The following is a 57,259-nucleotide window of genomic DNA, read 5'->3' as shown; positions in this document are numbered from 1 at the left end:
GACCTGTTCGGCACGTTCGGTTTTGCCTTCGGACACCGGTTTGCACTGCTCGGAAACATCCGGGACGTGTTCCGCTTCGACGGCGGCATCTTTGCCCGCTGGCTGGCCAACACGGCGCTCTATTCCGGCGTCGCCGCGATCGGGGCCACGATCCTCTGCAGCGCCGGCGGCTACGCCTTTGCGCGCTACCGCTTTCGCGGACGGTCGCTGCTGTTCGCCATCGTGCTCGGCGCCGTCATGATCCCGCAGACCGCGCTCACGATCCCGATCTTTCTCCTGCTCAGCAAGATCGGACTGGTCGATACGCCGTTCGCGGTCATCCTGCCGTCGCTGGTGTTCCCGCTCGGCGTCTATCTGATGCGGGTCTATGTCGAGCAGGCGGTACCGCAGGACCTGCTCGATGCCGCGCGCCTCGATGGCGCCGGCGAGTTCCGCGTGTTCGCGACCATCGCATTCCCGCTGATGACGCCTGCCGCGGTGACCGTGCTGCTGCTCTCCTTCGTTGCCACCTGGAACAACTACTTCCTGCCGCTCGTCGTGCTCAGCACGCCGAGCCTGTTCCCGGCCACCGTCGGCCTCGCCTCCTGGTACCAGGCGGCGAGCGCTGGCGGCGGGTCGCAGGCGATCTTCCCGCTGGTCATGACGGGCTCGCTGCTTGCGGTGGTTCCCGTCCTGCTCGCCTTTGTCGGATTGCAGCGCTTCTGGCAGGGCGGCCTCGCCGCCGGTGGCGTCAAATGAAGCAAGTCAACGGAACAAAGATGAAAAAGACCGAACGAAGCCTCTCCGCCTGGCGGCCGATGCCGCTCGACACGTTCCTCCTGGGCGTGCCGCACTATCCGGAGCATGTCGATCGCAGTTTTCTCGAGCGCGACGCAGACCGCATCGCGGACGCCGGTTTCAACGTCGTCCGGATGGGCGAATTCGCCTGGAACCTGTTCGAGCCGGCGCTCGGGCAGTTCGATTTCGGCTTGTTTGACGAAGCGATCGCGGTATTCGGCTCGCGTGGCGTGCGGACCCTGATGTGCACACCGACGGCAACCCCGCCGCGATGGCTGACGGCGTCGGAACCCGATCTGCTCCGGGTGACCGCAGCGGGGACCACGCACCGGCACGGGTCACGGCAGCATGCCGACACCACCAACCAGCACTTCCGCGAGCATAGCCGGCGCATCACCGGCGCGATGGCGCAGCACTACCGCGCCAATCCCGACATCATCGGGTGGCAGACCGACAACGAGCTCAACACGTCGTATTCGGAGAGCTTCTCGCCGTCGGCGACCGCCGGCTTCCGCAGCTTCCTGCGCGACCGCTACGCTCGGATCGAGCGTCTCAACCTGGCCTGGGGCGGTCGGTTCTGGGCGCAGGACTACGACGACTTCGAGCAGGTCGAGCTGCCGTACCCGATGACGCCGGTGGCCTCGAATCCGACGCAAGTGCTCGACTACCACCGCTACCTCGCGCATGCGACCGCCATGTTCCAGCGCGACCAGGTCGAGATCCTGCGCTCGGTGAACCCGGACTGGTTCATCACCCACAATATCGGTGTCATCCGTGACATCGACATGCGCGGCGACTTTGCGCGCGACCTCGATTTCCTCGGCTACGACATCTATCCGTTCCTCAAGGACGAGCGGCTGCGCGAGGGCCACGCGTTCCTGCAAGCGCTGCATATCGATCTCGTCCGTGGCGCCGCCGGCAACATGCTGGTGCCGGAGCAGCAGAGCGGGTTCGGCAGCCAGCCGGGCTTCGCGACCGTGGTGCCGGAGCCGGGCGAGATGCGGCGGATGGCCTACTCGTCGATCGCGCGCGGTGCCGACGGAGTGATGTTCTTCCGCTGGCGTCCCGCCCATTTCGGCGCCGAGATCTACTGGATGGGGATCCTCGACCACGACGACCAGTGCAGACGACGCTACGCCGAGGCGAGCCGGTTCGCGCACGAGGTCGGCCGGATGGCCTCGGCGGTCCTCGGCACCAGCGTCAGTCTCGATGTGGGAATCGCCGGCCCCGACTTCGAACAGGAGGAGGCGATCAAGGCCTACTCCCTCGGCCTGCCGACACCGCAGGATGCGGCAATTCCGCTGCATCGCTACTGCTACGAGCGGGGAATTTCGTGCGGCTTCGTGCATCCCGAGGACGCGATCGGGCGGCTGAAGCTCTATTTCGTGCCGCACTGGGTGATGTGGGAACCGCGCTGGACGCCGCTCCTCGCCCGCTTCGTCGAGGACGGTGGCACTCTGGTGGTGGGCGCGCGCACAGGGGCGCACACGCCGGACAACCACATGATCGCGGACACGCCGCCGGGCGAGCTGCGTGCCCTGTGCGGCACCGCAGTGGTCGAGTTCGGGCCGCTGCCGCCGCCGGATGCGCCGGCCCTGCAGTCCGATATCGACACTCCTGCCCATGCCGCGGGCAGGCCGGCGGAGTCGTCGCGCAGGCGGCACGCGATCACCATCGGCCATGAGCAGGTGCCGGCTGGCTGGTGGTACGAGGAGCTTGCTCCGGACGACGGCACCGAGATCCTCGGGCGCTGGAACAGCCGCTTCCTGGCCGGCACGCCGGCGATCACGCGGCGGCGGAACGGACGCGGCACGGTCGTGTATGCCGGAACCCTGCTGACCCCGGAGCTGACCGCCGCGCTGTTCGCGCCGCTGTTCGAGGCAGCCGGCGTCGAGCCGCTGCTCGCCGATCTGCCGCCGGGGGTCGAGGTGACGTGCCGGGAGCGGGACGGCTCGCGACTGCTCTTCATCCTGAACACGCGCGCGGGTCCCGTGGCGCTCGCCTCGGTTCCGGCCGGAACCGATCTCGTCACCGGCCGAGTGCTCGATCGCGGGCGGCTCGTGCTGGAGCCCTATGGCTGCGCGGTGCTCCAGCAAGCGGCCTAAACCACGCGGGCGATGATCCGCTCGGCCTCGGCGAACAGACCGGGCGGCACGTCGCGGCCGGAGGCGGCGATGTTCTCGTCGATCTGGTCCGGCCGCGAGGCGCCGATGATGGCGGCGGCGACGTTCGCCTCGCGCAGCACCCAGGCGATGGCGAACTGCGCCAGCGTCAGGCCAGCCTGCGCTGCCAGCGGCCTGAGCGCCTGCACCGCCTCGAGCACGGGCGGCTCCAGCCACTGCCGGCGGAATGCCGTGTTCATGACGTCGTTGGCGGCGCGGCTGTCGGACGGCACAGCGGCGCCGGGCGCGTATTTGCCGGTCAGCACGCCCTGTCCGAGCGGCGACCAGACGATCTGCGAGATGCCCGACCGGGCGCAGAGCGGGATCACCTGCTCCTCCGGGGTGCGGTGCAGCAGCGAGTATTGCGGCTGGCTGGACACGAATTTCTCCACCCCGGGCAGCGCCAGCGTCGCGCTGATCCGGTCCGCCGGCCATTCCGAGAAGCCGAGCGTGCGCGCCTTTCCCGAGCGCACCACCTCGCTCAGCGCTTCCATCGTCTCCTCGAGCGGCGTATCGCTGTCATAGCGGTGGCACTGGTAGAGGTCGACATGATCGACCTTCAGGCGCGCCAGCGACGCGTCGATCTGCTTGCGCACCTGCGCGCGGGACAGGCCGCGATCGGTGTCGGTCATCGGGAAGTAGAGCTTGGTGGCGAGCACGTAGCTGTCGCGCGGCAGGCCGGCCAGCGCCTCGCCCAGCACCGTCTCGGCGATGCCGCGGCCATAGATGTTCGCGGTATCGATCAGGGTGATGCCGCGGTCGAGCGCGCGGTGGATGCAGGCGATCGCGGTCTGCTTCTCGACGCCTCCCGATGTGGTCAGCCATGACCCGAATGCGATCTCGGACACGGTGATGTCGCTGTCGCCAAGCTTGCGGTATTTCATCTGCGCCTCATCCTGCTTTCTGGTGGCGTATCACCATGCGTCTCGATTGGCGACGCGCACGCGAAAGATCGGTTTCGCGCGCTCCGCCGGCTCCTGCTCGTACTCTTGCTCGACCCGGTCCGGATCGTAGCCGCGCCAGAGCCAGGCGAGTGACTCCGGCAGGTCCATGGCACCCTGCGCCGTCGAATGGGTGCCCTCGCCGAAGCGGAAGTGGAAATCGTAGCCGCGCAGCTTCAGCGCGTTGGCCAGCGCGATGTTGTGCAGCGGCCAGCTCCCCGCGCCGAACAGGTCGGCTCGGCCGTGGCTGTCGGCCTCGAGGTCGTTCATCCCGTCCGACATCCAGATGCGGATATTGCGCCGCTGCTCGCGCCGCACCCGGTCCGCGGTGAGGTTGCCGCCGTCCTGGTGCAGCTGCGGATGCCATTGCAGTGCCGTGTAGCTGCCGATGTTCGAATGCACCCGGCTGAAGGATTGGGGATTGAACCACGCCATGTTGAAGGCGCAGATCGCGCCGGAGGACAAGCCGGCGGCGGCGCGCGAGTAGGCATCCTGCCTGAGCTTGTGCGTGCGCTCCACCTGCGGCAGCACCTCCCCCTGGATGTAGCGCCCGTAGCGATCCGACACGGTGTCGTATTGCAGGCTGCGCATTTCGTTGGCCTGCGTGTCGCCGTCGAAGCGCATGACTTGCTGCTCGCCCCCGGTGCCGGGCGCCACCAGGACATGCACCATCGGCGGGATCAGGCGCTTGGCCACCAGGTTGTCGGTGACCACCTGCAGCCGGTAGTTGACCAGGTCGAGTGCGCCGACATAGCGGGCGCCATCCTGCCAGACCATCACCGGCGCACCGCGCGTGGTATCGAGACCGGGGTTCGCATAGACCCAGGTGTCGGCACTCATGCCGGGATAGATGCGGCTGTGGATGGTGTGCCGCTCGGACAGGGTGCCGCGTGGCACCCCCGGCTGCTCGTAGCTGTCCGGATTGTAGGCGGCGACCCCGCCGGTGCCTACCTCGTGGCCGCCCGCGATCAGCGTGTAGGTGTGCGTGGTGCCGAGCCTCAGGGTTTCGAGCGAGAACCAGTAGGATGTGCCGGCAACCCTGGTCATCGGCACCGGCGGCTGCCAGTCGATCGACAGCGAAGCCGGCTGACCGGCCGCGACCGCGAACAGGAACTCCTGCCCCCAGACCGCCGCCACGTCGCCGCTGGCCGTGGTCGGCACCGTGGTGGTACCCGCGATCGGCGGCTGCGCGGGCCGGTGCACGGACGCGGCACCGCCACGCGCCAGGCCGGGAAGTTGCCGGGCCATCAGGACTCCGAGTTCCGGTGCCTGCGTCCGCGCGGCATCGATCAACGCCTTGATGGCGGCGAGATCGCCCTCTGCGGCGGGCGGATTGGCGGTCGTCTGCCCGAAGGCGTCACCGGCCATGCCGGTATTGGCAGAAGCCGCCACCATCCCCGCGGCGGAGCCACCGATCAGGGTGCGGCGCGAGACCGTCATCAGATGATCTCCAGAGTGTCGCGGTCCGGCAGCGCCGGGAATTTCTGTGTCGGCAGGGTCTGGTACCAGTAGGCGACCGAGGCGATGTCGTCCTGCAGCGGCAGGTAGCGCCGCTGTGCCCGCTCGGTGCGCCATCCCAGCGCCTGCATCGTGACGCGCAGATCGGCCTGGAACCGGACCGGATCCGGGATGTGCCAGCGATACATGCCGAAGCGCTGCTGCGAGTTGTAGGTGCCGTCGGGCCGGATGACCTGTGGCAGTCCGGCATAGGGCGTCGTGAACTCGACATAGGAGCGCTGGAAGTTCTCGTCGACGGTGCCGCTGTCGAAATTGTAGGCGCCGCAGAAATAGTCCTCGGTGCCGGTGCCGCAGATGGTGGGGTATTCGGTATCGCCGTCGAGGAAGAACTTGATCTCGCCCTCGCCCCACCATCCGGCATTGTTCACCCCCCAGGCCATGTAGGTGCCGACATACTGCCCGGCGCCCGACACGCCATCCAGGATCGTATGGTCCTGCTTGTACGGCAGCGGGTTGTTTCGCCTGAACTGCGCATGGAAATAAGCTGCATCCTCGGGAAGCGGCGTGAGCACGTAGTTGATCTGGTAGTAGAGGATGGCGTGCTGCTCCGGTGAGCGGTTCTCCAGCGTCATCCGGGCGCGGCCGCAGAACGGCATCTCCCAGTAGCAGTTGAAGGCGCGACCGGGATTGACGCAGACCGCAAGCGACGACACCTGCGCGTAGCGGTTCCAGCCACATGCGAAGAAATCGCCGAGCGGCACCTCGACCGAGGGCTGCTCCTGCTCATCCCAGAAGATACGCAGGATCAGGTCGCGCCATTGCGCATTCGCCGGCGTCATCCAGATCTGCTGGATCGCGCCCGGGCCCTCGATATCCGCCAGGCATCGCGTCTCGCCCGGCTCGATCCGGATCGACGGCGAGACCTTCCAGCCGATGCCGAGCCCGCGGGCATGGATCGCGCCGGTCCCGTCCTCCGCGCGCCCGCCGCCGCCCTTCTCGCCGGTGAAGTTCTCGGGCGAGATCGAGCGCGTGCGAGCGTTCGACAGGCGGAACAGGTTGCCCATGTTGCAGCCGAGACCGTTGAAGTCGTTCATGCTATTTGAGCCCGGACGTCTTGATGGATTCCGTGATGCTGCGCTGGAACAGCAGGAACAGCACCATGGTGGGAATGGTCACCACGGAGGACGCCGCCACCACGTAGTTCCAGGAGCCGGAATATTGCCCCTGGAAACTGACGATGGCGACCTGCACCACCCACAGGTTCTTGCTGCTGGTGACCGTCAGCGGCCACAGGAAGGAGTTCCAGTTTGCCAGGAAGAACAGGATCGCCAGCGCCGCCAGGATCGGACGGCTCAGCGGCAGGATGATCGAGGTGTAGATACGCCAGAAGCTGGCGCCATCCATCAGCGCCGCCTCCTCCAGCTCGCGCGGGAACGAGAGATAGAACTGCCGCAGCAGGAATATCCCGAAGGCGTTGAAGATCGAGGGGATAATCAGGCCGGCATAGCTGTCGAGCAGGCCGAGCGACTTCACCAGGATGAACAGCGGCACGATGATCACCGGCAGCGAGATCAGGAAGGTCGAGAACATGCCGAGGAAGATGACCTCGCGCCCGGGAAAGCGCAGACGCGCCAGCGCGTAGCCGGCCATCGAGTGCAACAGCAGGGCCACGACGGTCACCGTGGCCGACACGAAGAACGTGTTGAACAGGAACCGCAGGAAATCGACCTGGGTGAAGACATAGACCAGGTTGGCGAACGTCAGGTGCGATGGTGTCACGCCAAGCGAGAACACGTCGGATTGTGGCTTGAACGCGGTGACGAACATCCACAGGATGGGCGCGACCGTGAGCAGGGCGAGCGCCAGCCCGACCAGGCTCCAAGCGCGTGCCGCGGCCGCAGCACCGACTGGCGGGGACGAACCACCCTCAGTCGCATCCGCGCTCGCTTGAGAATGTGCTACGCCGAGCAAGAGTGCCTCGGTGCGACTGCGCCGGGGCACGCCCGTCGCGGCTTTCGAGAACCGGAGCGGAGCGGCCCATTTGGCCGTGAGCACCGGAAGCGCAGGAAGGCGCGTCGGATTGCCGGCGTAGTAGCATTCTCAAGCGGGCGGTCAGCCATGCTCGAACCGGCCGCCATGGGTGAGCGCGAACAGCAGCAGCGTCATCGCCATCAGCATCATCACCAAAGTGGTCGCCATGGCGCTGGCATAGCCGAACTCGCCATATTGGAACGCCTGCTGGTAGATGTAGTAGATCGCGAACGATGTCGAGTTTGCCGGTCCGCCCTTGGTCATCACATAGACCAGGTCGAAGGCCTGGCTGCCGGCGACGGCCGCGACCGCGGACACCAGCAGCACGAAGAAACTCGTCGGTTTCAGCAGCGGCAGCGTGATGTAGAACAGCGATTTCACCGGGGTCGCGCCGTCCATGCGCGCCGCCTCGTAATAGTCGCGCGGAATATCCTGCAGGCCGCCGAGAAAGATCAGCATGTAGAAGCCCATCAGGAACCAGACGCTGATCACCACCAGGGACGCCAGGGCGAAGCGCGGATCGCCCAGCAGCGACAGGTTGACGATGCCGAACAGCGACAATCCCTGGCTGACGATGCCGAGCTTGTCGACCAGCAGCACCTGCCAGATGATGGCGACGACAACCAGGCTCACCATCTGCGGCATGAAGAACATGGTGCGCAGGACGCCCGAGAGCCTGGATCGTCGCTGCACCAGGAGTGCCAGCGCGAGCCCGGAGAGATACAGCCCGGGCACCAGGGCGGCCACATACGCGAGCGTTACGCGCAGGCTCTGCAGGAACAGCTGGTCGTGCAGCATCCGGCGATAGTTGGCGATCCCGATGAAGCGATAGCTGCCGAAGCCATCCACCGTGAAGAAGCCGATCCCCAGCGCCAGCAGCATCGGCAGGAAGGCGAACAGCGAGAGGCCCAGCAGGTCGGGCAGCACGAACAGCGCGCCGGCGATCCGCTCGCGTTGCCGCAGCGTCAGCCCGGTCCCGCCACGCGCCGGCTGGATGCGGGTCGCGGTCAAGGGATCCGGTCTCTCAAAGAATTGGGGCACCGCTATAGGTGCCCAGGAACCCGTCGATCTGCTGCGAGGCGAGGTCGGCCTGCTTCGCCGGGTCCTCGCCATTGAGCTGGCAGGCCTGGATCGCCTGCGAGATCGCCTGGTAGATCGGCGGCGGCACCCGCGGCTCGCCCCGCGCATTCGGATAGATGCTGTCCTTGAACAGCTTGAGGAAACCGGTATCGAACGCGCGGGCGCCCTGCACGAAGGCGGAGTTGCGCGGCGGCATGTCGCTCTTGGCGACGGTGCACCAGTCGATCACACGCTGCACGGAATCCGGCTTCGAGGAGGCAAGCGCCCAGGCGCAGAACTTCGCCGCGGCCTCGGGATTGCGGCCGCGTGCGTTGGCCACGAACGCCCAGCCGCCGCCGATGGTCATGTAGTGGCCTCCCGTTGGCACCGGCAGCCGGAACACGCCATAGCGGAAATCCTTGGCGCCGCCGCGCAACGCCGCGATGCCCCAGATACCGCAATTCTGGATCGCGCAGTATCCCGATGCGAGATTCGGAACGATGTCCCAGCCGCCGCCGCCGAGCGGCTTGCGCGGCGCGCTGCCGGACTTGATCGCGTCCTGCCAGAAGCGCAATGCCTGCACCGTGGCCGGACTGTTGAACACGCTCTTGTTGTTGGCCTGGATGTCGCCGCGACCCTGCCACAGGAACGGATACCAGGTGTAGTTCTGGTAGTAGCCCGGCGTGGTCTCGAACAGCAGGCCATACTGCCTGGCCGAGGTCAGCTTGCGGCCGAGCTCGAGCAGCGCGTCCCAGCTTTGCGGAACATCGTGCTCGTTCAGCCCGGCTTTCTCGAACGCCGCGACGCTGTAGTACATCGCCATCGGCTCGACTTCCATGGGGACGCCATAGAACTTCCCGCCCACACGGCGTGTCGCGATCACGTTCGCGGGGAAATCGGCCTGCGCCTGCGCATCGATGAACGGACTCAGATCCTGCAGGATGCCGCCATTGTAGTAGCGCAGGAAATCGCCCGGGCTGATGATGAACAGGTCGGGCCCTTCGCCGGACGCGAACGCCGTCTGCAGCTTCGACCCGTTCATGTATTCGCTGTTCGGAACATAGACCAGGTCGATCTGCTCGGGATTTTCCTTGTTCCAGCGCTGCACGGTGGCCTCGAACCAGGCCGCCTGCGTCGGCACCGGGCCGCCGGGCGCATGCGGCTGCCAGAATGTCATCGGACCCGAGGCGGCGCGCGCCCGGCCGACCAGAGGGGCTGCCAGGATCGCGCCGGTGGCCCCGGCGAGGACATCGCGGCGGCCGATGGTCGCGTGTGCGGTGCGAGACACTTGCTCGGTTCGCATGGTTCCTCCCCTTGCGGCATATCCAGGGCGACGTGTCCAGGCTCGACCCGGCACGCCGGGCGGTTGGCTCCGCGCAGACCAGAGCTTGTGAGCCTGAAACGTTTCAAAGTAGGCTAACGCACCGTTTTCCCTGTTGCAACGGGTTGCCCTGGTGACAACCATTCGTGATGTTGCGGCCCGCGCCGGCGTCTCGGTCGGGCTGGTCTCGTCGGTCCTGAACAACTCGGCGCCGGTGAGCCCGGCCCTGCGCCGGCGCGTCCTGCAGGCCGTGGACGACCTCGGCTACGTGCCGCATGCGGTCGCGCGCAGCCTCAAGCTCGGGCGCACCGGCACCATCGGGCTGGTCATGCCGGACATCACCAACCCGCATTTCGCGGCCCTCGCCTGCATCATCGAGGCGGCCTGCGACGAGGCAGGCTTCATGCTGACCCTGTGCAGCACGTCGGACGATCATCCGAAGGAGTTGCGGCAACTGCGCCTCATGCAGCGCCAACGTGTCGATGGCCTGGTGTTCATCCCGGGCGGCCCATCCGAGGTGGATGCAGCGCTTCTGAATGCCGCGATCACCGCGCCCGCTGTCATGCTGGACCGCACGATCGCCGGCCTGCACGCCGATGCGGTGCTGCTCGACAACCATCAGGCGGCGCATATCCTCACCGCGCACCTGATCGCCCAGGGTCATACCCGGATCGGCCTGGTCGCCGGGCGCCCCGACATCCGGATTTCGCGGCATCGCGAGGCGGGCTACCGGACCGCACTGGCGGCGCATGGGCTGGCGGTCGACGCGACGCTGATCGGCTACGGGCAGTTCCAGGAGGATGGCGCGCACCGGGCCGCGCTGGCGCTGCTCGACCTGCCGTCACCGCCGACGGCTTTGGTCTCCACCAGCAACCACACCACGGTCGGCATCATGCGCGCGCTGGCGGAGCGGCACCTCGCCTGTCCCGCCGGCATCTCGCTGGTGGCGATCGATGACCTCCCCTGGTCGACTGGTTTCGCACCACGGCTGACGGTCGCGGCGCAACCGTTCGAAGCGATGGGCCGCACCGCGTCGACCTGGCTGCTGGACCGCATCCTCGGCCGGTATCGCGGCGCCCCGCGCTCGTCCGTGCATCAGCCGCGCCTCGTCGTGCGCGGCTCGGTGTCTCACCCGCCACTAGCGGGGGCGCCGGGGGCTGATGCACCCGGGGGCTGATGCAGTTGCACGCACAGCTTGAAGTTCTGGATCGCGTCGTCCCCGGGCTGCATGTCGATCCGGATCGCCTGGCTGGGCCATTGCGACGCCGAGATCGTCACCGCCTGGTCGCTGTCCATGAAGCGCGCCAAATCAGCCATCGAGATCGGCGCCGTGACACCCACCGGCCCCGCATCGCCGACCGGGATGAACGAGCCGGTCCGGTCGAAACTCAGCGTCGGACGATCGGACTGCACCGGCCAGCGCGCCACGCTCAAGGACAGCGTCGGCTGCGTGGAGCCCTCGTCGTAGCGCAATGCCAGGGTCGCTTCGCCGCTCTGGTCGAACTTGAGGGCACAGTAGCTGCGACCATCGGCCAGCGTGCCGCTCACGCTATGCCAGTGCAGGCCAGGATCCTCGGCTTTCGCTCCGGCCGGCAGCAGCAGCAGCGACACCGGGGGCGCCAGCATCGGCAGCATCAGGGCAGCGGCGAGACGTGAAGGCAGGCGACTGCCCATCGGCAGGTTTCCTTGTTGCACCGGTCGGTAGTGCCGGAAAGTGGAGGCAAGCCGGTCTTGCGTCCACCTCGCCTCGTGCCGGTGGCGGCGATGTCACACTTAAAGAACGGAGCCGCAAGCATGGCGCGTGGCCGGCTCAGCCGCCCGCGCCGCCGCCTCCCAGGACCAGGCTGATCCGGTGGCCGGGAACCGGGGACCCGCGCTCGGTCCGGCCGGGCGGCAGGACGCGCACGCCGCCGGACAGGATGGCGGCCGGATGCACCCCTGCATGCACGAGAGCCAGCGCGATGCGACGCAACAGCTGCGCCCGCGCGGCCGCGTCCGACGCAAGCTGCACCGGCATGATGTCGATCTGCGTCGTGGTGGCCCGGCCCATGCCGTGCAGGACGAGATCCATCACGCGGGCATCGTCCTGGTCCGGGAAGCGGCCGATTTCGGCATGCATGAGGTAGCGGATCAGCGGCACATCGGGGGGCACCGGATCGGTATCGAGACCCGCGATCCTCGGCAGCGGCTTCGGCGGATAGCCCCAGCGCGCCACCACGAAGCTCAGGATGTTCGGGACTCCGGCCCCGCCACCGCCAGTGCCGCCGACGCCGTCGGTGGCGACGCGGTTGGTGCCGTAGAGCGGGTTCGCGTAGCTGTAGGCGGTGCCGAACTCCTCGGTCTTGCTGCCGGTCTGCGGGTCGTGCAGCACCTCGCGCCGCGGCTCGGGGGTCGTCAGCCGCGGGATGATGGTCTGCACCGAGGACGCCGCAACGCTGTCGGTCAGGCTCAGCGCCTGCGCGCTCGGGGCAGGCGCCGTCAGCGTGAAGGGCCCGGTGCCGGAAGTCTGGGCCAGCACCGGCGATGCCAGGAAGCCCAGTGCGAGGCCGCAGCCGATCGCGATGCCTCTCTCCGACGCCTGCACAAATCCGACCATAGGCCGCCACTTGGCACCTGCGCGAGGCCCTACCATGTTACGAAGATGATCCCGTTCTCCGTCCTCGACCTGTCCCCGATCATCGAGGGGGGCGACGCGGCGCTGGCGCTGCGCAACACCCTCGACCTGGCCCGCCATGCCGAGACGCTGGGGTACAGGCGCTACTGGGTGGCCGAGCATCACAACATGCCCGGCATCGCCTCGGCGGCGACCGCCGTGGTGATCGCCCATGTCGCCGGCGGCACTAGCCGGATCCGCGTGGGTTCCGGCGGCATCATGCTGCCGAACCATGCGCCGCTCACCATCGCGGAGCAGTTCGGCACCCTTGCCTCGCTGCATCCCGGCCGCATCGATCTCGGCCTGGGTCGCGCCCCGGGTTCCGACCAGCGCACCATGCTGGCACTGCGCCGCGATCCGGGCAGCGCCGACCGCTTCCCCAACGACGTGGTCGAGCTGCAGGCCTATTTCCGTCCGGCGGTGCCAGGGCAGGCGGTGCGTGCGGTTCCGGGCGAAGGCCTCGACGTGCCGATCTGGCTGCTCGGCTCGAGCCTGTACAGCGCCCAGCTCGCGGCCATGCTCGGACTGCCCTTCGCCTTCGCGTCGCATTTCGCGCCCGACCTGATGGACACCGCCATCGAGCTCTACCGGGACCGCTTCGAACCGTCCGACGCACGCGACACGCCGTACGTGATGCTCGGAGTGAACGTGTTCGCCGCCGACACCGAGCATGCAGCGCGCCGGCTGTTCACCTCGGCGCAGCAGCAATTCATGATGCTCAGGCGCGGCCAGCCGGTCAGGCTGCAGCCGCCGGTCGACAGCATGGACGAGCTCTGGTCGCCGATGGAGGCGGCCGGCATCATGCGGTCGTTGAGCGCCGCCGTGGTCGGCGATCGCCGGATGGTGCGCGACGGGATCGCGCGCTTCATCGAGGAGCACCGCCCGGACGAACTGCTGGTGGCGGCGCAGATCTACGATCACGCCGCGCGCCGGCACTCCTTCGAGATGGTCTCCGAGCTGCAGCACAGTCCTGCGCTGGTCTGATCGCCGGTGCTAATGCCGCAGGTGGCGCATCGAGACGATCAGGTCCGGCCCGCGTAGCAGCGCCACGTTCAGGAGCACCGCCAACGCGATCGCGGACAGGCCGACACAGACATAGTGATGCAAGGCAAAATCGAGCCACTGGTCGAAGAGAACGGACACAAGCTGCTCCCGCCGCCAAATCCCCTCTAGCCAGCAGGACTATCGAGCAGCAAGCGGCGAAAAGTCGACAGGAATTCAGTCCCCGCGCGCAATCTCCTGCAGCAGCGCAATGCTCTCGACACAGGCGGCTGCCGCCTCACGGCCCTTGTTGTGGGCGTCGTCGCGCGAGCGCAGCATGGCCTGCTCCTCGGTGTAGGTGGTGAGCACCCCGAAGGCGATCGGCACGCCGGTGGCGAGCGAGGCCTGCATCAGTCCGGTGGCCGCACCCAGGCTGATGAACTCGAAATGCGCGGTGTCGCCCTTGATCACGCAGCCCAGGCAGATCACACCGTCATAGCGCCGCGTACGGGCCAGCGCCTGCGCCAGCAGCGGCAGCTCGAAGGCGCCGGGGCTCGCGAACAGATCCTCGTCACGCAGGCCGATAGCATGCTCGGCCAGCCACGAAGTGGCGCCGGCACGCAGGCCTCCGGTGACCTCGGTGTTGAAGCGGCTCACCACCAGGGCAAGCCGCGGCGGCGTCGCGAAACTGAAGCTGGGCGCTGCCCCCAGCGCATCCGGTTTGCTCATCCGACCTTGTCTTCCCTATTGCGCCGCGGCGGCGCTGGCCGGATGCAGGTCGTGGCCCATGCGTATCGCCTTGGCCTCGAGATAAGCGCGATTGTACGGGTTCGAAGGGATCTCCAGCGGTATCCGCCGCAGCACCTCGATCCCGTTCGCACGCACCGCGCGGATCTTGTCGGGATTGTTGGTCAGCAGGTCGAGCCGCTCGACACCCAGATGGTGCAGGATGCGCGCGGCAATGCCCCAGTCGCGCTCGTCGGTGGCGAAGCCGAGCTGGTGGTTGGCTTCCACCGTATCCAGGCCCTGGTCCTGCAGCGAATACGCGCGGATCTTGTTGGCGAGCCCGATGCCGCGTCCTTCGTGGCCGCGCAGATAGACCAGCACCCCGCCGGGGCTGTCCGAGATCATCTGCAGCGCGCGGCGGAGCTGGCCACCGCAGTCGCAGCGCAGCGAGCCGAGCGCATCCCCGGTCAGGCATTCGGAATGCAGCCGCACCAGCGGCGCATCGCACGCCGCGAGGTCGCCGCTGACCAAAGCGAGGTGCTCGATGCCGTCGCGCGGATCGCGGAACGCATGCACGGTAAAGGCCCCCTCCTGCCCGAGCGCCCCCTCCTGCCCGAGCGCCCCGTCCTGCCCGAAGGCGCCGTCCTGTCCGAAGGAAATCGGCAACCGCGCGCTGCCGACCGGGTCGAGCCGGTCCGGCACCGGCGTGAACAGGTCCGCCGCACCGCGCGCCGCCAGGGCAAGCCGGGTGCGCACCAGCTCGGCAATGCTGACGATCGGGATGCCATGCCGGGCGCCGAACTCGCGCAGTTCGGGCAACCGGGCCATGCTGCCGTCGGCGCTCATCACTTCGCAGATCACCGCCGACGGCTTGAGCCCGGCCAGGCGCAGGATATCGATCGAGCCCTCGGTATGGCCGGCTCGCGCCAGCACGCCGCCCGGCACCGCGCGCAACGGGAACACGTGGCCGGGCGACACCAGGTCCTCGGCGCACGCATCGGCGGCGGCGGCGGCCTGGATGGTGCGGGCGCGGTCGCGCGCGGAGATGCCTGTCTCGACGCCTTCGCGCGCCTCGATCGAGACGGTGAAGGCGGTGCCGCGCGGCGCAGTGTTGTTGCGCACCATCAGCGGCAGGCCGAGGCGGTCGAGCTGCTCCGCCTCCAGGGCCAGGCAGACCAGGCCGCGCCCGTGCGTGACCAGGAAGTTCACCGCGTCCGGCGTCGCATGCTCGGCCGCCAGCACCAGGTCGCCCTCGTTCTCGCGATCCTCGTCATCGACCATGATCACCATGCGGCCATCCCGGAGTGCCGCGATCGCATCGGCAAGTGCCGCCGGCGCATCTGCCAGGACCACGGGGGCATCTGCCAGGGCCACGGGCGTTGGGGTCAGTTCGGGCGCTGGCATAGCTGCTCCACATACTTGGCGATGACGTCCACCTCGACATTGAGGCAAGCTCCCGCGGCCAGCTGGCCGAGGGTGGTGTGCTCCCAGGTATGCGGGATGATCATCAGCGAGAGGCTGAAACGGTCCGGGACCACGGAGGTGCCGATCGCATTGATGGTCAGGCTGATCCCGTCGAGCGCAATCGAGCCCTTCTCGACGCAGTAGCGACGCAGCGACCGCGGAACGTCGAGCAGCATTGCCCAGGCATCACCCTGCGGCGCGACCGAGGCGAGGGTCGCGGTGGCGTCCACATGGCCCTGCACCATGTGGCCGGACAGCCGGGTCGTGGGCGTCACCGCACGCTCAAGGTTGACCCGGTCGCCCTCGCCGAGGCGGCCCAGCGTGGTGCGATGCAGCGTCTCGGGGCTTACGAAGAAAGCCGCGATGCCCGAGGCATCGGTTTGGGTCACGGTGAGGCAGACGCCGTTCACCGCGACGCTCTCGCCGAGATCGAGATCGGCCAGCGTCGTATCCAGCACCAGCCGGACGTCGCTTTCGCCCGGCTCGACGATACGAACCCGACCGACACTCTCTATGATGCCGGAGAACACACGGCCTCCCGTTCCACCGTCATTGCCGCGGGCATTCCCTCGACCAGGCGCAACGGCGTGATCGCCGTGCGGGCCCGGATGCCCACCAGATCCTCGCCCTCCGGACGGTGGCGTATGGTCAGCCAATCGTCCCACAGCGACGCGCGGGCCAGGATGTCGAGCAGGCGCGGCCCGCCTTCGACCATCGCCCAGAGTACGCCCTCGTCGAGCAGGAGCTGCATCAGGCCACCGAGGTCGGGCGCCGTCGCGACCCGGAAGCCGCGCGCCTGAGCCTCCTGACGCCAGGCGGCAGGCAACGCGCCGGTGCGGTCGAGTACGGCAATGATGCGGCGCCGGTCCGCATGATCGGCGACATGGCGCACGGTGAAATGCGGCGCATCGGCGAGCACCGTGCCCATGCCGGTGATGATCGCGTCGGTGGCGCGGCGCAGCCGGTGCGCGAGATGCAGCGACAGTGGCGCGGTGAAGGTGCGCGCGCCGGCAGGCGGGATCATGCTACCTTCCGCATCGAGCGCCTGCTTGACGGTGATCCACGGCCGCAGCCCCCGGATGAAGCTGGTGAACGGTGCGATCAGCGCAAGACAGTCCCGTCCCTCCGGGCTGTCCGGCGGCGCGACCTGCACTGCAAGGCCTGCCTCGCATAGCCGGGCGGCACCGCCTCCGGTCACACGCGGGTTCGGATCACCGGCGCCGATCCAGACATCGCGTATCGGGCTCGCCAGCAGCGCGTCGGTGCAGGGTCGGGTGCGACCGACATGATTGCAAGGCTCGAGGGTGATGACGGCGGTGGCCGCGCGGGACAGCGATCCGGCCGCCTCGCACTGGAGCAGGGCCAGCGCTTCGGCATGCGGGGCGCCGGCGCGGTGGTGCGCCGCCACCGTGAGGATCTCGCCATCCGCATCGAGGATCGCGCAGCCGACCGGCGGATTGGGAGCGGTGGCGCCGACGAAGCGCGCAGCTTCGGCGATCGCCGCCGCATAGGCCGACGCGATGCCGGTCCCACTCTTCAACTGCACCCGCGCGCGCTGCATCGTCACCGTCCTTGCGGACGCGCCCAGGGATTGAGGCAGACAGGAGGGCACGGCGCGCCAGGCACGCGCGCATCCCGGCAGGGACAGGCATGCCCGACCGCGTTCTCTCCCATCCGGACTATACCGTCGGCTCCGGAATCACACCGGATCTGCTCGACCCCGCCACCGATCGAGGCGGCGGGCGCTCGCGGGCTGATACAGGCAGGCCCCGAAAGGCCGGATGCAATTACCGCCGGTGGGGAATTCCACCCCGCCCTGAGAACGTCGTCAACCGGTCAACATGACCGGCATGGTTCTCATTAAGGGGCGAACTGCCGGTTACGCAAGATGTCCGGCAACTCACGGTTCCAATCTGTGGATCAACGCCTGAGCCGCCGCCGGGGCGCGATGCTTGGCACCCGCGATCACGTAGGCGAAGACCTCGCGCTGCTTCGACAGGGTTCGCAGGCGCCGGGCCCAGTCGTCCAGCGCGGACGGCGCGTAGCCCAGCGCCTGCTCGTCACGTGTCGCCTGCAGGCGGAGGTAGGCGAAGTCCGCGGTCAGCGGGAACCCGGCCGCAGCACCCGGTGCGTCCGGGTCGAGGTCGAGCGCCACCAGGGCGACGTTGCGCTCGGCCAGCAGACGCAGCGCCGGTTCGGTCGCGAAGCTCTCGTGCCGGGCCTCCAGCACATGACGCAGGGCGATCCCGTCTTGTCGCTCTGGCAGCAGATCGAGGAAGCGTGCCAAGCCGTCCGCATCGAACCGGCGTGCCGGCGGCAGCTGCCAAAGGATCGGCCCGAGCGCCGACCCCAGTTCGGTCAGCCCGGAGCCGAGGAACCGCTGGACGGACGGAGCGGCCTCGGCGGCGTCCTTGCGCTGCGCCGCCCCGCGGGCCGCTTTCACCGAGAACACGAAGCCGTCCGGGACCGCTGCCCGCCAGGAGCGGAAGGTCTGCGGCGTCTGCGTCCGGTAGAAGGTGCCGTTGATCTCGATCGAGCCGAGCCGGGCCGCCGCGTGCGCCAGCTCGTCGGCCTGCCGCAGCCCCTTCGGATAGAAATTGTCGCGCCATTCGGGGAAGCTCCAGCCGCCAATGCCGACGCGAACCGGGTGGAAGGCCTTGCGTGATCCGGTCTTTGCCATCGTTCCTCCCAAGCCTCCCGCGCGCTCGCGGTCTGCCTGGGAAAACGTTAGAGCAGCCTCGGCTGCTCTATCATATCATAAGCAGAGCATGATCGATCGGATCATGCCCTGGGACCTCAGCGGGCCGAACAGAAGGGACAACTCGATGCAGGCGGCATCACCCGGGACCGCATCTTCGGGAACAATCGTCACGATCGGGGAGATCCTGGTCGAGATCATGGCCGAGACGCGCGGCGACGGCTTTCGCGAGCCGCTGGCACTGCGCGGGCCGTTCCCGTCCGGCGCGCCGGCGATCTTCATCGACCAGGTGGCGCGGCTGGATGCTGCGGCCGGCATGATCGCCTGCGTCGGCGACGACGATTTCGGCCGGCTGAATGTCGAGCGGCTGCGCCGGGACGGGGTCGATGTGCGGGCGATCCGCATCGATCCCGAGCAGGCCACCGGCAGCGCCTTCGTGCGCTACCGCGAGGATGGCGAACGCGACTTCGTCTTCAACATCCGCCACAGCGCCAGCGGCCGGACGCGGATCGATGCGGCCGCCGGCCTGCTGCTGCAGGGCTGCCGCCACCTGCACATCATGGGCTCGTCGTTGTTCTCGGCCGGCCTGATCGAGGCGGCGAGGCAGGCTGCGGCCCAGGTGCGCACGCGCGGGGGCACCGTCTCGTTCGACCCGAACGTGCGCAAGGAGATGCTGCGCATTCCCGAAATGCGCGCGGCCCTGGAGGCGATGCTGCACGCCTGCGACATCTTCATGCCGAGCGGTCCGGAACTCACCCTGCTGACCGCGGCCCCCGACGAGGCGGGAGCGATCGCCGAGATCCTCTCGCTCGGAGTCGCCGAGATCGTGGTCAAGCGGGGCGCCGGAGGGGCCAGCCACTACGACCGCGACGGCGCCCGGCACATGGCCGCGTTTCGCGTCGCCGAGCTCGATCCGACCGGCGCCGGCGACTGCTTCGGCGCCACCTTCGTGACCTGCCGACTTCAGGGCATGAGCGTGCCGGACAGCCTGCGCTATGCGAGTGCCAGCGGCGCGCGCGCGGTCGGCGTGCGGGGACCGATGGAAGGCGCCTGCAGCTTCGCCGAGCTCGATGCCTTCATCATCGACCATCGCGGGGTCGACGATATCGGAGACACCGCATGACCAACCCTGCTCTCACCCGCCTCGCCGCGTCGCGGGCGGCGCATGCCCCCTGCGGCATTGTCTCGGTATGCTCGGCGCATCCGCTGGTGATCGAGGCGGCGCTGCTGCAGGCCCTCGACGATGGCACCGAATTGCTGATCGAGGCGACCTGCAACCAGGTCAACCAGGAGGGCGGCTATACCGGCATGACGCCCTCCGCGTTCCGCGACTTCGTGTATGGCATCGCCGATGCGGTGGGCTTCCCGAGGGACCGCGTGATCCTGGGCGGCGACCATCTCGGCCCGAACCCCTGGAAGCACCTGCCGGCGGACGCGGCGATGGCGCGCGCCGAGCAGATGATCGCGGACTATGCCGCCGCCGGCTACGTGAAGCTGCATCTCGACGCCAGCATGGGCTGCGGCCCTGAACCGGCCGCCCTTGCCGACGCACTCACCGCCGAGCGCGCCGCCAGGCTTGCAGCAGCCGCCGAGCGGTCGGCCCCCGGCCAGGCGGTGTACATCATCGGCACCGAGGTCCCGACTCCGGGCGGCGCGCTGGAGGCGCTCGATCACCTGCAGCCGACCGAGGCCGGCGCGGTGCTTGCGACCTACGCGGTGCATGAGGCGGCCTTCCGGAATGTCGCGGGCGGCGAGGCGTGGCGCCGGGTGCTGGCGATCGTGGTGCAGCCGGGCGTCGAGTTCGGACACGAGGATGTCGCGGTGTATGCGCCGGACCGGGCGCTGGCGCTGACCGCCTCGCTCGATGCGATGCCCGGGCTGGTGTTCGAGGCGCACTCCACCGACTACCAGCCGGAGGCAAGCCTGCAGCGCCTGGTGCGGGACGGCTTTGCGATCCTCAAGGTCGGGCCCGGCCTGACCTTCGCCCTGCGCGAGGCGCTCTACGGCCTGGATGCGATCGACGCCATCCTGCATCCCGGCCATCCCAGGCTGCCGGATACCCCCAGGCTGCCGGATATTATGGAAGCGCTGATGCTGGCCGAGCCGAAATACTGGCAGAGCCACTATCCGGGCACCGCGGACGAGCAGCGCGTGCTGCGCCACTACAGCTACAGCGACCGCATCCGCTACTACTGGCCGGCGCCGGCCGCACGGGCGGCGGTGAGCGCGCTGCTGGATCGTCTCGGCGATGCGCCGATTCCGGCGACGCTGGTCAGCCAGCACCTGCCGCGGCTGCACGAGCGGGTCATGCTCGGCGCCATCCGGCCGCACGCCCGCACGCTGCTGATCGAGACGGTGCGCGACGTGCTGCGCGCCTACGGCCGCGCCTGCCGGCCCCGGAGGCCATCGACATCAGCCTCGCAGGAGGCGCAGGCATGATCCTGCGGGGGAAAGTCGCCATCATCACGATGGCGCATCCTGACGAGGTTGCCTGACGGGCCCTCTTCCTTGCCGGCCCGGATTCGGCCTATATCGTTGCGCAGACATACAATATAGACGGCGGCAACCGGATGAGCTGACCGCCGGGTGGGGAAAACGTTGATGATGAAGAACAAGAAGACCGGGTTCGTAGCCGGGGTGGCGGTCGCCGGAATGGCGCTGGCGGCGACGTCGGCGCAGGCGGACACCACGTTGACGGTGGCCACCGTGAACAACACGCAGATGATCGAGATGCAGAAGCTGACACCGGTGTTCGAGAAGAGCCACCCCGGCATCCACCTGAACTGGGTGGTGCTCGAGGAGAACGTGCTGCGCCAGCGCGTCACCACCGACATCGCAACGCATGGCGGCCAGTTCGACGTGCTCACCATCGGCAACTACGAAGTGCCGATCTGGGCCAAGCAGAACTGGCTGGTGCCTATGGATGGCCTGCCGGCGAGCTTCGACGTGGCTGATATCCTGGCCCCGGTGCGCCAGGGCATCAGCTACAAGGGCCAGCTCTACGCGCTGCCGTTCTACGCCGAGAGCGTGATGACGCTGTACCGCACCGACCTGTTCAAGAAGGCCGGGATTACCATGCCGGCGGCGCCGACCTACGACCAGATCCGCGAGTTCGCCGACAAGATCACCGACAAGGCGCACGGCATCTACGGCATCTGCCTGCGCGGCAAGCCGGGCTGGGGCGAGAACATGGCGTATTTCTCGACGCTGGTGACCGCCATGGGTGGCCAGTGGTTCGACATGCACTGGCATCCGACCATCAACACCGCCGCCTGGAAGCAGGCGCTCACCTACTATGACGACATCCTGAAGGCGGACGGCCCGCCGGGCCTGTCCTCGAACGGCTTCAACGAAACCCTGTCGTTGTTCACCAGCGGGCATTGCGGCATTTGGATCGACGCCACCTCGGCCGCCGGCACGGTCTATGACAAGAAGCAGTCCACCGTCGCCGACAGCGTCGGCTTCGCGGCCCTGCCCACCGGCAGCTTCACCGGCGGACCGACCTGGCTGTGGTCGTGGAACCTGGCGATCCCGAAGACCTCGACGCATGCCGATGCCGCGCGCCAGTTCGTGACCTGGGCGACCTCGAAGGAGTATATCGATCTCGTCGCCAAGACCGATGGGTGGGTGAACATCCCGCCCGGCACGCGCGCCACCTCGTTCGCGTCCGCCGAGTACAAGCAGGTCGCGCCGTTCTCGAGCTTCGTCGAGGACGCGATCAACCACTCCAACCCGACCGGCCAGACCAAGAACCCGCGCCCCTATACAGGCGCGCAGTATGTCGGCATTCCGCAGTTCCAGGCGATCGGCACCAGTGTCGGTCAGACGGTGGCCGCGACCCTCGCCGGCTCGGAGACGGTGGATCAGGCGCTGGCTTCGGCGCAGGCTTCGACCAACCGGACGATCCGCCAGGCCGGCTACCAGAAGTAGGTCCGGTCTGCGGCTTCTGGAGGATAACGATCCGGCTCCCTGCGAATAGGGAGCCGGTTTTCGTTTCGACGCGGCTCAGCTTCCCGACGAAAACGTCATGCCGAGCTGGTCGAACAGGAAGGCCATATAGTCGGCCTGCTGGTCCACCCGTACGCTGAGCGCGCTGCCGATGCCGTGGCCGGCCTTGTCACTGATCGACAGATAGACCGGGTAGCCGGACATTGTTGCCGCCTGCAGCCGCGCGATCATCTTGCGTGACTGGGCCGGATTGACCCGTCCGTCATGCGTGCCGGTCGCCATGAACACCGCCGGATACCTCACCCCGTCCCGGACATGCTGGTAGGGCGAATAGGCCAGCATCGCCCTGAACTGCGCCGGGTCGGTGACGGAGCCGAACTCGGTCACGTTGAAGGCGCCGTTCGGGTCGCGTTCGATCCGCATCATGTCATAGATGCCGACCAGCGACACCACGGCGCGGAACATCGACGGCGCCTGGGTCAGCGCCGCCCCCATCAGCAGGCCGCCATTGCTGCCGCCGAGGATGGCCAGGTGCGACGGCGAGGTGATGCGCCGCGCGATGAGGGCGCGACCGGCGGCCAGGAAATCGTCGAACACGTGCTGCTTGTGGGTCAGCGCGCCGTCGCTGTGCCAGGTCTCGCCATACTCGCCGCCGCCACGGATGTTCGCGACCGCCCATACCCCGCCGGCATCGAGCCACAGCCGTGTCGCCTCGCCCGCGAAGCGCGGCGTCATCGAGACCTCGTAGCCGCCATAGCCGTACAGCAGCGTCGGACGCCTGCCGTCGGCGGACGCGCCCTTGCGGCGGATGATGGTGACCGGCACCCGTGTGCCGTCCTTCGAGGTCGCGAAGAGGCGCACCACCTCGGCATCGTCGAACCGGACCGGACTGGTCTCCGCGAGGCCGGTCGGCGCGGACCGGCCGCTCGCCTCGTCATACGACAGCACGTGATACGGTTGCAGGTAGGTCTGCACGCCATACAGCACGTGCCCCTCGACACCGGGCTCGAGCTCGTCCACCGCGGCCACCGGCGGCAGCCTGATCTCGCCCTTCGGCGTGCCGTCATGCGCGAAGATCGCCACCCGCGACGGACCGCCGACGAGTTCGCGCAGGTAGAGCGCATCGCGGGTCACCGCCACCGCCTCGCCGCCGAATTCGCCGCCGCCCTGGATCGCGCCGTCGCCCTGCGCGACCAGCAGTCTCGCATGCGACAGATCGAGGTCGGAGAGCGGCAGCGACAGGATGCGGCCGCGCGGAGCGTCCCGCTTCGAGACCAGATACAGGATATCGTCGGGACCGATCGTGCCGGCGACGACCTTGTCGGCGAAGTGCGTGACCTGGGTGACGTGCTGGGCGCCCGCCTTGTCGGCCGTCATCACGTAGTGCTCGAACTCGCCGCCATCGCCGTTCGCCACCGACACCAGGACGGCGTTCGGGTTCTCCCGGCTGTCGAGCTGGATCTCGGCGATGCGCGGAAAGTCGCGGCCCAGCACATAGCTGTCGGCGGCAGGGTCCGATCCGAGCCGGTGGTAATACACCTGCTGGAAGAAATGCCGGTCGGCCTCGGGACGCTCGGCGCCCGGATAGCGCGTGTACCAGAACCCGGAGCTATCCGCCTTCCAGGCGAGCGAGCCGCCGGCGGTCGGATATTGCGCGCGCGGCACCGCCTCGCCGATCTCCTTGCCGCTTGCCACGTCGAACACCTGCACGGTGCCGTCCTCGCTGCCGTTGCGCGACAGCGAGACCGCGACCCGGTGGCCGTCCGGTGACGGCACGAACCAGTCGATCGCGGTCTGCCCGGAGGGATCGAGCGTGTTGGGATCGACCACCGCGCGCGCCTGCGACGGATCGGCGCCAGGCGGCATCACGGTGACCATCGGCTGCTGCTTCGGCGGCTGCACGGTCAGCGTGAACAGCCGGCCGCCCGCCATGGTCAAGGAATGATACGACGGCGAGGTCTGCGAGGCAGCTTGCATGATGCGGTCATGCAGCGTCCGCCGCACGGCGAGCCGGTCCAGGGTGGCGCGGGTCCGGCTGTTCTGTGCCATCGACCATGCCGCGACGCGCGGGGTGCCGCCGTCCTCCAGCCAGCGATACGGATCGCGGATCGCAACACCGTGGTAGCTGTCGGTCACCGGCTCCACCGCCGTCGCCGGCGCGCCGCGATCGGCTGCGAGACCACGTGTCACGGCACCCTGAGCGATCGTCATGCAGGCAAGCACCGCCAGGCCTGTCTTCATCGAGCCGAGCCGCATCCTGTCCTCCCTCTGCGCCGCGAGACGCTATCTGGCCTCTGCGCCGCGAAACGCTATCCGGCCGCGATCGCCTTGGCGAGTGCGGTGCAGCAAAAGCCGATCGCCCGCGGCGCACGGCACTTCCTGATGCCTGTCGCGTTCACGCCGCATGAGCCGTCAAGACGCAGCCCCGGAAGCCACGACCATGCCGGACACCATCCCGCACCGGCGGGCCGACCGCACGCAATTGCAGCAGATCATTCTGGGCCTGAATGACGGCGTGCTGATCATCGACTCGGACCAGACCATCGCCTGGGCCAACCAGTCGGCGCTCGAGATGCACGGCGTCACTGAGCTCGAGGCGCTGGGCGGGACGATCGACGAATACCGCGCGCGTTTCGAACTGCGCTACCGGAACAACCACAAGGTGCCGGAGGGCGAGTACCCGATGGACCGGATCATGGCCGGCGAAGCCTTCGACGAGGTCGTGGTCGAGGTCGGACCGCCGGGCGAGCCGGCACGCTGGACCCACCGGCTGCGCAGCCTGGTGCTGACCACGCCGGACGGCCGGCCGGACTGCCTGGTGCTGATCATCAACGACGAGACCGAGCGCTTCAGCGCCGAGGAGCGCTTCGAGAAGACCTTCGCGGCCAATCCGGCGCCGGCGATCATCTGCCGGCTGGACGATCTTCGCTACGTCAAGGTCAACCAGGGCTTTGTCGACATGACCGGCTATGCGCGCGAGCAGCTGCTCGGCCGCCTGCTGTACGACATCGACGTGCTCGAGGCCGCATGCGATCGCGATCTGGCGGTCGAGCGGCTCAAGCAAGGGCGCACCATCCCGCAGATGGAGGCGACGCTGCGGCTCGGCGATGGCGGCAGCAAGCTGGTGATCGTGGCCGGGCAGCCGATCGAGATCGGCGAGGAGGCCTGCATGCTGTTCACCTTCGCCGACCTGGAGGCGCGACGGCGGGCCGAGGAAGCGCTCAAGCACAGCGAGGAGCGGTTCTCGAAAGCCTTCCGGATGGCGCCCGGGCCGATGATGGTGAGCACCCTGGACGACTGCCGGACGCTCGACGTCAACGACGCCTTCATCGCAGCCACCGGCTATGAGCGCCAGGAGGCACTCGGCCGCACCGAGGCGGAATTGCAGCTCTGGGGCGAGGACGGGATTCGTCGGCAGATCTACGATGCGCTGCGACGGGAGGGGCATGTCCACAGCCTGGACGTGCGGCTGTGCACCAAGCAGGGCGAGAGTGTCGACTACCTGTTGTCGGCGGAGACCGGAACCATCCAGGGCGAACCCTGTGTGCTCAGCGTCATGCAGGACATCACGGCGCGCAAGCGGTCGCAGGAAGAGCTGCTCTCGGCGATCGAGGCGGTGATGCAGGACACCTCCTGGTTCGGCCAGCGGATCGTCGAGAAGCTTGCCAACCTCGCCCGCACCGGCCAGAGGCTGCAGCCTCAAGTGGAATCGACAGACCTCTCCGTGCGCGAGCGTGAAGTCCTGGCGCTGGCCGCCGGTGGTCTCGACGACGCCGCCATCGCGGCGCGGCTGGGATTGTCGCGCGTGACGGTGCGCAACCACATGGCCGCCAGCTACGGAAAGATCGGCGTGAATCGCCGGGGCGCCGCCATCATCTGGGCCCGCGAGCGCGGCCTGGATGGCACGAGCGCGCCCAAGCGACCCGGCCGACGCGCTGTCCGGAAGGTGCGAAACAACCAGCAAATTGGGTCGAAAGCACCAAAGAATTCAGAGAAAAACTCGTCTTTTCAGGTGTTTGACTAGGAAACCCGATTATCCAACCCTCGTTTGCGATGGCAGGCAGACGAAGGCGGCCGCCGCGGCGGCAGCTGCCTGAACAGGAGGACGATATGGACAAGGATCGCATCGAAGGTGGCGCGCGTCAGGTCAAGGGCTCCCTCAAGGAGGCCATCGGCAAGGTGACCGGCGATCGTGCGACGTCCGCCGAGGGCAAGGCCGAGAAGGCAGCCGGCGAGGCGCAGAGTGCCGCCGGCAAGCTCAAGGACAAGGCGCGCAGCGTCGCCGAATAAGCCGGTCGGCACGCACCGATCCTGCATACGCATTCCTGGAGCCTCCGAGCATGTCCCTGTTCTATGGACCGATCGGCCCGACGCCGGCCGGGGCCGACGGCGCGCGGGTCCGCGTCTCCTGGTCGGCAATCTTCTGCGGCGTCGTCCTGGTGGTCGCGATCCAGATCGCGCTCGCGATCCTGGGCACCGGGGTCGGCCTCGGCCTGATCAACCCGGGCCACGCCGACAGCGCGAGTGCCTCCAGTCTCGGCAGCGGTGCCGGGATCTGGTGGCTGGTCAGCACGATCCTGTCGCTCATCGCCGGAAGCTATGTGGCGGCCCGGCTGGCCGGGGTGGCATGCCGCCTCGACGGCGCCATGCACGGCATGGTGGTCTGGGGACTGGCACTGCTCTTGACCGTGTACCTGATCACCACGGCCGTCGGCGGCCTGCTCGGCGGTGCGTTGTCGGCACTCGGGGGCACCCTGTCCGCGGCCACCTCGGTCGTCGGCGGCGCCGCATCGGCGCTCGGCGACGGTGTCAAGGCGGCGGCGCCGCAGGCGGCCCAGGCGGCCGGCATCACGCCGGACACGATTCAAAAGCAGATGTCGGCGCTGATCAACACGCCGCCACCCGCCGACCCGGCGACCATGTCGGCGTCCGACGCCACCCGCGCGATCGGCCAGGAATTTCCGGACCTGTTCGCGGCGCCGGACAAGGCGAACGTCGCCCGGCAACGGATCACCGCGATTGTCGCGGCCCAGGCGCACATCACGCCCCAGGAAGCACAGGCACGGGTGGTCAATGCCGAGGCCCAGCTCAACCAGACCCGTCAGCGTGCCGTCGACATGGCCACCCGCGCGGCGGACGCGAGCGCGAGCGCTGCGTCACACGCCTCGTTCATCGCCTTCGTCGGCCTGCTGATCGGAGCGCTTGCCGCGACCGGCGGCGGCCTCATCGCCTCTCCGCGACGCGACGACCTGCAGGCCGGTTCGTGACGCCGCTCTCCCCCGCCCCGCAATCGCACACCAAAGGAATGATCGATGGACAAACATGAAGCCAAAGGCGCCTTCAGGGACGCTATCGGCAAGGTGAAGGACGGCTTCGGCGGCGTGACCGGCAAGCCGGGCACGCAGCTGGATGGCAAGATCGACCAGGCCTCCGGCAAGCTGGAGCGCAAGTTCGGCGCAACGCTTGACGACATCAAGGAACAGGGGGCGGATCTCGCAGCGAGCGGTTCGCGTCTGACCGGTCAGGCTGCGGGCGAGATACGGGACGCGACACGCACGGCGACATCGCAGGTCGGGAACTACGCGAAGGGTGCGGCGGATGCCGGCCTGCAAGCCGGCCGCTCGATCAGCGAGAGCGCCGAGCGCCAGCCGCTGCTTTCCCTGGCCGCAGTTGCGGCGGCCGGCTATCTGGTCAGCTTCCTCGTGCACTCGCGCAACAGCCCGTTCGCGCCGGGGCGCGGCACCTAGAGCCTGATCCGATCGATCAGGCTCAGCTTGTCGTCGAACTCCCTCTCATCGGGAGCAGGGTCCTGCGAAAGCGCGAACGGACCCAACTCTTCCCGATCCGCCGTACTGAACGCGTTCAACACCGCCGGACCACGCAATCGATACGCTTGCCCGGCGTACTCGCGCGCGCGCTGCACATCGTCCAGCCGGAGATAGGATTTCGCCATCGTGAGAGCGGCGAGGGGCGCTCTCACGGAAGCGCAGTATGTGAGCGCGGCGCCCGCGATCTCGAGAGCGCCGGGGTAATCGGCGCACTCAAAAAGCGCATTGCCCAGGCTGGCTTGTATCCAGGGTATCATGGTGTTGCCGGGCAGATGCTGCTGCGCATACGCCAAGGCTTCCTGCCAGGCATCTCGCGCAATCTCGTGTTTGCCATCGGCCCCCGAGCAAATACCGATGTTTGACAATTCAAGCGCACGCGTCTTGTGCACATCCTCGCCTGCGTCTTGATTCATGACCGTCTCTCTCCTTGGATGGACAGCGCGCCAAGCAAGGTCGCCTCTCGATTACCCTATCTCGTCAGGCGGTCAAGGTGACGGAACCAGATACTCGGGCGGGATCGGGGTTCCGGGACGTTCGAAGTCGTAGAAGACCTCGACGATGTACCAGCGGCCTCCGCTCTGCAGCAATTCTAGCGACTTGACCCCTCGCCTGAAGGGTTCGGGATCATCCGGTCTCTCGCGTGATCCGTAGGAAGAATAGACATGCGCCATGATCCCGAACCGTTCGACATGGTTTGCAATGACGCGATCGAAGAAGCCGGTCGTCTTCAACCCTCGACCGGCCAGATCCGCGTAAAAATCCGGAGAGACGAACGCCACGTCCGGCGCGCGCCCGGGCTTCGGATCGACGCCGATGGCGATCCTGCCGCCGGGAACAAAGAGCGAGTCGAGGCGCTTGCGGTCGATCATGCCGCCGGCTGGCGCGGAGATGCTTTCGGCAAACGCGGTGACGATTGCGTTGATCGAGGAGACGTCGCGAGGGGCGGCCGCCGGCTGGTTCGGGTGATCACCGAGAGCACGAGACGCTCGGGCCGGCGGCGGCGCGTTACCGCAGAATGCCGGCGAAGCTATCGCAGCAAAGCCGAAGACGATGGGGGCGCCACGGAATATCGTGGCCGCCTTCATGCGTGATACCGCCATTTTGGTCTCCCTACCCCGCCCCGAGATGTGCATCACGAGCTGACAACGTCGACTATGCAAGTTCAGTGGTTGCGGCCAGAAAGCACCGGAACCGGCGGGCGACCTCGTGCGGCGGCACTGTCGGGCGGCCGAGTGCCTTGATCGAGCCGGGGCTGATGCGTGCATGCACCAGCACCGGACCGTCGCGGTCCAGGGCCGCCCGCATCGCCTGCTCGAAGCCGTCCGCGTCGTCCACCGACCAGGCGGATGCATAGCCGCAGGCCAGGGCCACTGCCGCGAAATCCACGCTCGGGGACACCGTGGCCTGGCCGCCGGTGCTGTCATGCACGCCATTATCCAGCAGCACATGCAGCAGGTTGGCCGGTTGCTGCGCGCCGATGGTCGCCAGGCTGCCGAGCTTCATCAGAGCGGCGCCATCGCCGTCCAGCACCACGACGCGCCGCTCCGGGCGGGACAGCGCCACGCCGAGCGCCATGCCTGAGGCACCGCCCATCGAGCCGACCTGATACAGATGCTGCGGCCGGTCCGAGAGCGTGAACAGCTCGCGGCCGCTCTTTCCGGTGGTGGCGATCACCGCCGCCTGCTCCGGCAGCAGCCCGAGCAGCCGCTCCAGCAGGGCAATCCGCGCCGGACGCTCGCCATGCGCCCGCAGGTCATGCATCAGTCCACGGGGTGCCAGTCGTCGTGCCGGTTCCGACAGCGCCTCGTCGGCCACGCTGCCCTGCTCCATTACCAGCGCGAACGGCAGGCTGTCGGTCTCGAACCGAGACCGTGCCGCTGCCAGCGCCGTGGCGATCGCATCGTTGCCGCGCGGGAAGGGCAGGTTCGGCACGTCGCACAACGTCAGCAGGTCCTGCGTGATGCGGCCCATCAGCGCGTGCTGCGGTTCGTCGGGGAAGCCGGGCTGGCCGCGCCAGGTCACGACCATCAGCAGCGGGATGCGGAACGGGTGGTTCAACGATGTCAGCGGATTGACCGCATTGCCCAGGCCGGAATTCTGGCAGATCACCACCCCACCGCGTCCGCCCAGCCACGCGCCGGATGCGATCGCCACCGCCTCGCCCTCGCTCGCGGCCCCAACATAGTCCAGCCCCGCGCCCGCCGTGCTGGCAACCCGGTTGATCAGCGGAGTCAGATACGAGCAAGGCACCCCGGACCAGAAGTTCAGGCCCTGTCCCGCCGCCGCATCGATGAAGGCAGATGCTTCAATCATATGGACAATGACGATCGCGGAGGCTGTTTGAAAACGCCTGCTGCTGGATGAGAGCGGCCGGAACGGCCGCGGCCGGCGTGACTTTGCGAGCACCGCAGCGCAGCGGCCGTCTGGCCGTGAGCAGCGGAGCGCAGCAAAGCCGCGCCGGATCGCCAGCAGCAGGCGTTTGCAAACAGCCTCTCAGGAGAAGTTGCGGGCGTCGGCGAGGTCCGTGATGGTGTCCACATCGAGCCAGTGCCCGGTGATGTAGTGCACCGCCACCGGATGGCGCGCATTCAGCCGCGACAGCAGCGCCGGCAGGTCTGCGGTCCCGGCCACGCCTTCCGCCTGCATCAGTGCGAGTTCGTCGCGAACCAGGTCGGCGCCACGTGCGCTCAGGCGCAGCAGGCCGATCCACTCGCCGGAGGCCTCCGGCACGGCCAGCTCCCCCATGCTCACCAGCCGCGCGGGCTGGTCGTCGAGATAGCTCGCGGAGAACGGCTTGTCGGCGGCGACGACATCGCGCGGGTCCGGCTCATGCCGGCTGCCGCCGCCCGGCGCACGCTGGCGCAGTGCATCGACCGCAATCACGATGTCGGCCTCGACCGCCAGCAGCGCATCGAGGATGTAGCGCCGGAACAGCACGTCGCCATAGACGACCACGCTCTCGCCGCGCAGCCGCTCGATCGCGCACAGCAGCGAGGCGACCTCGCCGGTGCTGGCATGCTCGTCATTGTCGAGCAGCGTGAGGTCGCCGACGGCGAGGCGAGCCGGATCGATCGCCGCCTTGCAGTAGCCGCGCACCACGGCCAGGTCGCGCACGCCGGCGCGGGCCAGCACGCCAAGCAGGTGCGAGAGCAGCGGCCGGCCACGCAGGTCGACCATGCATTTCGGCTTGTCGGCGGTGTAGGCGCCCAGCGCCGCTCCATGCGAGGCCGCCAGCACGATCCCGCGCACCGGACGGGTGCTGGGACCGGGCGGGCGCACCGGGACCGACGCCGCCGGGAGGTAGCGCTCGCCGGCCGCCTCGAGCTCGTCATTCTCGGTCAGCGCGAAGATGTCCTTCACCGAGACGATTTCGGCCTCGATGCCGGCCAGGCTCTGCTCGCGATGGATGCGCGATGCGGTCTCGCGCATCGCGGTGATCGACGCCCGCACCAGGTGGTTGGCCCAGATGATCGTCGAGATGCCGGCATGGCGGAACATGTCGGTCGGCGTGGAGTAGTACATGGTGGGCACGATGATCACCGGGCAGCGTCCGCCCCAGCGTTCCATGAAGGCCAGGATCTCGCCGGCATGGCGTTTCTTGGAATGCATCAAAATCGCATCTGCGCCGGCGGCATGGTACGCCTCGGCGCGACGCAGCGCCTCGTCCATCGAATGGCCGGAGATCAGCGCCTCGACGCGCGCGACGAGCACGAAATCGTCGTCCGGCTGGGCATCCTTGCCGGCGCGGAGGCGTCCGCAGAACTCCTCCATGTCGGCGAGCGGCTGCGCCTCGCCGATGAACGAGTTGGTCTTCGGGAACAGCTTGTCCTCGATGCAGACGCCGGCGATGCCGCGCTCGCACAGCTTGCGCACCAGGCGCCGGACGTTGTTGAAGTTGCCGTACCCGGTATCGCCATCGAGCAGGATCGGCAGGCTGCTGGCATCGGCCATGTACTCGGCCTGCTCCAGCACCTGGGTCCAGGAGGCCTCGTTGTTGTCGCGCAGCCCAAGGGATGCCGACATCGACAGGCCGGACCCCCAGATGCCGGCGAACCCCGCCTCCTCGACCAGCTTGGCAGACAACCCGGAATGCGCCTCCATCAGGAAGCCGAGCTCGGGTCCCTCGATCAGGTCGCGCAGGCGGCGGAAGCGGCTCTGCGTGGCGGCCGGCTCGCGATGCGCCAGGTCCCGGGGCGCCAAATCTGGGGACGACAGGTCGCCGGCGGCGGCGGTCTCCATCCCGTCAGGGGATCGTGCCGCGGCCCGCAAGCCTGTTCGGTCTCTCTGCAATTTGCTCAATCCTCATCGACCTGTCATCAAACCGGTTACAGAACTGCACCATGCGCTACATCTCGGCTACATATAAATGACCCTTGACTTTCCGGTTCGGGCCGCCTTCCGCGCTTTGATCCTGGCGGCAGGACGCGGGCGCCGGCTTGGCGGTGGCGACCAGCAGCCGCCGAAAGTGCTGCTCCGGTTCGGCGGCGAGACGCTGCTCGCCAGGCACCTGCGTCTGCTCGAACGGGCCGGAGCCGGCCGTGTCAGCCTCGTTGTGGGCTATCGTCGCGAGGCGATCGAAGCCGAGCTGGAGCGGATCGGGCGGCGCGGGAGCGTGGATCTGATCGAGAATGCGGCCTGGCAGCAGGGCAGCGTGGTCTCGCTGGATCGTGCCGGCCATCTGTTCGATGGCGCGGCACCGGTGGTGCTGATGGATGGCGACGTCATCTACGACCACCGGCTGCTGGAGCGGCTGCTCGGCGGTTGCGGTCCCGGCACCCTGCTGCTCGACCGCGAGATCGAGCCGGGCGACGAGCCGGTGAAGATCTGTGTTGCCGGGCTGCAACGGATCGTCGATTTCGCCAAGCGCCCCGACGTGACGCATGACTGGCACGGCGAGTCCGTGGGCTTCTTCCGCTTCGCACCGCGCCTGGCGGTGCAGGTCGCGACCGCGGCCCGCGCACTGGTCGCGGCCGGCGGCGACATGACAGAGTATGAGGCGTCGATCCGCGGCCTGATCCGCGCCGACGAGGACGGCACCGTGTTCGGGTTCGAGGACGTGACCGGCCTGCCCTGGACGGAGATCGATGTCATGGACGATGTCGAAAAGGCCCAAGCGCTGCTGCCGAGCCTCGCATCATGACGACAACCTTCTTGCCTCCCGCCAACCGGCTCCCGACCGAGGCCGAGACCGCAGCCATGCGTGCGACCGGGACTTTGGTGGTGCCCGGCTTCTTCGGCGCGGAGCAGACCGCGTCCCTGGTCGCCTGGACCGACGAGATCGCCAGCCGCCCCGAGGTGATCGGCGGCCAGATGGTCTATCGCGAGGACAGCCTGATCGAGCCGGGCCGGCGGGTGGTGCAGCGCATCGAGGATTTCTGCGGCCACCACGAGCGGATGGACCAGGTGGCCCGGTTTGGTGCGATCAGCCGCTGGCTGGGGCGGCTGATGGGCGGTCCGGCCGTGCTGTTCAAGGACAAGATCAACTTCAAGTACCCGGGCGGCGACGGCTTCAAGGCGCACCAGGACCAGGCTGCCGGCTGGAGCCGCTACGCGCCGCTGTTCGTCACCGCGCTGGTTACCATCGATGCCGCGACGATCGAGAACGGCTGCCTCGAGATCGCGACCGCGCCGCGCGCCCGCGGCCTGATCGGCGAGGAATGGGCGCCGCTCCCCGAGGACGAGCTAGGGCTGGTCGCGGTGCCGACACAACCGGGCGACGTGATCTTCTTCGACAGCTACGTGGCCCATGCCAGCAAGCCGAACCTGACGGATGCCCCGCGACGGGTGCTCTACCTTACCTACAACCTCGCCGAGGCAGGCGACCATCGTGCCCGCTACTTCGCGGAGAAGCGCGTGGCGTTCCCGCCCGACATCGAGCGGGCGCCGGGATCGCGCTACGTGTTCAGGGTGTGAGGCGCCAAGGAACGCTCGGTCACCACCAGCGCCAGTGACAGCAGCCCCAGGCCGGCGCCGGCGAGTGCGGTCAGCGGCCAGCCGCCCTCGGCCACGGTGAACGAGCCCAGCGCCGAGCCGCACGCACCGCCCACGAACACCAGCGCCATATAGACGCCGGTGATGCGGCCGCGCGCGTGCGGCTGCAGCTCGTAGATCACCCGCTGGCTGACCACCTGGTTGGTCTGCACGCAGGCATCGATCAGGATCGCGGTGAGGCCCAGCACCAGCAGGCTGCCGGCATCGAAACCCCAGCGCGACACCAGGAAGCAGGCGGCCATCAGCACCGGCACCGCGCGTGTCACCGGGCGCACCAGGCCACGATCGGCGAGCCGGCCGGCCAGCGGTGCGGCCAGCGCCCCGCCCGCTCCGGCCAGGGCGAACAGGGCGATGCCGCGCTGGGTCAGGGCGAACCGGGACGCCAGCATCAGCGGCACCGCGGTCCAGAACAGGTTGAAGCCGGCGAAGGCAAGCATCTGGTAGGCGATCCGGCGCTGCAGCGTGCGCAGCCGCAGCATGTGCAGCATCGAGGCCAGGATCTGACCGTAATGCGGCGCGGGGCCAGCCCGATGAAGTTGGGGCTGCCAGACCGGCAGCACCCGCCGCAGCACGATCGCCAGCAGCAGCATGGCCAGCGACGAGGCGTAGAAGATCGTGCGCCAGCCGAAGCTCGCGGCCACCAGGCTTGCGACCGGCCGCGCCAGCATGATGCCGGCGATCAGGCCGCCCATCACGTTGCCGATGACCCGCCCGCGCTGCGCGTCGGGCGCCAGGTGCGCCGCAAGCGGCACCAGCACCTGGGTCGCGACCGAGCCGAAGCCGACGACGAACGAAGCCACCAAGAAGGTGTCGGTGGAGTCCGACAGCGCGACGCCCGCGAGGCCGAGACCCGCCACCGTCAGGATGATCGCCACCAGGCGGCGGTTCTCCAGCATGTCGCCGAGCGGCACCACCAGCAGCAGGCCGGCCCCGTAACCAAGCTGGGCCAGCGTCACGACGAGGCCCGACAGGCGCACCGGCAGGCGCAGGGCGTGGCTGATCGGGCCCACCAGCGGCTGGGCATAATACAGGTTGGCAACGATCGCGCCGCAGGCCAGCGCCATGATGGTGGTCAGGCGCCCGGTAATTTGCGGCGGGGTGGTGCGCGGCGCGCCGGTCGCCTCCAGGCTCGCGCCGCTCAAGACTCGATCATGCCGCGTATGCGCGTCCCCAGGGTGCTCATGGCGAACGGCTTGGTCAGCAACTCCATGCCCGGCGCCAGCAGGCCGTTGCCGATCACCGCGTTCTCGGCGTAGCCGGTGATCAGCAGCACCTTCAGGTCCGGGCGCCTGGCGCGGGCGGCATCGGCAAGCTGGCGTCCGTTCATGCCTCCGGGCAGCCCCACATCCGTCACCAGCAGGTCGATCTGCGCATCGGACCGCAGCACCTGCAGCCCGGCCGTCCCGTCCTGGGCCTCGATCACCGCATAGCCGAGATTCTCCAGCACCTCGGTCACCAGCATGCGCACGGTCGGCTCGTCATCGACCACGAGCACAGTTTCGCCGCTGCCGAGGCGCGGCAGCCGGGCCGCGGTTTCCGCCTCCATCCCCGTGCCGGTGTCGGTGACGCATAGCGAGACATACTGTCCCGTCGGCAGGTCGCGCTCGCGCGCCGCCCGCACATCGAACCGGCTGTTGGCGGTCTCGATGGTCAGCCGGCCGCCGTCGGGCATTGCGTCGCGGCCGTTGATGCACAGGTTGAGCAGGGCGTTCTCGAGCTGGTTCGGATCGCACAGCGTCATCCACAGGCAGCCCTCCTGGACCACCTCGACCGTGATCATCGGGCCGACCGTGCGCCGGACCAACTCCTCCATGCCGCCGATCAGCCGGTTCAGGTTGATCGGCCGCGGATCGAGCGTCTGCCGGCGCGAGAACGCCAGCAGCCGATGCGTCAACGAGGCGGCGCGTCCGGCGGCTCCCACCGCCGCGGTGATGTAGCGGTCGGCACCCTCCAGGCGCCCCTGCGTCAGACGCGTTCCCAGCAACTCCAGGCTGCCGGTGATCCCGGTCAACAGGTTGTTGAAATCATGTGCGATGCCGCCACTCAACTGGCCCACCGCCTCCATCTTCTGGGACTGGCGCAGCTGGGCCTCGAGTACGCGCTGCGCTTCGGCCGACGCGCGCTCCGCGGTGACGTCGCGTCCGACGGCATGCACCCGTCCCGCCTCCGGCACCGCCGTCCAGGCGAGCCAGCGATAGCTGCCGTCGCGATGGCGGTAGCAGTTCTCGAAGCGCTGGGTCACCCGGCCGTCCGCCAGCCGGGCAAGTTCGGTGCGCGTCGCGGCCAGGTCGTCCGGGTGGATCAGCTCGGCGCAGTTGATGCCCAGCAGGTCGGGCTCGTTCCAGTCCAGGACGCGCCGCCAGGCGGGGTTGACGCTCTCGATGACGCCCTCGAGGGTCACCACCAGCATCACGTCCGACGACAGCCGCCACATGCGGTCACGGTCGGCGGTCCGCTGCGCGACCAGCCGCTGCAGATCGTCGGCAAGCCGGCGCAGCTGGTGCTGGCCGCGCCTGCGCTCGATGGCGTCCCGCGCCCGGTCGGCCACCTCGCGTATGAAGCCGAGCTCGCTCTCGGTCCAGGCCCGTGGGTCCTTGTTGTTCAGGTAGAACAGCGCCACGAAGCGACCCTGCTCGACGATCGGCAGATTGACGAGCGACCGCGCCTCGATGCGTTCGAGCGCCGCGACCGTGGTGCGCGCGTCGGTCTCGGCGTCCGCGAAGACCACCGTCTCGCCGCGCTTGAGGTCCTCGATGTAGGAGCCGAACTCGCGGAAATGCAGCGTGCCGGCGAGGCTGGAGGTTCCTGGCAGCGTCCAGTCACGCTCGATGGTGATGGTCTCGCGCACCGCGTCGATGGTGCCGTAGCCGGCCCGGCTGACCTCCAGCGTCCGGCCCATGATCTCGGCCGCGGCGCGAGCCATGTCGGCGGGATCGTCGAGTTCGCGCATCCGGTCGCCGAGCTCGACCAGGGCCTGCATGCGCAGCGCCACCTGCCGAGCCTGGGTGACATCGCGCGCCACCATGCCGAAGCCGGCGATCCGACCCTGGGCGTCGCGCAGCGGGAACACGCTGCAGGAGACGGACACCATCGCCGCGATGCCGGCGCCGGCGGCGTCTTGCCGGCGCAGGCCGAGATCGCCGCGCCAGACAGCGCTAGCCTGCACCTCCGGCAGGACGTGACCCTCGAAGGCCTGACCCGAAGCGGCCCCGGTTCCGTGCATCACGAGATTGGCGAGCCGGCGCCGGTACAGCAACGCCGGATCGGTCAGCCCGATCAGGCGCTGCCCGGCCTCGTTGAGATAGTCCACCAGGCCATCGGGTGAGGCCATGGCGATGAAGTCGGCCGACTGCTCGACGAGGGCCGCGAAGCCGCGCGCGGAGGCCTCGATGCGATTCGAGCGCGCGCCGGTCGCGGAGGCCTCGTCCGGACCTGAGCGATCCAACGGTCGCGGGGCTTCGGTCACTGGGGATCCAATCGGTCGCGGAGATGCAGCGAAACCAGTTTGCAACCGGGATCACGCGCCAAAGTTGCAGCGGCCGGGCACTGGTGCGCCTGGACAGATGCACGTATCGATGCCGCGGTCCCTTGCGAGACCCAAATGACAGCCTGTCCCGTACGGCACGGGAACGACATCGGAGACCGGATGCAGCCCAGATCGAACCCCAGCCGCCGGCACCTGCGTCCGGCGGTTTCCTTGTTGTCGCTGCTTGCGATGATCGCCGGCTGCGCCACCCCGCCGGCGGCGAGCGACCCCGACGCGGTTGCCGATTTCAAGTCGACCAACGATCCGCTGGAGCCGACCAACCGCTTCTTCTACGCGGTGAACGACGGCATCCTGACCTACGCGCTGACACCGGTCGCGCGGCAGTACCGGGCGCTGGTGCCGCAACCCGTCCGGACCGGGATCCACAACGTCCTGAACAACATGGGCATGCCGGTGCAGTTCGTGGACGACGTGCTGGAGGCAAAGTCCCGGCGCGCCGGCGACACCTTCATGCGGTTCGCGCTGAACACCACCGTCGGGATCGGCGGCGTGCTCGATGTCGCAAAGCAGGCGGGCTATCCGGACCACAATGCCGACGGCGGCACCACGCTGGCGCTCTGGGGGGTTCCGGCCGGCCCGTACCTCTATCTGCCGGTATTCGGCCCGTCTGGGCTGCGCGATGGCATCGGCCGCGGCATGGATGCGGCCTACAGCCCGTTCACCTGGCTGTCCTTCGACGGCTCGAACTCGCTGGGCTGGTCACAGGCCGGGCTGGGCGCGCTCGACCAGACCTCCGCGCACCTCAAGGATATCGAGCAGGTGAAGGCCGGGGCGCTGGATCCCTATGCGACGTTCCGCAGCCTCTACCGGCAGTTGCGGGTGTCGCAGGTCAACGCGATCCGTAACGACGACCGGGCGACGGTGCCGGACTGGTATCCGAACGCCGGACCGAACCAGGCGACCAGGCCCAGGACCCCGGTCGGTCTCTCGCCGCGCCCCGTGCTCACGCCGGCGGCGGCACTGCCATCGACCGGCGGGGCGCCACGGAGCAGTTAAAAAAAAGGCGGCGCACGAGGCGCCGCCCAAGTTTAGGGAGGAAACGTCCAAGATGTGGCGCGCCTGAGCAACGCCACGATTGTAATTATGGACATCGCTCCGCAGAGAGTCAACGACTTTGTTGCGCCGCACAAAGTTTTTTGGCGTCGACGCCTCAGGCGGCCCGGCGTGCCCCGGGACGCCCGCGGTTGCTGTTGCTGCGGTTCTGGCCGCCGCCACCGCCGCTGCGTTGTCCGCGGCCACCGCCACCGCCACCGCCCAGCACCGGCGGCCGCTGCGTCGAATTCCTCGCCGCCTCCGAATGGTGCGGATGGTCGGCGAACACCGCGATCGACTGGCCGATCTCGCGCTCGATATCGCGCAGCCAGGCGCGCTGCTCGGCATCGCACAGCGAAACCGCCCAGCCTTCGCGACCGGCACGCGCCGTCCGGCCGATGCGATGGACATAGCTCTCCGGCACGTTCGGCAGATCGTAGTTGAAGACGTGGCTGACATCGTCGACATCGATGCCGCGGGCTGCGATGTCGGTCGCCACCAGCACCTTCACCGCACCCGACCGGAAGCCGGCCATCGCCCGCTCGCGGGCACCCTGCGACTTGTTGCCGTGGATCGCCTCGGCCGAGACGCCGGCCTTGACCAGGAACTCGGCGACCTTGTTGGCCTCGTGCTTCATCAGCGTGAACACGATGGCACGCGCCACCTTCGGCGACTGCACCAGCATCAACGTCGCCGCCTTCTTGTTGGCGTCGTCGACGAACATCACCGCCTGGCGGATCTTCTCGACGGTGGTGGAAGGCGGCGTCACCTCGACCCGCGCCGGATCGCGCAGCAGGCCGCCGGCGAGTTCGGCGATGCTGCGCGGCATGGTGGCCGAGAACAGCAGCGTCTGGCGCTCCTTCGGCAGCATCGACACCACGCGGCGGATGTCGCGCACGAAGCCCATGTCGAGCATGCGGTCGGCTTCGTCCAGGACCAGCACCTCGACCGTGGAGAGGTCGATATGACCCTGCCCGATCAGGTCGAGAAGACGGCCGGGTGCCGCCACCAGCACATCGACACCGCGACGCATGGCATCGACCTGGCGGCCCTGGCCGACGCCGCCGAACACCACCGTATGCGACAGCCGCATATGGCGCGCATAAGTCACGAAGCTCGCATCGATCTGCGACGCCAGCTCCCGGGTCGGTGCCAGCACCAGCACGCGGGCCCCACGCGCGGGCGCCGGATGGCGATGGGTGGAGAGCCGGTGCAGGATCGGCAGCGCGAACGCCGCGGTCTTGCCGGTGCCGGTCTGGGCGAGGCCGAGCAGGTCACGGCCGTGCATGAGGTAGGGGATCGCGCCCGCCTGGATCGGCGTGGGCGTGGTGTAGCCTTCTTCGGTCAGGGCGCGCAGCAACGGCTCGGAAAGCTTGAGGTCGGCAAAACTTGTCATTCGGGGCGCCTCCTGGCGCCGGGCTCAGGCAGGCTTCCGCCGCAGTGCGGTCGGGCCGGCCATCGAGACAGAGAGGAATATCAGGCGGACAGGGGGTCCACCGGCTGGACGAGCACGAACGCAGGCAGGGATGCCGGGCGACAGGCTCAATTGGTCTGTGCAGTCGTTCGTGCTGTTCCCCAGAGCACGGTGCTTGCACCATGCTCCTTGTTAGGGTGTGACAGAGCAGCCTTGTGCTGCTCTGTGCCGGCATGCCGTCCGCGCCAGGCACACCCTTCAAGGGATCGTTACGACGCGCGCGGTGCGTCGCAGCCGTATGTAACGGCTTCAGGCCGCGGATTCAAGTATTTGTGCAGTGCGGTCGGAATCAGCGGCCGCGCGCTGCTCCAGGGCTCGGGGGGGCGTCCGGGCCGCGCACCGGCTTGGTCAGGGATGCCAGCCCGCCTGCCAGGAACTCGGCCTGTTGCCGGATGTCCGGCACCGCGGTCATTTCCCAGAATGTGCCCTTGGTCACCGGCCCCACGGCGAACAGCCGCCGCGAGATCGAGCCGTCCTTGCCGAGGGTGGCACAGTTCGCCGTGACATCGAGGCCCAGGCAGAGCGGATCCGGCCGCACCAGCCCCTTGGCCAGCAGCGAGCGCACCAGCGGATCGCGGATCCGGCTGTAATCGGCGTCCGGGCCGGCACAGTTGACCACCCGGCCCGCGGTGATGCTGTCCAGCCCGTCACCGAAGCGTGGCCGGTAGTCGATGCCGATCAGGCCGTCCGGTCGCTGGCGATACTCGCGTATGCGGCCGGCCCGTATCTGCAGTTGCCCGCTGGCCCGCGCCGCGTCGATCCGGTCGGCGACGGGGCCAGCGACACGATGGCGATGCACGTCCCACCACGGCCGCATGTGGCGCAGGAACCGCGCCCGGTCCCTGGTACACATGGCCTGCCACAGCTCGGTGGTGATCGGGCGCAGCTCGTCGATGACCGTGTGCCAGTTGCCGCCGAGCTCCCGGCACCGCCTGCTGCCGTCGCGCAGCGCCCGCGCGAGCTCGTTGACCCGGGTCGGGAAGCTGTCGGATTCCGGCATGTCGGGCGGCGGCAGGCTGGAGGCGTGGCGGTGCGGCACCAGGCCGCGCCGGGACAGCGCGGTGATCGGGCCGCGATGGCCCTGGTCGAGCAGCGAGATCACGGTATCGATGGTGGTGAGCCCGGTGCCGATCAGCAGGACGGGCAGGTCCGGATCGAGATCGTCAAGCGTGTCGGCGGCCCAGGGGTCGGGGCGGTAGGACGGGCTGTCATAGAACGACATGTCGGCGACCGGCGGCGGGGCCGGCGGGAAGTTGCCGATCGCCAGCACGGCGCGGTCGACCTCGACACTGCGGTTGCGATCCAGCGTCAGGCTGAGGCCGCCGCCGTTCGGGGCGATATCGGTGACGTCGCCGCGTATCAGTTCGAACTGGTCGCCATGGTTGCGCGCCTTCACCTCCTGGTTGAGCAGGTGGCGTATGTAGCGGCCGAACATCCGGCGCGGCACGAACGTGGTCGCGGTCGCCTCCACCCCGGACAGCTCCTCCGGCGGCAGCCCCTGCAGCCATTGCAGGAAGTCGAGCGGGCGGGAGTGGAACGCGCTCATCTTGCCGGCCGGCACGTTCAGGACATGCGAGGAATTGCCGGTGGAGTAGGCTGGCCCGCGGCCGAACTGCGCATTGCGTTCGATCAGCACCACGCGCGTCTGCGGCGGCACGCGCTGGAGCAGGTGCAGGGCCAGCAGGGTGCCGCTGAACCCGGCGCCGACGATGGCGAGTCCCGGCGAGAGCGGGCCCAAGGGGCCGTCGAAGGCCAGCGGCGTATGGCCGGCCTGGATCTCGGCCGGTTGGATCGCCTTGTCCTGGGCGGTCATGCGGCGGGACTGGAGGCCGGAGGGAATTCGTGGCGCACTATGGTGCTCTCCCGCTCGCAGAGGTGTCCCGATGCGCGGTGCGGCGCAACCGCCCGGACGGATGCGGATGCCGTGCCCCTGATGTCCCCGACGCCCGCTGCAAAAAGAAGCAGGTGGCCGCAGGCGGGTAAAGCGAAATTAACTTGAGTCAGAGTGATAAACTTGAATGACAGTCTGGCAGCTTCGACCAGAAACGGGCGTTCAACCTGCGATCCCGACGCCACCGGCGAGTACCCGGTATTCAAGCGAGACGATCAACGGGATCACGACATACTGGATCAGTAGCAGCACCACGAGCGGCGACAGGTCGATATTGCCGAAGTTCGGCATCACCCGCCGGACCGGCGCCAGGACCGGGTCGGTCACCCGGTTGAGGAAGTTGCCGATTGTCCAGACCGCGCGGTTTCGTGTGTCAAGGACCCCGAATGCGAACAGCATGCTGAACACGCAGGACAGGATAAGCACCCAGCTGAACAGCCGTATCACAAGGATGACCAGGTCGAACAGATTGGCCAAGAGCAAGGAACAGCGCCTCCCGAACAGGCCGGGAACCTAGCGACGCCGGCAGGTCTAGGCAATCCGGCGTTGCGGTCCGTCGGCCGGGTCGCGGCATGACCCTTGACTTGATCTTGACGTTGGCTACTTTCCGCCGCCTGCACGGCGGGGCTGTAGCTCAGTTGGGAGAGCGCCTCGTTCGCAATGAGGAGGTCAGGGGTTCGATTCCCCTCAGCTCCACCACCGCCGCGCCACGCCGCTCCAACTAGCTGGCTTCCGACGTGATGGCCGTCAGAAACCGGTTGACCTCCTCGCGCAGGGTGCCGGTCTCGGTGCCGATCGCGGTCGCCCCGACCAGCACGACCTGACTGGCCGACCCGGCGTGGCCCGCGACCTGGACAACCTGGCCCATCGCGCGTGCCGATTGTGCCGTGGCGCCGGACACGGCCTGCACGGACCCGGCGATCTCGTGGGTGGTGACGCTCTGCTCCTCGATCGCGGCAGCCATGGAGGTGGTGGTGGACGCCATGCCGCGGATCATCTCGCAGATCTCGTTCACGGCGATGACGGTGGCGTCGGTTGCACTGCGGACGGTCTCCACCTGCTTGCCGATTTCCGCCGTGGCGTGCGCCGTCTGCTGGGCCAGTGCCTTGACTTCGCTGGCCACCACCGCAAAGCCCTTCCCGGCCTCGCCGGCGCGGGCCGCCTCGATGGTGGCGTTGAGCGCCAGCAGGTTGGTCTGACCGGCGATGGAGTTGATCAGGCCTACGGCCTGCCCGATGCGAACCGTGGCGGCGGCAAGACCTCCTATGGTGACCTGGCTGGCCTCCGCTCGCGAGACCGCCTGCCGCGAGGTGGCCGCCGCGGACGACACCTGACGCGCGATCTCACCGTAGCTGGCGGTCAGCTCCTCCACCGCGGCGGCGGTGGTGTGCAGGTCGTGCGAAGACTTCTCGGCCCCCGCCGACGTGTTCGAGGCTTCCCGATGCACGGCGGATGCGGCGTCCGTCATCGCGTCGGCCGCCCGCTTCATCTCATTGGACGAGGAGCTCAGCCGGATCATGACGGCGTTCACGGCGTTGCCGAACCGGCCGGTCTCCTGCTCCATCGCGTCCTGGCGGCGCGCAAGGGCCACACGCAAGGCGACCTGTTCGGCCGTCAGGCGCTCGGTCTCGACCATGTTGTCCTTGAACACCTGGACCGCGGCCGCCATGCCGCCGATCTCGTCGCCTCGCTCGACGCCGGGGATGACGACCGCAAGGTCCTTCTCGGCCAGGCGGCGCATCGCCCGCGTCATCGACGCGATCGGCAATGATATGTTGAGGATCATCAGCCATCCGATGCCACAGGCGGCGACGGCCAGCATTGCGAGCACGGTCCCGATCAGCTGCTTCGACCTGGCGCCCCCGGCGACGGCGTCGGCCACGGCCTGCGTGCCTTGCGCATCCTGGAAGGCGACGCTGGCACCGATGGCTTGCCGGAACCGCTCGGCCGCCGCCGGCGCCTGGCTTGCCAGCAGGTTCGCCGCCTCCTGGTGCGCGCCGTTCCGGTCGAGCGCGAGCACCCGTTGCAGGCTGGCGTCGTAGAGTTTCCACTGCACCTGCTCGAGGTCGGCGAGATGCTGCTCTTCGCCCGGATCGACGCCGTTGCGTTCGTAGCTCGCCCAGCGCGCGCCAATGTCCTGGCGCATCTGTCCAAGTGTCGACAGGCTGTCGCGCCTGCCGGCGTCGGTTGAGGCATCGTGCTGGTTCACCGCCAGGGATAGCAGGCGTTCGCCATCCTGGGCCACGTGGCTGAGATTGCTCGACGCCACGACATTGGTGCCGATGAGCCCGGAAAGACCGCTCTGGACACCCGTCTGCCGCATGGCGAACAGCCCGAGCCCCAGGTTGAAACTGAGCAGGGTGCCGAGGACGACGATGATTTTGACACGGATGCTGAAACGGCTGAGAAAATGGAGCATCGATCCGCCTGACTGCTGACCCGCCGCATCGAACGTCTGCATCAGCCTCGATCCGCGGGCGGGACCGACTTCTACCTCCGGTGGGGTTAACCAATGGCTAAAGCATGTCGCGAAGCTACCGCCGGTCGAGCGCCACCGGGGTTCCGGGCCGCCTGCAGCGCCCTCGCAACCACAGCCTCCCGGGCCCGGCCCGCGGGTCACCCTCCACGGCGGCGCCATCTAGTCAGCAGCACCTCGCTTGGCCATAATGCGGGCTCGGTGCTTCTTCCAGCCGGGTAGTTCGTCTTCCAAAGCGGCCTTTCTTCCTGTGAGCGAGCAATATGGGCTGTCACCGTGACGGCCTCCGAATTTCAGGAGAACGGATCATGCCAAGCGGCACCGTGAAATGGTTCAACGCGACCAAGGGTTTCGGCTTCATCCAGCCCAGCGACGGCTCCAGCGATGTGTTCGTGCACATCTCGGCGGTCGAGCGCGCCGGCTGGAGCAGCCTCAATGACGGACAGAAGGTCAGCTTCGACCTGGAATCCGGCCAGAAGGGCCGCATCTCTGCGGTGAACCTGAAGGCCGATTGAGGTCACGACGGGGCATGCTGCCGACGGCCCGTCCGCGGCAGCATTCCTGCCGCTGGTTTGCGGCAGCTTTCAATCCGGCTAACCAAGGTTGGCCCGGTTAGCCAAGGTTGGCGCAGAGGCAAGCAGCCGGACCGACGCCCGGCTGACCGGGATGCGGCGTCCCCAGCGCACGCCGGCTTCGGATCATTCGTGACAGCGCGCGCCACGTGATGCGACACCAGTCCTGATCAAGAGGGCGCAACCGGCTCAACTGCGCGCACGCGCAGCCAGGCGGCCCAGGCCACCGTGTGCCTGATCCGGCAGGGCGGCGCGCATGTGATCTTCCTCGACGCGCAGCGCCTTTCACGGGCGGACGTGCAGGCGCGATTCGCGGATGCGACGCTGCACTCCGGCTTCAGCGCCGGCATCGCCCTGCGCGGCAAGTGGGCAGACGGCCATTACGCGATCGGCATCATCGTCCGTGTCAACGGCGCAGCCGGCTTCCAGCTGTCGGACACGCGCACGCAGATCGCCGATAGCGGCGTGGTGGCAATCGCACGCGGGCGCTGCGACGAGGATACCGTCCTGCGGTGCTTTGCGTGCGTGTTTGCAAGCGGGCCGGCAGCGAGGAAATCCCTTGTCGATACGGAAGCAGTCGCGAAACGGCACCGTATCGTGTAGGAAACGCGAACTGCCGGGGAAAGAATTTCCCCGCGGAGGTCCATCTGCATGTCGGGAGCACTCGCGCCGGAAGGCATCAGGCTCGTCATCTGGGACCTCGACGAGACCTTCTGGCACGGCACCCTGACCGAAGGCGGCATCACCCGCAACGAGGTTGCAGTGCGCACCGTCGTGGCCCTCGCGGGCCGAGGCATCGTGAGTGCGATCTGCTCCAAGAACGACCTCGAGCCGGTGCAGCGCATCCTCGCGGACTGGGGCCTGTGGGAGTATTTCGTCTTTCCGAGCGTGAACTGGGAGGCGAAAGGGCCGCGCATCCGGGCGCTGGTCGGTGCCATCCAGCTCAGGCCGGAGACCGTGCTGTTCATCGACGACAACCCGATGAACCGCAAGGAAGCCGCGCATTTCGTGCCCGGCCTGCTGACCGCCGGCGAGACCGTCATCGGCGCGATGCTCGACGATGCCCGTTTCGCAGGCAAGGACGACGCCGCACTGACCCGTCTGGCCCAGTACCGGCTGCTGCAGGCGCGGCATGCCGACCTGTCGTCGTCGGGCTCGGACGTCTATGAGTTCCTGCGCGGCAGCGGCATCACCGTGGAGATCGAGCACGATGTCGAGGCCCATCTCGACCGGGCGATCGAGCTGGTCAACCGCACCAACCAGCTCAACTTCATCAAGGCGCGGCTGCCGGAGGCGATCGAGGCGGCCCGCAGCGCGCTCCGCGACCACCTGGGCCACTTCTTCGTCCAGGCCGGCCTCGTGCGCGTGCGCGACCGGTACGGCGACTATGGGTTTGTCGGTTTCTTCCTGCAGCATCGCGGCGCCGCGTTCCAGGACCTCGCGTACTACTGCTTCTCGTGCCGCATCCTCGGCATGTATGTGGAGACCTGGCTGTACCGCAGGCTTGGGCGCCCAAACCTGAAGCTGTCCGGCGACGTCCTGACCGATCTCGACGACGACAGCGTGCCCTGTGACTGGATCAGTCTGCACGATCCCGAACACGCCGCCGGTGCGCTTGCCCCCAGCGTCGGCACGATGTTCATCGGCGGCGGCTGCGACCTGGAAGCGGTGGCACACTACGTCAACATCCAGGCCGGCCAGTTGCACCTGCGCCTGAACACCAGCCGGGCCGGGATCGAGGTACGCCGCGACCACACGCAGATCCTGCGCTACGCCGTCGATGGGATCTCGCACGCCCGCCTGCAGCCGATGCTGGCACTTGGCTACCGACAGGACGATTTTGCGCCGCTGTCGCCCGGCCTGCTGGCCGCGCCGGTGTGGCTGCTGAGTTTCTGGGCCGACGCCTATTACGAGCTCTACCGCAACCGGCAGACCCGCGACCTGGTGCCGTTCTCGCCGGCGGCGCTGGGTCATGCCAACCTGATGACGCTGCCGCCGGAAGAGCTGCAGAGCCGACAGCCGACCCCGGAGGCGTCCGCGGCGATCGACGCCCTGCGCACCCAATTCGAGGCGGCCGGACGCATCGACGAAGCCGGCTTCAAGGAGAACGTCCGCGCCATCCTGGGCGCGGCTCCGGCGGCGACCCGCATCCTGGTGCTGCTGATGGGCGAGCGGCCGTTTCCCGGCATGGACGACCTCGCCCGGCTGCATGTGCAGCATAACCGCTGGCTGCTCGACGTGCTGCCCGACTTCCCGTCGGTGACGATGCTGCCGATGGACCAGTTCGTGCTGGCACCGCAGGACCTCATCGGCCCGACGCACTACGAACGGCTGGTCTATCAACGCCTGGCGGCGAAGGTGATCGCGTTCGCCCGCGAGCATGACCCGCCGCTGGCACCGGCGACGGGTGCGAAATGGTATTTCGCAATCACCCGGGCCACGCTGGACGCGGACCCGGACCAGGGCTTCCGCGACTGCATCCGCGCCGCCGTTGCCTCGGCGCGCAGGCATACCGACCTGCGCCCGCACATGCTGTACGACGGGATCGAGGACGAGTTCACCGCCGAGATGGGCGCCGCCGGCGTCACCGTGCGGCTGCACCGCCTGGGTTTTTATGCCGCGCTGCGGGCGGCGCAGCAGCTCCAGAAGCCGGAATGGCCGGACTACATGGACACCGCCGCCGGCGCGTTCATGCGCCTCGATATAGGGCTACTGGAAAACGAGGAAGACTTCGTCCTCTATACCGACTGCGACGTGATGTTCGAGGCGGCGGTCGGCATCGACCACCTGCGGCCGGAGATCTTTGCAGCCGGCCCGCAATTCAGCACCGGCAGCTTCTTCGACGACATGAATTGCGGCGTCATGGTCATCAATGTCGCACGCCTGAAGCGCGATCGCGCCGCGCTGATCGAGTTCATGTGCGAAAACTTCGCGCGCGTCGCCGGCTACGACCAGGAACTGCTGAGGCTCTTCTACAACCAGCGCTGGGACCCGCTCTCACCGGTCTATAACTGGAAGCCTTATTGGGGTGCGGAGCCGCGCGCCCGCATCGTCCACTTCCATGGCCCGAAGCCGGCAGCCAGCCTGCGCCTGCTGCACGACGCCGACTACCGGTGCCACGACCCGGTGTTCCAGACCTGGCGGCACTGGTTCGCCGTCGACCGGTCCGGCTACGAGTACTATGTCGGGCGCTGGTCGGCCTACCTCGCGCAAGCCGCCAGCTTGAAAACCGCCAGCTTGAAAACCGACATCCTGCAGGCGCACGCCGGATGAAGGCGCTGATCTGCAGCGGTGGGCGCCATGAGTCCGACGCCAACGCCCAGGTGCGACGCTGCATCATGGATGGCTGGATCGAGTGCCTCGGCCATGACAACGTCATGAGCGCCAATATCAGCGGCGCCGCCGCGGTGATCGCCGCGACCGGGCCGGACCTCGTGATCGGCATCGGCTCCTACCTGCCGGAGAGCACGTATTTCGGCGAAGTCACCCGGGAGGCGCATCGGCTGGGCAAGACCACCCTGTTCTGGGCCACCGAGGATCCGTATGAGCAGGATGCCAACTACCGCATCCTGCACGATTTCGACGCGATCTTCTCGTGCGACCGCTGGGGGGTGAATTTCTACACCCATCCGAACGCCTTCCACCTGCCGCTAGCCGGGTGCCACAAGCGGCACTACGTCCCGATCGATGCGGAGCGCCGTAAGCAGATCGACGTGCTGTTCTGCGGTGTCGCATTCACCAGCCGGCTGGAGATCGTCGACGACCTGCGCGCGACGCTCGCGGGCCTCAACCTGTGCTTTATCGGACCGGGATGGGGTAAGCTGGGCCACGGCTTCTCCGATCGGCGGATCGGCAACGAACAGCTGATCGACCTCTACGGGCAGACCCGGATCGTGCTCAACCTGGGCCGGAGCCTGCATTTCGAGAACCGGCGTTACATGATCACCCCGTCCTCGCCGGGGCCCCGCACCTTCGAGGCGGCGCTGGCGGGAACGGTCCAGTTCTTCCACGAGGACACCTACGAAATACGCAGGTACTTCACCGCCGACGAGGTTCCTGGCTTTTCCAACCAGACCGAGTTCGGGCAACTGCTTTCGACGTATCTGGGTGACGACGAACGCGGGTTGTGTACCGCGGAACTGGCCCAGCGACGCGCGCTGTCGGAGCACACCTACGCCCATCGCGCGTATCATGTCGTCGAGATGCTGAAGGCGAGCGGCCTGGCATGACGGTCATCTACAACACGAACTTCACCCACAACCCGAACGCGTACCTGACGCTGGCGGTGATGGATGCCGCGCGCCAGGTGTTCGGCAACACCGATGTCGTGCTGGCGGATAATCGCACCCTGGCGCCGCTGGCGGCGGGCGGCCTGCATGACGTGCTGATCTGCCTCGACGGCCAGAGGCTGCATGAGGGCCTGCTGCGCCGCGTCCGGCATGCCTTCCCGACGATGATCCTCTGGCTGTTCGAGGATCCGTTCATGCTGGACTACAACCTTCGCAACATCGCGCTGTTCGACTTCGTCCTGACCAACGACCCGAGCTGCACCGCCGCCTACGGCGCCAAGGGCCACTACATGCCGCTCGCGGCGAGCCTGCGGTTCCACCACCGCAGCATCAAGCCGGATGCCGATCTCGACTACGACATCTTCTTTGCCGGCACCATGTGGCCGAACCGCGTGCGCAGCCTGCGCCGCATCCTGACCGCGTTCCCCGATGCCCGACTGAAGCTTGTCTGCCCGACCAACGAATACCTGCCGCCGCTGCCGGGCGATCTGGCGCGCCTCGCCATCCCCTGGCCGGTCAGCCACGCCTCTTTCATCGACTTCGCCAATGCGAGCCGGGTCACGCTGACCATGTTCCGCGAATACGCCAGCCACGGCGACATCGGCCAGGCGACGGCACCGGGCCCGCGCCTGTTCGAGCTGGCCTGCAGCGGCACGGCGCAGGTCGTCGAATGCGGCGATGCCATGCAGTCCGGCCGCTTCGAAGCCCTGCACGGCATCGACCTCGTGCGCAGCGGCGAGGCGCTCGTTGGCGCCGTGCGGCGCCTCCTGCATGACCCGCTGCTGCGCGCATCGCAGGCGATCGCGGCGCAGGACTGCGCGCTGAGCTCGCAGCTGTACACGCACCGGCTGCAAGCCCTGCGCGGGATCACCGGGGGCAATTTCGGCGTCCGGACGCTGCCCGCAGCCTCGACTGCCGTCGCGCGTCGGCTCCGCGTGCTGATGTGCACGCACTCCACGATCCACAGCAACGAGTGGGGCGGTGTCGAGGTTTACCAGCAGACCGTCGCCGCCATGCTGGAGCGCCACGCCGACATCCTGTTCTGGCTGCGCCGGGACGGCCAGTGCCAGCTCGTCGACAGCGCAGGACTTGTTCTCGAGCGCTTCGACATGCATCCGATCGGCTGGCTCGACAGCCTGACCGACGCCGCCGAGGAGGCGGCCTTCGCCAACGTGCTCGGGCAGTATGGCTTCGATCTCGTGCATTTCCAGCATCTCGGGCATCACGCGGCGTCGCTGCCGATCATCGCCAAGGCCTGCGGGGTCGGGACGGTGTTCTCGGCGCATGACTTCTTCCTGGTCTGCTCGCGCTACACGCTGCTCAACCACGACCAGGTGTTCTGCGACATCGGCCACAAGGCGATCAGCGCATGCGATATCTGCCTGCGCAAGGCCGAGGACCTGCCTGCCGGCGCCCAGCAGACGCGCCGCGCCTTCATGGTCGAGGTGATCAGCGCGATCGACGTGTTCCTGTTCGGTACGCCCTATTCCGAATGGCTGATGCTGCAGGTCTATCCCGGCTTGGCGCGGCGCCGGCGCCTGGTGCTCGGCATCCCGATGCCGCGCGGGGCTGCGGCCGACGTGCCGCGGCGCCATGCCGACGCGCCGGACGGCAGGCTGGTGATCGCCGTGGTGGGCAATTTCCTGCGCGCCAAGGGCGCCGACATGGTGATGAGCCTGATCGAGGAGGCGAACCCGGCGCTGTTCCGGTTCCACCTGCTCGGCGCGGCGGAGGCGCAATATTCCGAGGTGCTGGCACGGCTGGACCGGCCCAACGTCACCTGCCACGGACGCTATGCGCCGGGCGACACCAGCCCGCTGGCACAGGCCGACGTCGCGCTGCACCTGTCGATCTGGCCCGAGACCTACTGCATTTCACTCTCGGAAATCTGGCAGGCGGGCCTGATCCCGGTGGTGAGCGATATCGGGGCGCTCGGCGACCGGGTGGAGCATGGCGTCAACGGCTTCAAGGTGCGGGTCGGCGATACGAGCGCGGTGCTCGACACGCTCGAACTGCTGCGGGCGAGCCCGGCCTTGCGGCGCGCCATACGCGCGGCACTCGGCCCGCATCTGTGGACGGATGCCTCCGACTACGCGGCCCGGCTGCTGGAAACCTATCGCTCGGTGACCGCAACGCGCCCGCTGGGCGATGCCAGGCTGGGCCTCGATGCCGGCCAGCTGCACCTGCTGCCGCACGCCACCTGGAAGAGCCTGGCGCCGCCGCGACACATCTTCGATCCCAGCCGGCGTTCCGGCATACGGCTGGAACTGCCGGCGTCGATCCAGGACTGGAGCCATGTGCAGGGCTCGGAGGTCTATATCGATTCCGTCTGCGGCGTCGCGCCCGCGATGCTGGCGCAGGGCCGCTTCCCGCCGGCGGCCGAGTTGCTGGTGAGCGGCTGGAGCTTCGTCCCCGACCTCGGCTTCGACGGCCAGGTGCAACTGGCGCTGGTCGGCGAGGCGACTGCCGCGCCCGGGCTGCAGGCGGCGGTGATCTTCTGTCCGGCGTCGCGGGACGTGCGCGACGACATCATGGCGAGCTTTCCCACGGCACCTCGGCGGTCGGGCTTCACCGCGTGCCTCACGCTGCGCGGCAAATGGTGCGAGGGACGCTACCTGGTCGCGATCATCAACAGCTTCGGCGACCGCGCCGCCTTCTGCCTCACCGGCCTCTCGGTCACGGTGCAGGATGGCCGCATCGTCGACGCGGCCCAGCGGGCACCCTCCAACGAGGCCGTCACCCGGGCCTTCTACCGGGTCGCGGCGCAGACCGGGGAGGAGCCCGGACTGGGCCTGCCACGGGTGCCGGTCGCGCCCGGTGCCTGGCGGATCGACCAGGGGCTGCGCCACCATATCGACCGGATCAGCGGCCAGAATGGCGGTCAGATAAGCGGGGAAGCGGACCCGACCGGGTTCGGCATCGACGGCTGGGCGTTCGCCCCCGGCGCCGGCCTCGCCGGCCGGCTGTATGTGGCTCTGGTCGATCCGGAGCAGGGCATCCAGATCGTGCTGCCGGCGCCACGCGAACTGCGCGGCGACCTGCCGGCGCATTTCCCCGATGCCCCGCTGTGCGCCGGCTTTCGCGTGCGGGCTTCGCTGGGCGGCGGCGGCTGGCGCGACGGCCGCTTCGAGTGCGTGCTGGTCAACAGCGTCGCCGGCTTCGCGGCGTTGCAGGTCACCGGCTGGCGGCTGGAGATACGCGACGGCCGGATTGCTGCCAGCACCCTCGTCGAGCCGGATCCGGTGCGCAGCGCGCGGGTCTTCGATGTGCTGTCCGGTCGCTGGCAACCGGCGCTCCCAGCGCTCGCCGGGGCGGCCCCGGATGCCGCGCCGATCATCGCGGTCCGGCGCGCGTCGGCTCGCAAGCCGCTGGCCCGGCCGGAGCCGGCGCCCGGCGGCAGGCGCCGGGCCACGGTTCCCTGAGCCGAGCTGGACAAGGCTGGCTGGACAAGGCTGGCCGGCTCTGCTCCGGTTGCCGCTCCGAGTGCGACGAGGGTGAGACCCGATGCAGCCGATCCCGAATGCGTTCAAGGCACGCCTGCGGCAACCGGGTGCGCAGATCGGGCTCTGGCTGGCGCTCGCCGACGCCTACCCGGCGGAGATCTGCGCCGGCGCCGGCTTCGACTGGCTGGTGGTCGATGGCGAGCATGCCCCGAACGACCTGCGCTCCATCCTGGCGCAGCTGCAGGCGATCGCGCCCTACCCGTCGCATCCGGTGGTGCGGCCGCCGGTCGGCGAGACCTGGATGATCAAGCAATTGCTGGATATCGGCGCCCAGACGCTGCTGGTGCCGATGGTCGAGACCGCCGAGCAGGCCGCCGCCCTGGTCGCGGCCACGCGCTACCCGCCGGAGGGCGTGCGCGGGGTGGGCGCCGCAATCGCGCGCGCGTCCCGCTTCGACCGGCAGCCCGGCTACCTGCATGCGGCGGGAGCGGAGATCTGCCTGCTGGTGCAGATCGAGACCCGCCTCGGCCTCGACAACCTCGACGCGATCGCCGCTACCCCCGGCGTGGACGGGCTGTTCATCGGGCCGGCCGACCTGTCGGCGTCGCTGGGCTTTCTCGACAACCCGACCGCGCCCGCGGTGCAGGCGGCCATCGAGGACGCCATCCGCCGGATCAGCCGGGCCGGCAAGGCGCCCGGCATCCTGATGGGGGACGAGGCGCTGGCCAGGCACTACATCGAGCTGGGTGCGCGCTTCGTGGCGGTCGGCACGGATGTCGGCCTGCTCGCGCGTTCCGGCAGCGCCCTGGCCGCCGGGTATGGGGCGGTGTCCTCGGAAGCGTCCGGCACGCGAACCTACTGAAGCCGTTCCTTCTCACCCTTGGTCTGAGGTAAGCTCCGGAACACACTGGATACAGCCTGATGACCGTCGCCTTCGGCAGCCGCTTCTTCTCGGAACGACTGGCCTCTCCGCGCATGCAGGCGATCGCCAGGCGCCGCGTCGCGGAAGTGCTGGCGATCGGCCTTGCGCTGGCGTCGATCACCGCCCTGGTCGCCCTGGTGAGCTACACTGCGCGCGACCCCTCGCTCGATACCGCCACCAGCGCGGCGCCCTCCAATCTCGCCGGCGCTCCCGGAGCCATCCTGGCCGACCTGCTGATCCAGGGGTTCGGCCTCGCCGCGGCGCTGCCGCCTCTCGCCCTGCTCGGCTGGGCCTGGCGGATCGGCTCGCATCGTGGCCTCGGCAGCCTGGCCCTGCGGGTGATCGCGCTGCTGTGCGCCTTGCCCGCAGCCGCCGCGACGCTGTCGGCGCTGCCCGTGCTGATGCACACGCCAGCGCTGCGCTGGCCCGGACCGGCGGGGCTCGGCGGCGCGATCGGCCAGTCGCTCGCCGGCATCGCGCTCAGGGCCGGACACGACATGCTCGGCGTGGCCGGCGCTCCGGTCGCCTGGGTGCTGTGCGCCATGCTCGCCCTGGTGCTCTCGCCGCTCTCGCTTGCCCTGTCCGCCGGCGAATGGCGCGCGGCCGGGCGCGGTGCGCGCCAGGCGGCGCGGTTTTCCACCCGCCCGAGCCTGCGCTTCGGAGGCCAGGACGAGTTCGCACCCGCACGGCGGCCCCGGCGCGCGCGCGCCGACCGCCGCCGTTTCGAGCTGCCGGCATGGCTACGGCGCCGGCCGGAGGTTTTTGGTGACGGCACGATGCGCGACGCCGACCTGCTGGACCGGGCGTCACCGGGTCCCTCGCCGTTCGCGGTGCGCGCCCGGGAGGCCGGGCTGCCGGGGGGCACCGGCATGGGCCACGCGGCGCTGATGCGGCGTGACCCGGTGGTGCCGCCGTCGGGTGCATCCTCGCGGAGCAGCGCCCGCGACCGGCGGGAGCCGAACCTGCAGCCCGGATCCGGCGCCGGGCCGTCGCTGCAGGGCGGCGGCTACATGCTGCCGCCCGGTGCCGGCGACGACCATGACGAGGTGCCGATCCTGCCGCTCCGCTCGGCGGCCGCCCGCGCCGCGGCCCGGCGTGCCGCCGATGCAGCCGCGCCGGCCTCGCCCGCCGCGCCGTCCGCCCGGGAGCGGCGAGCCGCCGGCCAGCCTGCCGGCGATCCGGTGCCGGTGCCGCTCCGGGAGGGCGCGCTGATGTCGATACGCAAGCTGCTCGGCGGCCGTAGCGAGCCCGCTGCCACCGGCGCCCCGGGCGCTCAGGCCCGTTCCACCGCCGACGCGGCGGCCGCATCCCGCGCGCCGCAGCCGGCCACGCCACGAGGCCGCATCGCCGAACCGGACGCCGACGGCTGGACGCTGCCGCCGCTCTCCCTGCTGAAGGCCGCTCCGACGCGTGCCGCCACCGGCCCGTCGCCGGAAAGCCAGCAGGCCAATGCGCGGCTGCTGGAGACGGTGCTGTCGGATTACGGCGTGCAGGGCGCGATCGGCGAGATCCATGCCGGCCCGGTGGTGACATTGTACGAGCTCGAGCCGGCGCCCGGCATCCGCTCGGCGCGCGTCATCGGTCTCGCCGACGACATCGCGCGCTCGCTGTCGGTCACGGCGGTTCGCATCGCCACCGTGCCCGGCCGCAACGTGATCGGCATCGAGGTGCCGAACGCCCGACGCGAGACGGTGTATTTCTCGGAGCTGCTGGATTCCGAGGCCTGGCACGCCAACCCGTCGCGCCTGTGCCTCGCACTCGGCAAGGACATTTCCGGCGCCCCGGTCTATGCCGACCTCGCCCGCATGCCGCATCTGCTGATCGCCGGCACCACCGGCTCCGGCAAGTCGGTCGGGGTGAACGCGATGATCCTGTCGCTGCTGTACCGGCTGTCGCCCGAGGAGTGCCGGCTGATCCTGATCGACCCGAAGATGCTCGAATTGTCGATCTATGACGGCATCCCGCATCTGATGGCGCCAGTGGTGACCGAGCCGGCCCGCGCGGTGACCGCGCTGAAATGGACGGTGCGCGAGATGGAGCGGCGCTATCGCGGCATGAGCCAGCTCGGCGTACGCAATATCGGCGGCTACAACGAGCGGGTCGCGGTCGCGCGCGAGCGCGGCGAGGTGCTGATGCGCCGCGTGCAGACCGGCTTCGACCCGGAGACCGGCAAGCCGATCTTCGAGGAACAGCCGCTCACCCTGGAGAACCTGCCCTACATCGTGGTGATGATCGACGAGATGGCCGACCTGATGATGGTTGCCGGCAAGGAGATCGAGACCACGGTGCAGCGGCTGGCGCAGATGGCGCGCGCGGCCGGCATCCACGTCATCATGGCGACGCAGCGGCCGTCGGTGGATGTCATCACCGGCACCATCAAGGCCAACTTCCCGACCCGCATCAGCTTCCAGGTGATCAGCAAGTTCGACAGCCGCACCATCCTCGGCGAGCAGGGCGCCGAGCAGCTGCTGGGCCAGGGCGACATGCTGTACATGCAGGGCGGCGGCCGCATCACCCGCGTGCACGGCCCGTTCGTGGGCGATGCCGAGGTCGAGGACGTGGTGCGCCACCTGCGCCAGCAGGGCGAGCCGTCCTATCTCGACGACGTGACGTCGCCGTTCGAGGAGGATGCGGTCGGCGCACAGTCGGGCGGCGGCAATACCGGCGCTTCTGGAAACGGCCTGAACGGCGGCAATTTCGACGGCGAGGCCGGGCTGTTCGACCAGGCCGTGGCACTGGTGGCGCGCGAGGGCAAGGCCTCCACCTCGTTCATCCAGCGCCACCTGTCGATCGGCTACAACCGCGCCGCCAAGCTGATCGAGCAGATGGAGAAGGAGGGCATGGTCGGTCCCGCCAACCATGTCGGCAAGCGCGAGGTGCTGCTGCGTCGCGACGCCGAGGATTGAGCGCGGCGGAGACCTTGACCGGTCTTGCGATCTGCCTAAACCGGTGCGCGATGATCCAGGATGCCGCATGATCCGCCTTGCCTCCCTGCTCGCGACTCTGTCGCTCCTCTCGCTCGCGGCATTGCCTGCCAAGGCCGACCAGCCTCCCCCCGCTCCGTTGCCGATGCCGCCCGCGGTCCCGCTGCCGCGGGACGTGCCGTACCCGGGCGCCATCACCCTTGCCGTCGATGCGACCGACCTTGCGCATCACATCATGTCCGTGCACGAGACGATCCCGGTCGCCCGCGCCGGCGACCTGATCCTGCATTATCCGCAATGGATCCCCGGGGCGCACGGACCGACCGGTCCGATCGAGCTCCTGGCCGGACTTGCCGCACATGCCGGCGGCGCGCTGCTCGACTGGCGTCGCGATGCGGTGGACATGTATGCCTTCCATGTTCCGGTGCCGGCGGGTGCTGCCTCGATCAGCGTCGACTTCCAGTTCCTGTCGCCGGCCATCGAGAACCAGGGCCGCGTCGTGATGACGCCCGCCATGCTGGACCTGCAATGGAACATCGTCGCCCTCTACCCGGCCGGCTATTTCGCGCGCGACATCCAGGTCGCGCCCTCGCTGCGCCTGCCGTCGGGCTGGCAGTTCGCGACCGCCCTTGCCGCAACCGGCGCCGCCGA

47 protein-coding genes, 1 tRNA gene and 1 riboswitch (2 of these 49 only partly in view) are annotated in these 57,259 nt (G+C 68.6%); of the genes, 23 read left to right on the top strand and 25 right to left on the bottom strand.

Going from position 1 to position 57,259, the window contains the following annotated elements:
• Together ACQY4O_RS16660 and ACQY4O_RS16655 are read left to right on the top strand one after the other, a co-directional pair.
• A protein-coding gene (locus ACQY4O_RS16660; RefSeq protein ID WP_428377459.1) for a carbohydrate ABC transporter permease crosses the window boundary here: on the top strand, nucleotides 1-738 show its 3' portion. Its footprint begins 141 nt before the window's first position; the window shows 738 of its 879 coding nt (coding positions 142-879); its start codon lies off the left edge, out of view; it ends in the stop codon at nucleotides 736-738.
• A 20-nt stretch (nucleotides 739-758) separates the two neighbouring features.
• Nucleotides 759-2,882, top strand: coding sequence for a beta-galactosidase (locus ACQY4O_RS16655; protein WP_428377458.1), 2,124 nt, complete (start codon nucleotides 759-761; stop codon nucleotides 2,880-2,882).
• Here the strand turns inward: ACQY4O_RS16655 and ACQY4O_RS16650 are convergent.
• From ACQY4O_RS16650 to ACQY4O_RS16625, 6 genes are all read right to left on the bottom strand, one after another.
• A complete protein-coding gene (locus ACQY4O_RS16650) occupies nucleotides 2,879-3,823 on the bottom strand; it encodes an aldo/keto reductase family protein (RefSeq protein ID WP_428377457.1) in 945 nt (314 codons plus the stop codon). The genes ACQY4O_RS16655 and ACQY4O_RS16650 overlap by 4 nt on opposite strands.
• A gap of 30 nt (nucleotides 3,824-3,853) precedes the next feature.
• Nucleotides 3,854-5,320, bottom strand: coding sequence for an alpha/beta hydrolase (locus tag ACQY4O_RS16645; RefSeq protein ID WP_428377456.1), 1,467 nt, complete (start codon nucleotides 5,318-5,320; stop codon nucleotides 3,854-3,856).
• Nucleotides 5,320-6,432 carry a glycoside hydrolase family 172 protein gene (locus ACQY4O_RS16640; protein ID WP_428377455.1) on the bottom strand — a complete coding sequence of 371 codons (1,113 nt, stop codon included), beginning with the start codon at nucleotides 6,430-6,432 and terminating at the stop codon, nucleotides 5,320-5,322. Before ACQY4O_RS16640 ends, ACQY4O_RS16645 begins: the two co-directional genes overlap by 1 nt.
• Before the next feature lies 1 nt (nucleotide 6,433).
• Complete coding sequence (locus ACQY4O_RS16635) at nucleotides 6,434-7,165, bottom strand: carbohydrate ABC transporter permease (protein ID WP_428377454.1); 732 nt, start codon at nucleotides 7,163-7,165, stop codon at nucleotides 6,434-6,436.
• 285 nt (nucleotides 7,166-7,450) lie between these two features.
• Nucleotides 7,451-8,380 carry a carbohydrate ABC transporter permease gene (locus ACQY4O_RS16630; RefSeq protein ID WP_428377453.1) on the bottom strand — a complete coding sequence of 310 codons (930 nt, stop codon included), beginning with the start codon at nucleotides 8,378-8,380 and terminating at the stop codon, nucleotides 7,451-7,453.
• A gap of 13 nt (nucleotides 8,381-8,393) precedes the next feature.
• On the bottom strand, nucleotides 8,394-9,731 hold the full coding sequence (locus ACQY4O_RS16625) for an ABC transporter substrate-binding protein (RefSeq protein WP_428377452.1): 1,338 nt from the start codon (nucleotides 9,729-9,731) through the stop codon (nucleotides 8,394-8,396).
• 151 nt (nucleotides 9,732-9,882) lie between these two features.
• Between ACQY4O_RS16625 and ACQY4O_RS16620 the strand changes: the two genes are divergently transcribed.
• Nucleotides 9,883-10,926, top strand: a complete 1,044-nt coding sequence (locus tag ACQY4O_RS16620) for a LacI family DNA-binding transcriptional regulator (protein WP_428377451.1) — start codon at nucleotides 9,883-9,885, stop codon at nucleotides 10,924-10,926.
• Here the strand turns inward: ACQY4O_RS16620 and ACQY4O_RS16615 are convergent.
• Nucleotides 10,878-11,423: a hypothetical protein gene (locus tag ACQY4O_RS16615; protein ID WP_428377450.1), complete on the bottom strand. Its 546-nt coding sequence runs from the start codon at nucleotides 11,421-11,423 to the stop codon at nucleotides 10,878-10,880. The genes ACQY4O_RS16620 and ACQY4O_RS16615 overlap by 49 nt on opposite strands.
• Before the next feature lie 136 nt (nucleotides 11,424-11,559).
• Nucleotides 11,560-12,345 (bottom strand): hypothetical protein, encoded by a 786-nt coding sequence (locus tag ACQY4O_RS16610; RefSeq protein ID WP_428377449.1) that lies wholly within the window; start codon nucleotides 12,343-12,345, stop codon nucleotides 11,560-11,562.
• A 45-nt stretch (nucleotides 12,346-12,390) separates the two neighbouring features.
• On the opposite strand from ACQY4O_RS16610, the gene ACQY4O_RS16605 reads away from it, so the two are divergent.
• On the top strand, nucleotides 12,391-13,386 hold the full coding sequence (locus tag ACQY4O_RS16605; RefSeq protein WP_428377448.1) for an LLM class flavin-dependent oxidoreductase: 996 nt from the start codon (nucleotides 12,391-12,393) through the stop codon (nucleotides 13,384-13,386).
• Between the two features lie 9 nt (nucleotides 13,387-13,395).
• Here ACQY4O_RS16605 and ACQY4O_RS16600 read toward each other — a convergent pair whose 3' ends face one another.
• The 6 genes from ACQY4O_RS16600 to ACQY4O_RS16575 all read right to left on the bottom strand — a co-directional run bounded on the left by ACQY4O_RS16600 (nucleotide 13,396) and on the right by ACQY4O_RS16575 (nucleotide 18,253).
• The gene (locus ACQY4O_RS16600) at nucleotides 13,396-13,545 is read right to left on the bottom strand and encodes a hypothetical protein (RefSeq protein WP_428377447.1); all 150 of its coding nucleotides are present in this window, start codon (nucleotides 13,543-13,545) and stop codon (nucleotides 13,396-13,398) included.
• 75 nt (nucleotides 13,546-13,620) lie between these two features.
• Nucleotides 13,621-14,112, bottom strand: coding sequence for a 6,7-dimethyl-8-ribityllumazine synthase (ribH, locus tag ACQY4O_RS16595; protein ID WP_428377446.1), 492 nt, complete (start codon nucleotides 14,110-14,112; stop codon nucleotides 13,621-13,623).
• A gap of 15 nt (nucleotides 14,113-14,127) precedes the next feature.
• Nucleotides 14,128-15,513, bottom strand: coding sequence for a 3,4-dihydroxy-2-butanone-4-phosphate synthase (gene ribB, locus ACQY4O_RS16590; RefSeq protein WP_428377445.1), 1,386 nt, complete (start codon nucleotides 15,511-15,513; stop codon nucleotides 14,128-14,130).
• The gene (locus tag ACQY4O_RS16585) at nucleotides 15,495-16,103 is read right to left on the bottom strand and encodes a riboflavin synthase (RefSeq protein WP_428377444.1); all 609 of its coding nucleotides are present in this window, start codon (nucleotides 16,101-16,103) and stop codon (nucleotides 15,495-15,497) included. Before ACQY4O_RS16585 ends, ribB begins: the two co-directional genes overlap by 19 nt.
• Nucleotides 16,085-17,134, bottom strand: coding sequence for a bifunctional diaminohydroxyphosphoribosylaminopyrimidine deaminase/5-amino-6-(5-phosphoribosylamino)uracil reductase RibD (gene ribD / locus ACQY4O_RS16580; protein WP_428377443.1), 1,050 nt, complete (start codon nucleotides 17,132-17,134; stop codon nucleotides 16,085-16,087). The genes ACQY4O_RS16585 and ribD overlap by 19 nt, the downstream gene beginning before the upstream one ends.
• 97 nt (nucleotides 17,135-17,231) lie before the next feature.
• A riboswitch (FMN riboswitch) is annotated at nucleotides 17,232-17,401 on the bottom strand.
• 72 nt (nucleotides 17,402-17,473) lie between these two features.
• Nucleotides 17,474-18,253: a DUF72 domain-containing protein gene (locus tag ACQY4O_RS16575; protein WP_428377442.1), complete on the bottom strand. Its 780-nt coding sequence runs from the start codon at nucleotides 18,251-18,253 to the stop codon at nucleotides 17,474-17,476.
• A gap of 145 nt (nucleotides 18,254-18,398) precedes the next feature.
• On the opposite strand from ACQY4O_RS16575, the gene ACQY4O_RS16570 reads away from it, so the two are divergent.
• The 3 genes from ACQY4O_RS16570 to ACQY4O_RS16560 all read left to right on the top strand — a co-directional run bounded on the left by ACQY4O_RS16570 (nucleotide 18,399) and on the right by ACQY4O_RS16560 (nucleotide 22,201).
• Entirely contained in the window at nucleotides 18,399-19,394 is a 996-nt protein-coding gene (locus ACQY4O_RS16570; RefSeq protein ID WP_428377441.1) for a tagatose kinase, read from the top strand.
• A complete protein-coding gene (locus ACQY4O_RS16565; protein ID WP_428377440.1) occupies nucleotides 19,391-20,710 on the top strand; it encodes a D-tagatose-bisphosphate aldolase, class II, non-catalytic subunit in 1,320 nt (439 codons plus the stop codon). The genes ACQY4O_RS16570 and ACQY4O_RS16565 overlap by 4 nt, the downstream gene beginning before the upstream one ends.
• A 165-nt stretch (nucleotides 20,711-20,875) precedes the next feature.
• Nucleotides 20,876-22,201: an ABC transporter substrate-binding protein gene (locus ACQY4O_RS16560; protein WP_428378229.1), complete on the top strand. Its 1,326-nt coding sequence runs from the start codon at nucleotides 20,876-20,878 to the stop codon at nucleotides 22,199-22,201.
• Nucleotides 22,202-22,276: 75 nt separating this feature from the next.
• Here the strand turns inward: ACQY4O_RS16560 and ACQY4O_RS16555 are convergent, their stop codons facing one another.
• Nucleotides 22,277-24,460: a prolyl oligopeptidase family serine peptidase gene (locus tag ACQY4O_RS16555; protein ID WP_428377439.1), complete on the bottom strand. Its 2,184-nt coding sequence runs from the start codon at nucleotides 24,458-24,460 to the stop codon at nucleotides 22,277-22,279.
• Nucleotides 24,461-24,623: 163 nt separating this feature from the next.
• Between ACQY4O_RS16555 and ACQY4O_RS16550 the strand changes: the two genes are divergently transcribed.
• The 4 genes from ACQY4O_RS16550 to ACQY4O_RS16535 all read left to right on the top strand — a co-directional run bounded on the left by ACQY4O_RS16550 (nucleotide 24,624) and on the right by ACQY4O_RS16535 (nucleotide 27,966).
• Entirely contained in the window at nucleotides 24,624-26,243 is a 1,620-nt protein-coding gene (locus ACQY4O_RS16550; protein WP_428377438.1) for a PAS domain S-box protein, read from the top strand.
• Between the two features lie 86 nt (nucleotides 26,244-26,329).
• On the top strand, nucleotides 26,330-26,509 hold the full coding sequence (locus ACQY4O_RS16545; RefSeq protein WP_428377437.1) for a CsbD family protein: 180 nt from the start codon (nucleotides 26,330-26,332) through the stop codon (nucleotides 26,507-26,509).
• A gap of 50 nt (nucleotides 26,510-26,559) precedes the next feature.
• A complete protein-coding gene (locus ACQY4O_RS16540; RefSeq protein ID WP_428377436.1) occupies nucleotides 26,560-27,486 on the top strand; it encodes a hypothetical protein in 927 nt (308 codons plus the stop codon).
• A gap of 45 nt (nucleotides 27,487-27,531) precedes the next feature.
• On the top strand, nucleotides 27,532-27,966 hold the full coding sequence (locus ACQY4O_RS16535; protein ID WP_428377435.1) for a CsbD family protein: 435 nt from the start codon (nucleotides 27,532-27,534) through the stop codon (nucleotides 27,964-27,966).
• Here ACQY4O_RS16535 and ACQY4O_RS16530 read toward each other — a convergent pair.
• The 4 genes from ACQY4O_RS16530 to aepX form a co-directional block, all read right to left on the bottom strand.
• Nucleotides 27,963-28,460 (bottom strand): hypothetical protein, encoded by a 498-nt coding sequence (locus ACQY4O_RS16530; protein ID WP_428377434.1) that lies wholly within the window; start codon nucleotides 28,458-28,460, stop codon nucleotides 27,963-27,965. The two genes, ACQY4O_RS16535 and ACQY4O_RS16530, sit on opposite strands and share 4 nt — an antisense overlap.
• A 72-nt stretch (nucleotides 28,461-28,532) precedes the next feature.
• Nucleotides 28,533-29,147 carry a hypothetical protein gene (locus tag ACQY4O_RS16525; protein ID WP_428377433.1) on the bottom strand — a complete coding sequence of 205 codons (615 nt, stop codon included), beginning with the start codon at nucleotides 29,145-29,147 and terminating at the stop codon, nucleotides 28,533-28,535.
• A 52-nt stretch (nucleotides 29,148-29,199) separates the two neighbouring features.
• Complete coding sequence (aepY, locus tag ACQY4O_RS16520) at nucleotides 29,200-30,360, bottom strand: phosphonopyruvate decarboxylase (RefSeq protein WP_428377432.1); 1,161 nt, start codon at nucleotides 30,358-30,360, stop codon at nucleotides 29,200-29,202.
• Nucleotides 30,361-30,540: 180 nt separating this feature from the next.
• Entirely contained in the window at nucleotides 30,541-32,286 is a 1,746-nt protein-coding gene (aepX, locus tag ACQY4O_RS16515; RefSeq protein ID WP_428377431.1) for a phosphoenolpyruvate mutase, read from the bottom strand.
• Between the two features lie 127 nt (nucleotides 32,287-32,413).
• Here aepX and ACQY4O_RS16510 point away from each other — a divergent pair, with 127 nt between their 5' ends.
• Together ACQY4O_RS16510 and ACQY4O_RS16505 are read left to right on the top strand one after the other, a co-directional pair.
• Nucleotides 32,414-33,187, top strand: a complete 774-nt coding sequence (locus ACQY4O_RS16510) for an NTP transferase domain-containing protein (protein ID WP_428377430.1) — start codon at nucleotides 32,414-32,416, stop codon at nucleotides 33,185-33,187.
• Nucleotides 33,184-33,960, top strand: a complete 777-nt coding sequence (locus ACQY4O_RS16505; protein WP_428377429.1) for a phytanoyl-CoA dioxygenase family protein — start codon at nucleotides 33,184-33,186, stop codon at nucleotides 33,958-33,960. Before ACQY4O_RS16510 ends, ACQY4O_RS16505 begins: the two co-directional genes overlap by 4 nt.
• Here ACQY4O_RS16505 and ACQY4O_RS16500 read toward each other — a convergent pair.
• Nucleotides 33,942-35,180, bottom strand: a complete 1,239-nt coding sequence (locus tag ACQY4O_RS16500) for an MFS transporter (RefSeq protein ID WP_428377428.1) — start codon at nucleotides 35,178-35,180, stop codon at nucleotides 33,942-33,944. The genes ACQY4O_RS16505 and ACQY4O_RS16500 overlap by 19 nt on opposite strands.
• Nucleotides 35,177-37,483, bottom strand: a complete 2,307-nt coding sequence (locus ACQY4O_RS16495) for a PAS domain-containing protein (protein ID WP_428377427.1) — start codon at nucleotides 37,481-37,483, stop codon at nucleotides 35,177-35,179. Before ACQY4O_RS16495 ends, ACQY4O_RS16500 begins: the two co-directional genes overlap by 4 nt.
• 201 nt (nucleotides 37,484-37,684) lie before the next feature.
• On the opposite strand from ACQY4O_RS16495, the gene ACQY4O_RS16490 reads away from it, so the two are divergent.
• Nucleotides 37,685-38,581 carry an MlaA family lipoprotein gene (locus ACQY4O_RS16490; protein WP_428377426.1) on the top strand — a complete coding sequence of 299 codons (897 nt, stop codon included), beginning with the start codon at nucleotides 37,685-37,687 and terminating at the stop codon, nucleotides 38,579-38,581.
• A gap of 154 nt (nucleotides 38,582-38,735) precedes the next feature.
• On the opposite strand, the gene ACQY4O_RS16485 is transcribed toward ACQY4O_RS16490, so the two are convergent.
• From ACQY4O_RS16485 to ACQY4O_RS16475, 3 genes are all read right to left on the bottom strand, one after another.
• On the bottom strand, nucleotides 38,736-40,013 hold the full coding sequence (locus tag ACQY4O_RS16485; protein ID WP_428377425.1) for a DEAD/DEAH box helicase: 1,278 nt from the start codon (nucleotides 40,011-40,013) through the stop codon (nucleotides 38,736-38,738).
• 367 nt (nucleotides 40,014-40,380) lie between these two features.
• Complete coding sequence (locus ACQY4O_RS16480; protein ID WP_428377424.1) at nucleotides 40,381-41,904, bottom strand: FAD/NAD(P)-binding protein; 1,524 nt, start codon at nucleotides 41,902-41,904, stop codon at nucleotides 40,381-40,383.
• A gap of 240 nt (nucleotides 41,905-42,144) precedes the next feature.
• Nucleotides 42,145-42,465, bottom strand: coding sequence for a YggT family protein (locus ACQY4O_RS16475; RefSeq protein ID WP_428377423.1), 321 nt, complete (start codon nucleotides 42,463-42,465; stop codon nucleotides 42,145-42,147).
• A gap of 140 nt (nucleotides 42,466-42,605) precedes the next feature.
• Between ACQY4O_RS16475 and ACQY4O_RS16470 the strand changes: the two genes are divergently transcribed.
• A tRNA-Ala gene (locus ACQY4O_RS16470) sits at nucleotides 42,606-42,681 on the top strand.
• A gap of 22 nt (nucleotides 42,682-42,703) precedes the next feature.
• On the opposite strand, the gene ACQY4O_RS16465 is transcribed toward ACQY4O_RS16470, so the two are convergent.
• Nucleotides 42,704-44,620 (bottom strand): methyl-accepting chemotaxis protein, encoded by a 1,917-nt coding sequence (locus ACQY4O_RS16465; protein ID WP_428377422.1) that lies wholly within the window; start codon nucleotides 44,618-44,620, stop codon nucleotides 42,704-42,706.
• Between the two features lie 146 nt (nucleotides 44,621-44,766).
• On the opposite strand from ACQY4O_RS16465, the gene ACQY4O_RS16460 reads away from it, so the two are divergent.
• From ACQY4O_RS16460 to ACQY4O_RS16425, 8 genes are all read left to right on the top strand, one after another.
• A complete protein-coding gene (locus ACQY4O_RS16460) occupies nucleotides 44,767-44,973 on the top strand; it encodes a cold-shock protein (protein ID WP_321985101.1) in 207 nt (68 codons plus the stop codon).
• A gap of 285 nt (nucleotides 44,974-45,258) precedes the next feature.
• Nucleotides 45,259-45,633 carry a hypothetical protein gene (locus tag ACQY4O_RS16455; RefSeq protein ID WP_428377421.1) on the top strand — a complete coding sequence of 125 codons (375 nt, stop codon included), beginning with the start codon at nucleotides 45,259-45,261 and terminating at the stop codon, nucleotides 45,631-45,633.
• Nucleotides 45,634-45,681: 48 nt separating this feature from the next.
• A complete protein-coding gene (locus tag ACQY4O_RS16450; RefSeq protein ID WP_428377420.1) occupies nucleotides 45,682-48,303 on the top strand; it encodes a hypothetical protein in 2,622 nt (873 codons plus the stop codon).
• Nucleotides 48,300-49,259, top strand: coding sequence for a CgeB family protein (locus ACQY4O_RS16445; RefSeq protein ID WP_428377419.1), 960 nt, complete (start codon nucleotides 48,300-48,302; stop codon nucleotides 49,257-49,259). Before ACQY4O_RS16450 ends, ACQY4O_RS16445 begins: the two co-directional genes overlap by 4 nt.
• The gene (locus ACQY4O_RS16440; protein ID WP_428377418.1) at nucleotides 49,256-52,741 is read left to right on the top strand and encodes a glycosyltransferase family protein; all 3,486 of its coding nucleotides are present in this window, start codon (nucleotides 49,256-49,258) and stop codon (nucleotides 52,739-52,741) included. The genes ACQY4O_RS16445 and ACQY4O_RS16440 overlap by 4 nt, the downstream gene beginning before the upstream one ends.
• A gap of 82 nt (nucleotides 52,742-52,823) precedes the next feature.
• On the top strand, nucleotides 52,824-53,624 hold the full coding sequence (hpaI, locus tag ACQY4O_RS16435; RefSeq protein ID WP_428377417.1) for a 4-hydroxy-2-oxoheptanedioate aldolase: 801 nt from the start codon (nucleotides 52,824-52,826) through the stop codon (nucleotides 53,622-53,624).
• 59 nt (nucleotides 53,625-53,683) lie between these two features.
• Entirely contained in the window at nucleotides 53,684-56,590 is a 2,907-nt protein-coding gene (locus ACQY4O_RS16430) for a DNA translocase FtsK (RefSeq protein ID WP_428377416.1), read from the top strand.
• Between the two features lie 67 nt (nucleotides 56,591-56,657).
• Nucleotides 56,658-57,259, top strand: the start of a protein-coding gene (locus tag ACQY4O_RS16425) for a M61 family metallopeptidase (protein ID WP_428377415.1). 1,345 nt of this gene lie beyond the right edge of the window; only the first 602 of its 1,947 coding nucleotides appear in the window; the start codon lies at nucleotides 56,658-56,660; the stop codon falls past the right edge of the window.

Origin of the sequence: Lichenicoccus sp. (assembly GCF_965277665.1) — a bacterium.
GTDB lineage: Bacteria > Pseudomonadota > Alphaproteobacteria > Acetobacterales > Acetobacteraceae > Lichenicoccus.
The sequence above is the reverse complement of the archived record's forward strand: the minus strand, read 5'-3'. Positions and strand labels throughout refer to the sequence as shown.

Bases quoted from the DNA above. Each gene is read 5' to 3' on its own strand.
- ACQY4O_RS16480 (WP_428377424.1), bottom strand. From the start codon at position 41,904: ATGACCGCCCAGGACAAGGCGATCCAACCGGCCGAGATCCAGGCCGGC.
- ribB (WP_428377445.1), bottom strand. From the start codon at position 15,513: ATGCCAGCGCCCGAACTGACCCCAACGCCCGTGGCCCTGGCAGATGCC.
- ACQY4O_RS16535 (WP_428377435.1), top strand. From the start codon at position 27,532: ATGGACAAACATGAAGCCAAAGGCGCCTTCAGGGACGCTATCGGCAAG.
- aepY (WP_428377432.1), bottom strand. From the start codon at position 30,360: ATGATTGAAGCATCTGCCTTCATCGATGCGGCGGCGGGACAGGGCCTG.
- ACQY4O_RS16450 (WP_428377420.1), top strand. From the start codon at position 45,682: ATGTCGGGAGCACTCGCGCCGGAAGGCATCAGGCTCGTCATCTGGGAC.
- ACQY4O_RS16575 (WP_428377442.1), bottom strand. From the start codon at position 18,253: ATGGCAAAGACCGGATCACGCAAGGCCTTCCACCCGGTTCGCGTCGGC.
- ribH (WP_428377446.1), bottom strand. From the start codon at position 14,112: ATGAGCAAACCGGATGCGCTGGGGGCAGCGCCCAGCTTCAGTTTCGCG.
- aepX (WP_428377431.1), bottom strand. From the start codon at position 32,286: ATGGAGACCGCCGCCGCCGGCGACCTGTCGTCCCCAGATTTGGCGCCC.
- ACQY4O_RS16540 (WP_428377436.1), top strand. From the start codon at position 26,560: ATGTCCCTGTTCTATGGACCGATCGGCCCGACGCCGGCCGGGGCCGAC.
- ACQY4O_RS16465 (WP_428377422.1), bottom strand. From the start codon at position 44,620: ATGGCGCCGCCGTGGAGGGTGACCCGCGGGCCGGGCCCGGGAGGCTGT.
- ACQY4O_RS16625 (WP_428377452.1), bottom strand. From the start codon at position 9,731: ATGCGAACCGAGCAAGTGTCTCGCACCGCACACGCGACCATCGGCCGC.
- ACQY4O_RS16430 (WP_428377416.1), top strand. From the start codon at position 53,684: ATGACCGTCGCCTTCGGCAGCCGCTTCTTCTCGGAACGACTGGCCTCT.
- ACQY4O_RS16565 (WP_428377440.1), top strand. From the start codon at position 19,391: ATGACCAACCCTGCTCTCACCCGCCTCGCCGCGTCGCGGGCGGCGCAT.
- ACQY4O_RS16445 (WP_428377419.1), top strand. From the start codon at position 48,300: ATGAAGGCGCTGATCTGCAGCGGTGGGCGCCATGAGTCCGACGCCAAC.
- ACQY4O_RS16550 (WP_428377438.1), top strand. From the start codon at position 24,624: ATGAGCCGTCAAGACGCAGCCCCGGAAGCCACGACCATGCCGGACACC.
- ACQY4O_RS16655 (WP_428377458.1), top strand. From the start codon at position 759: ATGAAAAAGACCGAACGAAGCCTCTCCGCCTGGCGGCCGATGCCGCTC.
- ACQY4O_RS16525 (WP_428377433.1), bottom strand. From the start codon at position 29,147: ATGGCGGTATCACGCATGAAGGCGGCCACGATATTCCGTGGCGCCCCC.
- ribD (WP_428377443.1), bottom strand. From the start codon at position 17,134: ATGCAGCGCGCGCGGGTGCAGTTGAAGAGTGGGACCGGCATCGCGTCG.
- ACQY4O_RS16605 (WP_428377448.1), top strand. From the start codon at position 12,391: ATGATCCCGTTCTCCGTCCTCGACCTGTCCCCGATCATCGAGGGGGGC.
- ACQY4O_RS16645 (WP_428377456.1), bottom strand. From the start codon at position 5,320: ATGACGGTCTCGCGCCGCACCCTGATCGGTGGCTCCGCCGCGGGGATG.
- ACQY4O_RS16610 (WP_428377449.1), bottom strand. From the start codon at position 12,345: ATGGTCGGATTTGTGCAGGCGTCGGAGAGAGGCATCGCGATCGGCTGC.
- ACQY4O_RS16490 (WP_428377426.1), top strand. From the start codon at position 37,685: ATGCAGCCCAGATCGAACCCCAGCCGCCGGCACCTGCGTCCGGCGGTT.
- ACQY4O_RS16635 (WP_428377454.1), bottom strand. From the start codon at position 7,165: ATGTTCGTCACCGCGTTCAAGCCACAATCCGACGTGTTCTCGCTTGGC.
- ACQY4O_RS16485 (WP_428377425.1), bottom strand. From the start codon at position 40,013: ATGACAAGTTTTGCCGACCTCAAGCTTTCCGAGCCGTTGCTGCGCGCC.
- ACQY4O_RS16560 (WP_428378229.1), top strand. From the start codon at position 20,876: ATGAAGAACAAGAAGACCGGGTTCGTAGCCGGGGTGGCGGTCGCCGGA.
- ACQY4O_RS16440 (WP_428377418.1), top strand. From the start codon at position 49,256: ATGACGGTCATCTACAACACGAACTTCACCCACAACCCGAACGCGTAC.
- ACQY4O_RS16505 (WP_428377429.1), top strand. From the start codon at position 33,184: ATGACGACAACCTTCTTGCCTCCCGCCAACCGGCTCCCGACCGAGGCC.
- ACQY4O_RS16650 (WP_428377457.1), bottom strand. From the start codon at position 3,823: ATGAAATACCGCAAGCTTGGCGACAGCGACATCACCGTGTCCGAGATC.
- ACQY4O_RS16570 (WP_428377441.1), top strand. From the start codon at position 18,399: ATGCAGGCGGCATCACCCGGGACCGCATCTTCGGGAACAATCGTCACG.
- ACQY4O_RS16510 (WP_428377430.1), top strand. From the start codon at position 32,414: ATGACCCTTGACTTTCCGGTTCGGGCCGCCTTCCGCGCTTTGATCCTG.
- hpaI (WP_428377417.1), top strand. From the start codon at position 52,824: ATGCAGCCGATCCCGAATGCGTTCAAGGCACGCCTGCGGCAACCGGGT.
- ACQY4O_RS16555 (WP_428377439.1), bottom strand. From the start codon at position 24,460: ATGAAGACAGGCCTGGCGGTGCTTGCCTGCATGACGATCGCTCAGGGT.
- ACQY4O_RS16615 (WP_428377450.1), bottom strand. From the start codon at position 11,423: ATGGGCAGTCGCCTGCCTTCACGTCTCGCCGCTGCCCTGATGCTGCCG.
- ACQY4O_RS16530 (WP_428377434.1), bottom strand. From the start codon at position 28,460: ATGAATCAAGACGCAGGCGAGGATGTGCACAAGACGCGTGCGCTTGAA.
- ACQY4O_RS16640 (WP_428377455.1), bottom strand. From the start codon at position 6,432: ATGAACGACTTCAACGGTCTCGGCTGCAACATGGGCAACCTGTTCCGC.
- ACQY4O_RS16460 (WP_321985101.1), top strand. From the start codon at position 44,767: ATGCCAAGCGGCACCGTGAAATGGTTCAACGCGACCAAGGGTTTCGGC.
- ACQY4O_RS16545 (WP_428377437.1), top strand. From the start codon at position 26,330: ATGGACAAGGATCGCATCGAAGGTGGCGCGCGTCAGGTCAAGGGCTCC.